Source organism: Nocardioides insulae DSM 17944 (genome assembly GCF_000422825.1).
Lineage (GTDB): Bacteria > Actinomycetota > Actinomycetes > Propionibacteriales > Nocardioidaceae > Nocardioides > Nocardioides insulae.
The window spans coordinates 1-57,671 of record NZ_KE383930.1; the positions used below are offsets into that span (position 1 = coordinate 1).

Sequence of the window (57,671 nt, forward strand, 5' to 3'; positions counted from 1 at the left end):
CGAAGATCGCTCCGCTCATCGATGAGCTGGGCCCCCGTTTCACCCGACTCAGCGACGAGATCTGGGCCCACCCCGAACTGCGGTGGGAAGAGCACGAGTCGATGAAGAAGCAGATCGAGGCCGCCGAGGAGTTCGGCGCCCGGATCACCACCTCGGTGGGAGGTGTGCCGACCGCCTTCTCCGCGGAGTGGGGCTCGGGCGCACCCGTGATCGGGTTCCTGGGTGAATACGACGCCCTGGCCTCGCTGAGCCAGGAGGCGAGCTCCACCGAGCGTGCCCCCGACCTCGAGAGCGACACCGAGGCCGGCCACGGCTGTCACCACAACCTGCTCGGATCCGGCTCACTGCTCGCCGCCGTCGCCCTGGCCCGGCACATGGAGAAGAACGATCTCCCCGGCACCGTGCGCTACTACGGCTGCCCCGCCGAGGAGGGCGCCGCCGGCAAGACCTTCATGGTCGCGGGCGGGGCCTTCGACGATGTCGACGCCGCGGTGACCAACCACCCGTACCCCGCTGCGTCCGCGGTGCAGTGGAGGACCCTGGCCTACACCCAGGCCTACTTCCGCTTCCGCGGGCTCCCGGCCCACGCCGGCGCGGACCCGCACCATGGACGCAGTGCCCTGGACGCGGCCGAGCTGATGAACGTCGGGGTGAACTTCCTGCGTGAGCACATGGAGGACACCGACCGCATCCACTACGCCTTCATCGACGCCGGCGGTCCCTCGGCCAACGTCGTCCAGCCCACCGCCGAGCTCTACTACATCGTCCGCTCCCCCACGGTCGCCAAGATGCGCGCCCTCTACGAGCGGGTCAAGAAGGTCGCCCGCGGCGCGGCCCTGATGACCGAGACCGAGGTGGAGATCGAGTTCGACGGCGCCTGCGCCGAGATGCTGCCCAACCGGGTGCTGGAAGAGGCCCTGTACGCGAGCGTCGTCGAGCTCGGCGGTGTGCCCTTCGACGAGGCGGATCAGGAGTACGGCCGGGTACTCAGCGCAGGTCTGCCCGCCGGCGCCGCCGAGGGCGCCCGGCAGATGCTGGGACTGCCTGACACTGCCGAGCCGTACTACACCGGCATCCTGCCGCTTCCCGACCCCGTCCACCGGACCCAGAACACCGGGTCGACCGACGTCGGCGACGTCAGCTGGGTCACCCCCACCGTGCAGATGGCAGCGGGGACCGCGATCCTGGGTACGCCGCACCATTCCTGGCAGATGGTCACCCAGGGCAAGTCCCCGGCCGCGCACAAGGGCATGATCCACGGCGCCAAGGCGATGGCCGCGGTGGCCCTCGACATGCTCACCGATCCCGACCTGCTGACGCGGGCCAAGGACGAGTTCCAGGGCGTCATCTCCAAGACGCCCTACGAGAACCCGATCCCCGAGGGCACCGTGCCGCCGCCGCTGCGCCCGACCTACCGGCCGGCGTGATCTGCCGGCTGCGCTGAGCTGCTCCCCAGCACTCGGGACCGAACAACTCGCCCCGGGAGCTGGGAGCAGGTCACGGGTCCGCGCAGTCGGAACCGAATCCGCTCGCCGAGCAATCCCCGCCCAACTGCCGCGCTCCCCACTCGCTCCGGCAGGCACGTCCGCCGCCGGAACAGGTCTTCCCGCCACCGCACCACCCATGAAGGAGTCTCATCCATGAGCAACCTCACCGACGTCGGCACGATCATCGACGTCCTCACCCCCGAGTTCACCGCGCTCAGCGACGCGATCTGGGACCACCCGCAACTTCGCTGGGCGGAGTACGACGCGGTCGATCGTCACATCGCCGTGGCCGAGGCACACGGTGCCACCATCACCCGCGAGATCGGCGGGATTCCCACCGCCTTCTCCGCCGAATGGGGCACCGACGGGCCGGTGATCGCCTTCCTCGGCGAGTACGACGCCCTGGCCGGACTGAGCCAGGCCTCCGGATCGACGGAGTGCGCGCCCGACCCCGACAACACCACCGGCTGCGGGCAGGGCTGCGGGCACCACCTCCTCGGGGCGGGCGCCCTGCTCGCCGCCGTCTCTGCCGCGAAGTTCCTCGCCGAGAAGAACCTGCCGGGCCGGGTCCGCTACTACGGCTGCCCGGCCGAGGAGGCGGCGGCCGGAAAGTCCTTCATGGTCAAGGCCGGCGCCTTCGCCGACGTCGACGCGACCGTGACCTGGCACCCGAATTCACGGACCTTCACCCGCCAGACCCGCACCGTCGCCTACGCCCAGATGTACTTCCACTACCGCGGCGTCGCCTCCCACGCCGGGGCCGCACCGCACCGCGGGCGCAGTGCGCTGGACGCCGCCGAACTGCTCAACATCGGCGTGAACTTCCTGCGCGAGCACATGCCCGACAGCGCCCGGATCCACTACGCCTTCACCGATGTCGGCGGCGAGTCGCCCAACGTGGTCCAGGAGAAGTCCTCGATCTACTACGTCGTGCGGGCCGAGACGGTCGCCGAGATGCGCGAACTCTACGAGCGGGTCTTCGACGTGGCCCGCGGCGCCGCTCAGATGACCGGCACGGAGTTGAGCATCGAGTTCGACGGCGCCTCGGCCGAGATCCTCCCGAACGATGTGTTGGAGGAGGTCCTGCACCGCAACGTCACCGAGCTCGGCCCGATCCCCTTCGACGCCGACGACGAGGCCAGGGCCAAGACCTTCGCCGACACCTACGAGGCCAAGGAGCTCGCCAGCGAGCGAGCGCTGATGGGGCTGCCGCGCGGCGACACCCGGGTGCTCGCGGACGTCGTACCGCCGATGGACATCACCCAGCCGCGCCAGCTCATCTCCGGGTCGACCGACGTCGGCGACGTCTCCTGGGTCACGCCGACGGTCCAGATTATGACCGCGTGCATGTCGATGGGTACCGCGCCGCACTCGTGGCAGTTCGTGGCCCAGGGCAAGCTCCCGGCCGCGCACAAGGGGATGGTCTACTCGGCCAAGGCGATCGCCGGCACCGCCCTGGACCTGTTCACCGACCCCAACCTCCTCGCCCAGGCGCGCAAGGAGTTCGAGGAGACCACCGCGATCACGCCCTACGACTGCCCGATCCCCGACGGCGTCATCGCCCCGCCGCTGCGGAACCGCGCCTGAGAAGGGAAGGTCACTCCATGCAGCAGACACACGAGCTGAGCGCCACCGAACTCACCGCCGCCTACCGCACCGGGGACCTGTCTCCCGTCGACGCCCTCAAGGCCGCGACCGCCCGGATCGAGGACAAGGACGCCCTCCACCGAGGGATGTACGTCGTCGACACCGACGGGGCCACCCGAGCCGCCCGGGCCAGCGAAGAGCGCTGGAGGCGCGGCCAGCAGCTCGGCCCCCTGGACGGCGTACCGGTCACGCTCAAGGAGAACACCCCGGTCATCGGATTCCACCAGTCCCTGGGGACCGCGGCCCGCCACCCGCGACCAGCGGAGGTCAACTCCCCCGTCACCGACCGCCTCCTGGAGGCCGGCGCGGTGATCGTCGGATCCACCACGATGCCCGACCTCAGCGGACTCGGTTCCGGCGTCTCCTCCCGTCACGGCACCGCCCGCAACCCGTGGAACCCCGCCTGGAACACCGGTGGGTCCTCCTCCGGCGCCGCGGTCGCCACCGCCTTCGGCTACGGCGCGATCAACATCGGCACCGACATCGGCGGCTCGATCCGACTGCCCGCCTCGTTCACCGGCGTCTTCGGGTTCAAGCCCTCCTACGGACGGGTGCCGATCCTGGACACCTACCTGGGCAGGGTCGCGGGCCCGATGACCAGGACCGTGGCCGACGCGGCTGCGGCGATGACCTACCTGTCCCGCCCGGACAGGCGGGACTGCGCCTCCCTGCCAGCACAGAACATCGACTGGACCGGCCTCGACCTCGAGGTCACCGGTCTGCGGATCGGACTCTGCTTCGACGTGGCCCCCGGTACCCGGGTCGATCCCGAGGTGGCGGCCGCGGTGTCCCGCGCCGCGGACCGGTTCGCCGAAGCCGGAGCGGAGATCATCCCGATCCCGGCCTACCTCTCCCGGGACTACCTCAGCGAGGCGCAACTGCCCTTCATGGCGGCCCACCAGTGGTCCCAGCTGAACGACCCGGCGCTGATCGATGACCTCTCCAAGGCCTACCAGCCGATGGTCGAGGGCGCCCGACGCGTGCAAGAGATGAGCCCGTTGGACGTGATCCGGGCCTACGACCTGATCGGGCCGATGGTCTCGGAAACAGTGCAGACGCTCGACGCCTACGATCTGGTGCTCTCACCGGTCTGCGGCTCGGTCACCGGGCCGGCCGAGAGCATGATGACCGAGGAACTGACCGGCGCGAACTTCACCTCGCCGCTCAACGTCGCCGGCACCCCGGCGGCCTCGATCAACTGTGGCTTCACCACCCAGGGAAAGCCGATCGGACTCCAGATCGCCGCCACCCGGTTCGAGGACCTCCGGGTGCTCCAGGCCTCCGCGTGGTACGAGGGCCACCGCGGCGAGGGCGCCACCCCCGACTGGAGCCGGCTGATCTGACCCGGCATCCGGCCCGTGGCCTACGGGGTGCCGGCTTCGGGACCGCTGGATCCGCCGCCACCAGCCGATCAGGATGAGTGGGGTCATCACCGCCACGAGCCCGTAGCCGAGCCAGGCGCCCCAGCGGAACGAGCGCTCATCACCGGCCAGTGACTCGCGTACCTCGTCGCTGTCGATGTGGACATCAGACCGGCGGGCCGGATCCCAGACGACGCCGACCTCGTCCCCGACGGACCAGCCCTCGCAGACCTCGTACTCGATGAAGTTGGTCCGGTATCGCCGGCCGTCGACGATGGGGCGGTAGGTGACGACGGGACAGTGCACGGTCGAGGTCGACGTACGTCCCCGGCGTCCGTAATGGGTGACCTCCCGTGCACGGATCTCGGTGACCCTGCCGACGCTGTGCTCGCCCTCGGCGCGCAACCGGTCGAAGTCGGCAGCGCTCTCGCTCGGCCCGCCCCACAGGTGGGTCGTGCACACCAGCAGGATCCCGATGACGAGCAACGTGTAGCGGGCCATGGCGGAATCTCACACCACCGACATCCGCAGCCGTGATCGGGGTCGGCGGGACTCCGCAGCGCCCGCCTCCTCGATCCACAGGGCGTAGTCCCTGGATCAGCCGTCAGGCCTGGCTGCGCAGGTATCGCCCGAAGTGGGGGACGGTGAAGGCGATCAGGCCGCGCTCGCCGGAGTAGATGAGGCCCTTCTTCAACAGGGCGTCCCGGGCCGGGGAGAGCGATTGCGGCTTCTTACCCAACAGGGCCGCCACATCCGCGGTCGCCACCGAGCCGATGTCGTCGATCCGGCCCTCCCCGCGGGTGGCCATCTCGACCGCGGCATCGGCCATCGCGCGCAGGTAGTCGCGTTCACCGGGGGTGGCGCGCTCGAAGCGGGAGCCGAAGAAGCCGACCGCGAGCTCACGGTCGGCCTCGGGGGCGGCCACCCCGACGTCCGCGGCCGTGATCGGCGTACGCGGGGCGAGATCCCACACCGCCTTGCCGTACGCCTGGATGAAGTAGGGGTAACCACCGGTGTGCTCGTACATCGCGGCCAGTGCGTCGCTCTCGAAGTCGGCCTCCTCCTCCGCCGCCGGCGCGGCCAGGGCACGATCGGCCGACTCGCGCGGGAGCCGGTCGATGCGCTGATAGGAGAAGAGCCGCTCGGAGTAGGACTTGGACGCGGAGAGTACGGCGGGCAGGTGCGGCAGGCCGGCGCCGACCACGATCAGAGGCAGGCCGGACTGGCTGATCTCGTGGCAGGCGGCGCACATCGCCGAGACGTCGTCGGGCCCGAGGTCCTGCATCTCGTCGATGAACACGCCGACCCCCTTGCCGACGTCCGCGGCGAGGCCGCCGACGTCGGTGAGGAGTTCGACCAGGTCGATCTCGATGTCGCCCGAGTCGGCCCTGCCGCGCACCGCCGGTGCGTCGATGCCGGGGCTCCACTGCTCCCGCAGCTTGGCGTTGGGCCCCGCCTCACGCTGCACGAAGGAGCGCAGGACGCCGAGCACGTGGTCGACGGCGTCGGCATCGGGGTGGCCGAGTTCGCGGATCGCCTGGTGCAGGGCACTGGCGAGGGGGCGGCGCAGCGACTGGTCCGGTCGGGCCTCGAACTTGCCGGTCCCCCACCCCTTCCGCACCGCCGCCGACCTCAGCGCGTTGAGCAGCACCGTCTTGCCCACCCCGCGCAGCCCGGTCAGCACGAGCGAACGCTCCGGCCTCCCCCGCGCCACCCGCTCCAGCACGACGTCGAAGGCGCGCAACTGGTCGTCACGACCGGCCAACTCGGGCGGGCGCTGGCCGGCGCCGGGTGCGTAGGGGTTACGGATGGGATCCACGATGCGACCGTATCGAGGGATCTAGGAAGAGTCCTAGATTTCGCTAGCGCGTCGCATCGACCTGAGGAGCAGTGGTTGCGGCGACCCGGGTCGGAGTAGCGTGCAGGCAGCGCAGTCACCTGCGCGGTCTGATGAGGGCTGAGCTGATGGATCCGGTCGAGGGCGCCGCCACCTTCCAGAGATCGGGCGCGGAGTACGACGCCTTCATGGGCCGCTACTCGCGGTCGCTGGCCACGTTGTTCGCCGACTGGGCCGGGGTGGTCGCCGGGCAGTCCGCACTCGACGTCGGCTGCGGCCCCGGTGCGTTGACCGGTGTGCTCGTACAGCGGCTCGGTCCCGGCGGGGTGCTTGCCTGCGACCCGTCGGAGCCGTTCGTGCAGGAGTGCCGCGCTCGACACCCGGGCGTCGACGTACGCCGGGGCCGTGCCGAGCAGCTGCCCTGTGAGGACTCCTCCCGGGATGTGGTGCTGGCGCAGCTGGTGCTGCACTTCGTCAGTGACCCCGAGACTGCCGCGGCCGAGATGCGACGGGTCCTGCGCCCCGGCGGCACCGTGGCCGCGTGCAGCTGGGACTTCGCCCAGGGCATGGCGATGCTGCGGCACTTCTGGGACGCCGCCACGAGCCTGGATCCCGCCGCCCCCGACGAGGCCGCGCTCCGCTTCGGCAAGGAGGGTGAGCTGGCCGAGCTGTTCGAGGGCGCGGGCTTCCAGCAGACCTCCGAGACGACCCTGGAGGTGACCTCGTCCTACGTGTCCTTCGACGACCTGTGGTCGGGCTTCCTGGCCGGGATCGGCCCCGCCGGGCAGTACGCCGTGACCCGCCCGAGGGATCAACAGGATGCCCTGCGCCGCGCCCTGTTCGAGCAACTCGGGTCTCCGGACGGGCCCTTCGAGCTCCGCGCGGTCGCCCGCGCCGCGCGCGGTTCGGCACCGCCGGCCTCCGCCGCGACGTCGCCGTAGCCGAGACCCGGCGAAGGTTCGGCGCCGGCCCGGCCGACCGACCGGGACGGCATCGCCGGGCCCTTCCTCTGTCGTGACGCTCCGTCCTCACCTCAGGTGTCGGGCGAAGAACCTGCTCGCGTCCTCTCCGGCCCACGCGGGCACGCCGGTGTGCCCGCCCATGTTGGCCTGAAGCGTCTTCTCCGCCGACCCGAAGGCGTCGAACAGGTCGAGCGCCAACTGCCGGTCGTTGCCCTCGTCGTCCCACTGCAGCAGAACGTGCAGTGGGATCGTGACCTGTCGCGCCTCGTCGAATATCGCCCGGGGCACGTAGCTCCCCGCGAACAGGCCGGCCGCCACGATCCGCGGCTCGACCAGCGCCAGCCGGACACCGACGGCGATCACCCCGCCCGAGAACCCGACCGGGCCGCCGATCTCGGGCAGTGCGAGGAGTGCGTTCAGGGTGGCCCGCCACTCCGGGACCGCCTGCTCGACGAGCGGGAGGATCAGTCGTTCGACGATCTCCTCGCCCACCGGCTCCCCCGCCGCCAGGGCGCGGCGAAGGCCGGCCCGGGCCTGATCGACTCCGTCCAGGCGGGGTCGATCGCCGCTGCCGGGCAACTCGATGGTGGCCGCGGCGTAGCCGTCCGCCAGACAGCGTCGGGCCCGCGCCGCCAGACGGGGGTACATCCGGCGCATTCCCCCGGGGTGGCCCAGCAGGATCACGGGCAACGGTGAATCGACGTGGTCGGGCGTCCACACCGTGCCGGGGATCTCGCCGAGGGTGAAGTCGCGTTCGAGGCACCCGCCGTCGAGACGTCGTTCGGAGATGACGTGCATGCGTGTGCCTTTCACTCGGAGGGTGCGCGGCGCGCGATCCAGGCGTCGACCTTCACCCACTGGTCGAAGAGCCATGCCTCGCGAGCCTCGTCCCCCGCGGGGAGGTCGGCGGCGTGGGTCAGCCAGCCGCCGAGCACGATGGTCTTGTCCATCGGGAGCTCGCGCCAGATGTCGCGGACGGTGACCAGCCGTTCCAGCCCGGTGTGGGCGACGACGAGGACGGCGGCGTCCGGGGCGGCCTGGACCGCGGTGAGGAACCCCCCTGTGTACGGCGGCATCACGTGCGGCATCGCCTCAGCCCGGCGGGCGAGTTCGAGGTGGCCGGTGGCCCGGAGGGTCTCGATCCGGCGCAGACGACGCCGCTCGGTGAGGTTGCCACCCTCGGGGAACATCACCAGGGCGTCCTCGCCGGTGAGCTCGCCGCCGATCCGCGCGATCGTCGAGCGGGTCGACGGCTGGCCCGGCCGGCGCCGCGAACCGGGTACGACGAAGGCAGAGGGCAGCCGGTTGAGCAGGACGTCGATCGCGGGGTCCCACTGCAGGGTGTCCTTGAGCACGATCGCCGGGGCCCGGCCGGCACGCAGCACCTGGTCGACCAGGATGAAGGAATCCCCCGGCCCCGCGTGCCGGCTGAGCACGACCACGGGCACCTCGGAGCTCGGGAGGTCCCCCTCGACCACGATCCGCAGCCGCAGGGTCAGATGCACCTGCCAGAAGAAGATCCACAGCATCCGGCGGGCCAGCGCCACGTGGGCGCGACGGCTCCAGGGCCGGTCCAGGAGGAGCCCGCAGCCGGTCGCCAGCCAGAGGGCGAAGAGCGCGATCAGCGCCGCGGCGTCCCACGCGATGTAGAACGCGCCCATCCACAGCACCCGCAGCACCCGCAGGTGGCCGGGCAGCGCCCAGGTCAGGGCGGCCCCGCCGACCAGGGCCAGCATCAGCGTGGTCGGGACCAGCAGCACGGCCAGCGCCACCACGACCGGAGCGATCAGCAGCCGTCGTACCCACCGCGGCGGGGGCGCGATCACGGGGCCTGCTCGAGGTACTCCAGGGCATGCGCGTAGGACTGTTCGATCCGCAGCCGGGTGGAGTCGAGATCCTTGAACGCCCCCAGTTTGGCGTCCCCCGGCAGGGACCCGCCGGTCGGCAGGACGTGCACGGTGACGCCGTCCGGCACCTCGGCGAGTTCGCGGAAGAAGCGGTGCCGGCGGGCGATCTCGAAACTCACCCGGGCGACGTCGGCGGGAGTTCGCGGTGCGGTGAGGGACTCCTCGATCCGGCCGACCTGGAGGACGTAGACGGTGGTGGCGCCGCGTCGTACGGCCTCACCGAGCGGGATCGAGTCGACCAGTCCGCCGTCCAGGAAGTGCTCGCCGTCGATCTCGGTGGGTGGCAGCGCGCCCGGCACCGAGGCCGAGGCGAGGACGGCGTCGACCAGTGGCCCGGAGTCGAACCACGTCTCCGCCGCCCGCTCGATGCAGGCGGCGGTGACCGCCAGCGGGATCTCCAGCTCCTCGAAGGTACGCCGGCCACCGAGGGTCTCCTCGACCAGTCGGCGCAGCGGCGCGGGGTCGTAGAGGTTGATCCTGGAGCGCGCGAATCGGCGCAGCTGGCGGTACCACGGATCGCCGTACACCTCCCGGGCCGTGGTGGAGGACCACATCTCCTCCATCCGGTCGATCACGTCGGGGGTGGGGTCGGCCGCCAACGCGGCACCGGTGATCGCACCGATCGAGGTGCCGACCACGAGGTCGGGACGCACCCCGCGCTCGAAGAGCGCCTTGAGCATGCCGACATGCACGGCGCCGCGGACGCCGCCCCCACCGAGTACGAACGCGACACTCACCTCGCGATGCTCTCACGCAGCGGACCCCGAGAGGCGGAATCCGCGTCTCGATGAAGGTGGATGTGGTCGTCTAGGACGGTTCCTAGATGTTCCGATACGCCGGCATCGACCCCCCTACTCGTCTCCGCGTTCGCCCTATGCTGACCCCATGCCCGAGCTGCCCGAGGTGCACGCACTGGCCCTGGACCTGCGGGGACGCCTTCGCGACCGCGCGATCACGCGGATCCACGTGCCCCAGTTCAGCGCCCTGAAGACGTTCGATCCACCGGTCCAGGCGCTCGAGGGCACCCTGGTCGACGACGTGTCCCGGCACGGCAAGTTCCTCGACATCGAGGCCTCCGGGCTGCACCTGATCGTGCACCTCGCCCGGGCCGGGTGGGTGCGGTGGCGCGAGCAGTTGCCGGCCACGCCCCCTCGACCGAGCACGAAGTCCACCGTCGCGGTTCGCGTGGAACTCGACGACGCCGACCCGGACGCCGGGCGGGGGTTCGACCTGACCGAGGCGGGCACCAAGAAGAGCCTGGCGGTCTACGTGGTGCGCCGCCCCGCCGACGTACCCGGCATCGCGTCGCTGGGACCGGACCCGCTGGCCGAGGAATTCACCCTCGACAGGTTCCGGCAGATCCTGGCCGCGGAGGGGCGCAAGCAGATCAAGGGCGTGCTGCGCCACCAGGGCACCATCGCCGGGATCGGCAACGCCTATTCCGACGAGATCCTGCACGCCGCGCGGATGTCGCCCTTCAAGCCGGCCGACCTCACCGAGGAGGAGTCGCAGGTCCTGTACGACGCCCTGCGGTCGACCCTCACCGACGCGGTGGCGCGCTCGGAGGGGATGGCGGCCAGCGAACTCAAGGGCGAGAAGAAGAGCCACCTCGCCGTGCACGGCCGCGCCGGCCAGGCCTGCCCGGTCTGCGGCGACACGGTGCGGGAGGTCAGTTTCGCCGACTCCAGTCTGCAGTACTGCCCCACCTGCCAGACCGGCGGCAAGCCGCTCGCCGACCGACGGATGTCCAAGCTGCTCAAGTGACTCGGCGGGAGGAACGCCAGGCGAGGCCCCGCGCCGCTGACTCACCCGCCCCGCCGTGCTGCTGGCGCGAGGCCACGGCCGCATCCACGTCCTCTCAGGCCAGCGCTGCGGGACGGCTCAGGCGTTGGTCACCTCGTCGCGCCGCCTTCCCACCGTCCGATCGGGGATGAGAAGGCTGCCCGCAACCAGGGCGATCACGGCGACCGGCAGCGAAATGATCACCGAGTTCACGCCGTATGGCTGCCCGAGCTGCTCCCAGACGATGGTGACGACGACTCCGAGGGTCATCGCGATCAGCGCACCCCACTTACTCGCCCGTGGCCACAGGAAGATGGCGAGCACAGGGGGCGCGATCGCCACGCCGTAGACCGTGTAGGAATACATCTGCAGTTCCAGGACCGTCGGGAAGTACCGGCCCAGCACATACGCGACCACTGCGATTCCCAGGATCGCGAACCGGTGCACCCGCAGCCGTCGGCGCTCGTCCATCTGCCACCCGAGGACCCGCTCCCCGACGTCATAGACGACATTGCCTGCGCCGGAGAGCAGGAACGAGGAGCCGGTGGTGATGATGAAGGCCAGTGCACCGGCGAGCAGCAACCCACCCAGCACCGGGGGAAGTGTCCCTTCGCCAGCGAGCGCCAGGACGGCCTGGTCCGGGACGATTTCGGGGTAGAGGATGACAGCCGCCGAGCCGAGCAGCGCCACGGGGATGGTCACGAAGAAGCTCGAGATGAAGAATCCCGCCGCCGAACTCTTCGCCTCGGCCTCACTACGCGCGGCCCCGAACCGCTGATACATGTTCTGGTCGGCGAGCACCAGCAAGAACAGAGGCAGGAAGTACCCCAGCAACTGAAGAGGGGTGAGACCCCCGGTGAAGGTGTGCGCGACATCCGGCAGCGCGTCCCAGTAGGCGGCCACGCCGCCGATGTCCCGACCGATCACCATCGGCAGGGCGACCAGCAGCACGAACACGATCAGGGTCGCCGACAGGAAGTCGGACCAGGCGACGGACTTGAGGCCCCCACCGAACGCCAGGAAGGTCACCAGGACGAACACGATGATGGCGCCAGCCCCGGGCTCGAGGTCGGTGACCACGCTGATGATCTGTCCACCACCGGTGAACTGATAGGCCGTGATCCCCGTGTAGGCCAGCACCGTGATGATCGCCGCTATGACCCGGACACTGATGCCGTACTTTTGCTCGAGCAGCTGGGGAACCGTGTACGTCGCGTTGCGGCGAATGCGCTTCGCCAGGAAATAGAGGACCACGATCCCCGCCGGGGTCCCGGCGAGGAAGAAGATCGACGCCAGAGGTCCGTAGGTGTAGGCGAAGCTTCCGCCACCGATGATGGTTCCGGACCCCACCCAGGTAGCCAACAGGGTCCCGATCATCACGGGGCGGGGCAGGTCGCGCCCCGCGAAGACGAAGTCCTCGCCTGTTGAGACCTCCTTGGCCCGGCTGAACCACAACCCAACGGCGACCATCAGCAGCAGGTACGCCACCAACACGACAACATGAACGGTTTGCACGAGTCCTCCACGGTTCGGTCGAGCCGGTCCGGCCCAGGCGGGTCAGACTGCCAAATTTCGGAGGAAATGCAACGGGTGTTGCAAAAATTTCAGCATCCGGATCACGACGACGAGAAGAGCCGATGCTCGTCCCACAGGCACTGCGCGCGATCGCTGGCCTCCGACGCCCGAGCCGGATCAACGCGAACGACGGCCCCGATGATCGCCTGCACGACCGTCACCGTCGGGACCAGCGACGGGAACATTCCAGACCCTTCGCTGGGCACCACGACCAACTCGGTGGCGAACTCCTCCGACGGCCCACCGAGCAGGTCGCTCACCACGACGACATGCACGCCCTGCGCGTGCGCGACCCGGATGGCGTGGTGGACCTCGCGGGGGGTCCGCCAGAGTTGGAAGCAAACCAGGCAGTCCCCTTCCCGCAGGAGCGAGACCGCGTTGAGCAGACTGGTCCCGCCGGTGAGCTGCAGCCGGACGTCGTACCCGATCGTCTGGGCCAGATGCGAGAGCTGCAGGCCCGGCGCGGCAAAGCTGCCCGAGCCCATCACCAGCGAGACCCGCGCGGAGGTGATCAGCCGCGCGACCCGGTCGACCTGGTCGTCGTCGAGGAGCTCAGCGAGATCCTGGAGGTTGGTCAGCTCGCGTCCCACGCTCGCCACGGCGGACCCGCCTTCGCCTCCGTCGTGCTCCCGGAGGAGCTGAGCCGCGGAGAGGCCGGCCAGGTACCGGGAGCGAACCTCGGCCCGCAGAGCCGGCCAGCCCGACAGTCCCAGGGCCTGAGCGGTTCGCACCACCGTCGCCACGTTGACGTCCGCCATTCGGGCGGCCTCCGCAGTGCTCGCATACGACATCTGGCGAGGGTGGACCCGCAGCGCCTGCAGGACCCGGCCCACCGCCCGGCTCGGATCGCGCCCGGCCAGTCGGTCCGAGATCCAACTGGGCATGACGTCCGGGTCCCCACTCATGCGGCTACTATGCAACGAACATTGCGACTTGCCTAGCCTGTCGGGCGGCCGGTCACCACCCGTCGATCCGGAAGGACTCCCATGAAGGACTCCGCCCCTGTCCCCGCCTACGCCGTCGTCCTGCGGGGCGGACTGGTCTGCGACGTGGTCGCAGAAGAGGCGCGACCCGGCGACGTCCTGATCGCTGACGGCCGGATCCAGGAGGTCGGCGAACGACTGGACGTGCCTCGGCACGCGACCGAGATCGACGCCAGCGGCCTTCACATCCTGCCGGGACTGATCGACTCCCACGTCCACGTCACCGCCGGCGACGCCGACCTCGGAGCGCTCGCCGAGGCCTCGCCCTACTACGTAGCCGCGCAGACCAGCGCCATCCTCGACGGCATGCTGCGGCGAGGGTTCACCACCGTGCGCGACTGCGGTGGCGCCGACTTCGGTCTCGCCGCTGCCGTCGAGCACGGCCTGTGGGCCGGGCCACGAGTGGTGTTCGGTGGGAAGGCACTGTCGCCGACCGGTGGTCACGCGGACCTTCGCGGTCCGGGTCGGACGGTGCTCGACGATCACACGTGCTGCCCGAGCATCGGCCGGGTCTGCGACGGCGTGGACGAGGTGCGTCGGGCCGCGCGCGATCAGCTGCGTACGGGAGCGCATCACATCAAGCTGATGCTCTCCGGCGGGGTCGCCTCTCCGACCGACCGGGTCGACTCTCTGCAATTCTCGGCCGACGAGATCCGAGCAGCCGTCGAGGAAGCCACCAACGCCAACCGCTACGTCACTGGTCACGCCTACACCGCTGCCGCCGTCAACCGCGGCCTCGAGCTAGGGGTGCGCTGCATCGAGCACGGCAACCTGATCGACGAGTCGAGCGTGGCCCTGCTCGTCGAGAAGGGTGCCTTCTTGGTGCCGACCCTGGTGACCTACCAGTACCTCAAGAGTGAGGGTGCGGCAGCCGGGCTGCCGCAGGCGAGTCAGGACAAGGTGGGCGTCGTCCTCGACGCGGGTCTGGAGGCACTCGAACTCGCCTGGAAGGGCGGGGTCAAGGTCGCTCTGGGCACGGACCTGCTGGGTTCGATGCAGCCGCATCAGAACGAGGAGTTCCGCATCCGGGCCCGGGTACAGCCGCTTGCCGAGGTGCTGCGCTCCGCGACCGTCGTCGGCGCCGAACTGTTGGGGAGGGAAGATCTGGGCGTCATCCGCCCCGGCGCGGTCGCCGACGCACTCCTCGTCGACGGTGACCCCTTCACGGACGTCGACGTCCTCGCCTCGCCGGACCGGCACCTGCGCACCGTGCTGCAGGGCGGCCGCGTGGTCGTGGCGGCGTAGCTGTCAGCCGGCGTCCGCCATACCACCGATGTAGCAGGCGTCGCTGGACGTCGTCCGGGGCCTCGGGTCAGGCCAGTTCGTGGCCTCCGCCAGCGACGGTTCAGGACGCCGCCGCGCTCGGCGGCCCGTCGGGAGTCACGTCAGCCTCGGGCAGGCTCCGGCGCTCGTCGATCACCCGTGCGGTGACGAAGGCGACCACCACGCCCAGCAGCACCAGCGGCGCCAGGGCGACGCCGTTCGGGCCGAGCAGCAGCACGGTGAGGACACCGGCCATCACCGGCATCGGCAGGATCGTGGCGGTGGCGGCGGCCATCCCGACCGCCATCGCTGGCCAGGTGCCGAAGCCGGGCAACGCCCCGACCAGCACCCCTGCGGTGGCGCCCAGCGCCACCGCCGGGAAGATCGGTCCACCGCGCAGGGCACCCATCGAGACGGCGTAGGCGAGCCCCTTGGCGACGAGCAGCACCACCAGGGCCCAGGCCGACCAGCTCTCCGGCGACGTGGCCAGGGGTTCCAACAGGGCCTGGCCGGAGAGGGCGACGTCCATCGGCGAGTGCCCGGTGATCAGGGCGTACGCCGCCCCGCAGGCCGCCACGACCAGGGCCGCTCCGAGTGCGCCGAGCATCGGCCGCTGGTGCGACCACCCCGAGGCTCGGCGGGCGATCCAGCGGATCCCCTGGGTCGCGAGGGCGACCGCGATCGCGAGGGGAACCGTCCAGAGCAGGTCGGGCAGGTCCGGTCGGTCCGGCCCGGCGAGGGCGGGCAGGGAGAGCGAGGCGATCTCGAGTCCGGTCCAGTTCCCCAGCCCGGTGAAGACCAGCGCCCCGATGCCCGAGGAGAGCAGGCACGGCAGGGTGAGACGTCGCAGCGCCGGTCCGGCCAGGCCGGCGGCCTCCAGCACGAAGACCGGGCCGAGCAGCGGGCTGCCGAAGATCGCCGAGATCGCCGCGGTCGCTCCGGCGACCGCCATCACCTGTCGCGCGGGGCTGTGCGGGTCGCTCACCCACGGGCGGGAGACCCACAGGGCCAGGGCGGAACCGATCGCGATCAGCGGGCCCTCCGGGCCCAGGACCACACCGAGGGAGAGGCCGGCCAGAGCGGCCAGCAGGACGCCGGGGATGTCGATCATCGGCACCGGTGTGATGGTCAGGCCGTCGATCGGGTTGTGTCCGCCGTGGCCGGGCAGGGAGCGGACCGCGAGCCCGACCAGCAGGCCGGCCACCAGCAGCAGCGGGAACGGCCACCACCACGGTGCCTCGTCGAAGCCGAGCTGGTCGGGCAGGCCCTCCCAGGCCAGATGCGTGATCTCGTGCAGCAACGCGAGGAAGGCGAAGGCGGCCAGCGAGACCGGGATGCCGACCGCCGCGGCCCCCACCAGCAGCCGGATCAGCGCGGATCGTTCCGACCCGGCCGGGGGCGCGGCCTGCTCAGCCACGCCGGCCGCCGTATGTTCTGGCGACCGGAGAAACGGCCGGTCTGGGGCACTCTCCCGAACTCATGGGACGACGTTATCGATCCTCGCGCCGTCCTCGCACCGGTCCCTCGCAGCCGCTGTCACCGTTCACAGCCGCAGCCACTCCAGCACCGCACGGACCCGGCGGTGGTCGTCGGTGTCGGTGGGCAGGTCGAGCTTGGTGAAGATGTTGTTGATGTGCTTGGCGACGGCCTTCTCGGTGATCACCAGTTCGGCCGAGATGGCGGCGTTGCCCCGACCCTGGGCCATCAGGGCGAGCACCTCCCGCTCACGCCCGGTGAGCCGGTCGACCGGAGAGGCGGGATGACGGGCCAGCACCGCCGCCACCACCTCCGGATCGAGCACGGTGCCGCCTGCGGCGACGCGGTGCAGCGCCTCGACGAACTCGGCCACGTCGGAGACGCGATCCTTGAGCAGGTAGCCGATCGCCCCCTCGCCGCTGGCGAGGAGCTCGCGGGCGTAGAGCCGCTCGACGTACTGGGAGAGCACGAGCACCGGGAACGCGGGCCGTTCCTGCCGGATCCCGATCGCCGCCCGGAGTCCCTCGTCGGTGCCGGTCGGTGGCAGCCGGATGTCGACCACGGCGGCCTCGGCGGCGGGATCCCGAAGGGCGCGCTCCAGGTCGGCAAGGTTGTCGACGGCGGCCTGCACGGTGAACCCCTTGGCCTCCAACAGCTGGATCAGACCGGCCCGGAGGAGGGCGTGATCCTCGGCGACGACAACACGCACGGGACCTCCAGGGTGACGATCGTGGGTCCGCCCGGCGGGCTGGACAGCCTGATCGTGCCATCGAAGACCGCCAACCGGTCCGCGACACCACGCAGGCCGGACCCACCACCCGGGTCGGCACCCCCGACACCGTCGTCGCCGACCACGACGGTCAGCCACCCGGCTGCGTACCGGATCCGTACCCACGCCTCGCCCGCCCGCGCGTGCTTCCCGATGTTGGCCAGACACTCGGCGACCGCGAAGTAGAGCGCGGACTCCACCGGCTCCGGTGCCCGGCCCGGGAGGTCCACGGACAGCTGCACCGGCAGCGCCATGTCGACCGCGAGGGCCTCCACCGCACCGACCAGCCCGCGGTCGGCCAGGACCGGCGGATGGATACCGCGGACGACGTCGCGCAACTCCCCCAGCGCCGAGGACGAACTGCTCCGGGCCTCGTTGACCAGGCGGCGAGCGGCCTCGGGATCGCTCTCGAACAGGTCCTCGGCCAGGCCGAGGTTGAGCGAGAGAGCGGCCAGCCTGGCCTGGGGCCCGTCGTGCAGGTCACGTTCGATCCGCCGCAACTCGGCGGCGGAGTGATCGACCGCCTCGGCCCGGGATTCGGCCAGCAGCCGCACCCGCCGCTCCAGTTGCTCGGCGCGTCCCGGACAGAGCATCAGCCGGTCCACCGAGGCGCGGATCCGCATCAGCGGTCCGGCGCCGTACCACCAGATCGGGATGGTGATCACCAGGAGGAGGAGCAGCAGCACCAACAGCGAGAGCGTGAACCCGAGGGTCATCGCCCACAGCATCCACAAGAAGTCACGCCAGATGGCCGGATCGACGGCCTGGGCCCGCAGCCGGTTGAGCGGACCACGCGGGAGCGGGAGGTACGGCGAGGGCAGCGCCTGACCCAGGATCCGGGCGGCCATCCTCCGGTGCCAGTCGGCCAACGCCCGCGAGACCGGCAGCAGCGCCAGCACCACGACCACGCCGATCCACACGACGATCAGGACCCCGCCGAGCCAGACGAGCAGGAAGACGAGCAGAAGCGGCACGAACAGCATCACGTGCAGCGCGGCGTACCCGGTCACCTCGAAGGGCCCGGCACGCTCGGTCGTCTGATGGGGCACGGGGACCATCCTGCCGCGCCGGCCCGGCCCGCGGCGGTGGTGCAGGCACCACTTCCATCTGGGGTGCACACGCCCCTGTGCGCTCGGGCGAGCCCGCCGAGGCTGGAGACATCCGATCATCTCTCCTCACCAGGAGTTCCCGATGTCCCAGCGTTCAGCTCTCGCCGCCCTGCCGACCAGGGCCGCCAGATGGAGTGCCACCCACCCGTGGAGCGCGATCGGGCTGTGGCTGGCCTTCGTGGTCGCCGCGGTCGCCCTGTCCGCGCTCATCCCGACCCAGCAACCCACCGACGCCGACTACCGGGTCGGTGAATCCGGCCGGGCCGAGGCGATGGTCGACGAGGCGAACCTCGACGGCCCGCCCGTCGAGAACGTGCTCATCACCGCCACCGACGGCGTCCTCGACCGCAACATGGCCGAGGACGCCGCCGCCGCGCTCACCACCCAGATGACCCCCGTCGCCGGAGTCACCGAGGTCGGCGCTCCGATGTGGAACGAGGACGACACCGCCGTCCTCGTGCCCGTCACCCTCGAGGAGTCCGAGGACCTGGACGTGGCGCCGATGCTCGCCGTCACCGACAATGTCCAGTCGACCTACCCGGATCTGGAGGTGAGCCAGACCGGCGGGGAGAGCATCGACGAGGCGATCAACGAGCGGGTCGCCGAGGACCTGCGGACCGCGGAACTGTTCAGTCTGCCGATCACCTTCGTGCTGATGCTGTTGGCCTTCGGCGCCCTCATCGCCGCCGGCATCCCGGTGCTGCTCGCCGCCACCAGCGTGGCGGCCACGATCGGGATCGCCGCGCCGATCTCGCTGCTGGTGCCCGCCGAACCCACCGTCATCAGCATGATCGTGCTGATCGGCATGGCCGTCGGGGTCGACTACTCGCTCTTCTACCTCAAACGGGAACGGGAGGAGCGCGCCGCCGGCCGCACCACCCTCGACTCCGTGGACCTCGCGGCGCAGACCTCCGGACACGCCATCGTGGTCTCCGGGCTCGCCGTGATCGCCGCCCTCGCCGGGCTGTTCGTACTCACCGACACCACCTTCAACTCGCTGGCGGTCGGCGCGATCACCGTGGTGGCCGTCGCCGTGCTCGGCTCGATCACCGTCCTGCCGGCCCTGCTGGCCAAACTCGGCCGCTGGGTGGACCGGCCGCGGGTCCCGCTGCTGTGGCGGCTCAACCGGCGGATCGGTCGGGGCGGTATCAGCGGCCGCGTCCTCGGCCCCGTCGTCCGGCACCCGCTGGTCGCCCTGCTGGTCGCCGTCGTACCGATCGTGCTGCTCACCGTGCCCGCGCTCGGCATGAAGACCCACGAGGCAGGGCTGAACACGCTGCCTCCCGACATCCCCGAGGTCGCCACGATGGCCGCGGTGACCGAGGAGTTCCCTCAGGAGGGCAGCACCGCCGATGTCGTCGTCCGGGCGCCGGCGTCCGACCGGTCCGAGGTGGCCGCGGCGCTCAGCGGGCTCGAGGACGACGCCGCCGCGACCGGTGAGTTCACCGACACCGACGCGGAGATCCAGGTCTCGGCCGACGGCACCACCTCACGGATCCAACTCGCCATGCCCTTCGACCCGGAGAGCGACCGCGCGGACGAGGCGATCAAGATCCTCCGCGAGGACCTCGCCCCCCAGGCCCTCGACGGGGTCACGGACGAGTGGGCGGTCGGTGGCGACACGGCCACCTCGGTCGACTTCACCGACAAGCTGCGCGAACGCCTGCCCTGGGTGATCGGCTTCGTCCTGCTGCTCACCCTGCTGATGATGGGCTTCGCCTTCCGGAGTATCCCGATCGCGCTGATCTCCGCGGCCCTCAACCTCGCCTCGGTCGCGGTCGTCTTCGGGGTGATGACGGTGGTCTTCCAGCACGGCGTCGGTGAGGAACTCCTCGACTTCACCTCGCCCGGCTACCTGATCTCGTGGGTGCCGATCTTCGTGATGGTCGTGCTCGTGGGGCTCTCGATGGACTACCACGTCTTCGTGCTCAGCCGGGTCAAGGAGTACGTCGACCAGGGGCTGCCCACCCGTGCCGCGGTCCGTCGCGGCATCGCCGACACCGCCGGCACCGTCACCAGCGCAGCCGCCGTGATGATCTCGGTCTTCGCGCTCTTCGCCACCCTGTCCATGATGGAGATGAAGATGATGGGGGTCGGGCTCTCCGCCGCGATCCTCATCGACGCCACCCTGATCCGTCTGGTCGCCCTGCCCGCACTGCTGGTGCTGCTCGGCGACCGGGTCTGGTGGCCCCGCCGCCCGGCCGATCTCCCGCCTGCCGCTGTTGTCGAGCCCGAGCACCTTGCTGGGGTGCGGTCGTGATCGGTGGTGCGGACGGTTCCCCGGTTCACCGGTGAAAGTGTCGCTACCCGGCCGAAAAATCGGCCAGGTAGCGACACTTCTCCCTGGGTGACGTGACGGGAGTGACGACAGTGACCGCGTCTCCAGCTCATCCGGCAGGAGCCACCCTGGCTCCGGTGGGTCTTCTAGGGTGAGGTCGTGTTCCTCGAGAACGTCGTCGGCGACGCCACGGACCCGCGCACGCTCGGCCGGTTCTGGGAGGCGGTGCTCGGCACGGAGACCCTGACCGATGAGCCGGCGGGCTACGAGACCCGACTGGAGGTGCCGGACGGACCGGTGTTGGACCTCTGCTTCCAGCGGGTGCCGACACCTCCCTCCGGTCCCCGGCGGCTCCGGTGGGGGCTCCGGGACGACGTCGGGCGTCACGACCGACTGCTCGAGCTCGGCGCCACCCGCGCCCGGGGCCAGGACGGGGTGTGGTTCGCGGACCCGGCCGGCAACCCCTTCTCCGTGGTGGCCGACCCGGCCTACGCCGACACCGGCCCGGTCGTCGTACTCTCGCTCGACGTCGCCGACCCCGACCGCGAACTCGTCTTCTGGGCCTGGCTGACCGGGTGGCGGCCGACCCCGGGCGCAGCCGCCCTCCGTCACCCCTCCCAGCGCGGCCCGGTGCTCGAACTGAGACTCGAGCCCGAGCCCAAGCGAACGGGCAAGAACCAGATGCACCTCGACATCCGGCTCGAGCCGGGCGACGACCACGACGCCCTCGCCCGCGAGATCGTCGATCGCGGCGGCGCACCCCTCCACACCGACTGGGGCGACCTCCCCTGGCGCTGTTACCTCGACCTATCCGGCAACGAGTTCTGTCTCCTCCCGTCCCGGTGACGGTGCGGTTCCCGGGTTGGAACGCCTCGCCATCCGTGAGCGTCGATGCCGGCACTCGCTCTGGTCAGCAGCGACCGGGCCGGTCAGGATGGCGGGATGGTGAGACCACGTCTGGCGGCGTCCGCCCAGGACTTCGCCGAGGCCGCCGCCCTCCAGGCCGACTTCAACCGGGAGTACGACTCCCCCACGCTCGAGCCGGACGACCTCGCCGCTCACCTGAGCAGATTGAGTGCCGGCGGCGACACCCGCGTCTGGCTGGTGGGTACGCCGGCGCTGGGCCACGGCCTGGTGCGGCTGCGCACCCAGACCACCGTCGACGAGCTCGAGGGCTACCTGGCCGAGTTCTACGTCGTCCCGGATCGCCGCGGCCAGGGTCTGGGATCGATCCTGCTGCAGGCGATCATCGACGACCTCCGTTCGCTGGGCGCGACGTACCTCGACCTCAACACCAGTGAGGACGACGACTCGGCGCGGGCGATCTATGAGAAGTTCGGGTTCGACTGCCATGAAGGGCGCGGTTCCGGGCCGCTGGCGATCTACTACGAACTGGATCTGTGAGGCCGTCTCCTACAGTTGCCCTGTGATTCCCACAGTTGCCATCGACGGGGTGCCCCACCCGCTGCCCCCGGGTCTGTCCGTGCTCGACGTCCGCGAGGATGCCGAGTGGATGGCGGGGCACATCGCCGACGCCGTTCACATCCCGCTGGCCGAACTGCCGGCCCGCACCTCCGAGGTGCCCGAAGGACAGGTGCTGGTGGTGTGCAAGGTGGGCGGTCGCTCCGCCCAGGCCACGATGTACCTCGGCCAGCAGGGGCATGACGTGGTCAACCTCGACGGCGGCATGCTCGACTGGGAGGCCGCCGGGCGGGAGATGGTCAGCGAGACCGGTGCCCCGCCGATGGTGGTCTGATCGGCGCCCGCCTCACAGGCAGTTGGTCTCCACGTAGCCGAAGTAGGAGGTCACCGCGTCGAGGTCCTCGGGGGCGACGATGGCGGTGGAGAGGCCGACCAGTTCACCGTCGTCCGGGGTGCTCGCGACATGGTCGGCGAAGACCTCGAACCCTTCCTGCTGGGCGGTCGTCATGTCCTCGGCCGGTCGCATCCCGGCCACGACGCCCTTCGCATCGAGGGTGGAGTCGGCCCCGGTGAAGCGGGTGTAGTCGGCGCAGAACTCCGCCCTGGTGGGCGCGGTCTCTGCCGGCGTGTCCGCAAGAGCTCCGGAGAACGCCACCACGCCGATCCCGAGGATCGCGAACAGCAGCGCGCCCAGGCAAGCCACCACCACCAGTCGGCGGTGCCTGCGCTGCGCCTCTTCGAAGGACGGCGAGAAACCCTGGGTGCCGGGGCCGAAACCCGGCAACACCACCGCCGTCTGCTCCGCCACCGACGGGCGCGCCGCGGCGGCCACGCGCGGGTGCGCGCTCGGGGGCTGGAACGGCGCGGACGGCGGTGCGGACCACGCCTGCGCCGGTCGGCCGGGCACCCGCGCCGGAGCGGACACCGGAACGGCAGGCGCGGGAGGGGCGGACGCGGGAGCCGGCGCGGCCGGTCGGGTCGCTGGTCGCGGAGGCCGCACCTCCCTGCGGCGTACCGGTCCGCCCGGTCGCACCGGGTAGCGGCGCCGATCCGACACCCTCGTGGTGCCGTCGTCCTCGACGCCGCCGTCCTCCGTCGGAATGGGCCCCTCCACCCCGGGGCGGGTGTGGTGGCTCCACCGCGCACCGTCCCACCAGCGGATCACGCCGCGCTGATCGGCGTACCAGCCCGGTGGGATCGGTCGGTCGGGGCTCTGGTTCACGTTGCTGTTTCCCTCGATGGCGATGACCGGGTCGAGGACCCGGGTCCCGGCGTTCAGTCGCAGGTGCTGTCGCTCCACTCGATGAAGGCGGTCGCCTTGGTGACCATCTCCTGGTCGAGGTCGGACGGGTCGACGTCAGAGAGCCCGGAGTCGAGGTCCTCACCGCTGGTGTCCTGGGGAAGGGTCTTGAACAGCTCGATCAGCGCGTCGAACCCCTCGGCCGCGTCGGCGGGGATCTCGTCGGACAGCTCGACGTCCTCCAGCCGGTCGACGGCATCGCCGATGGTGCCGTCGTCGTCGACGTCGTCCAGGGTGTCGCACAGTTGCTGCGCGCTGAGCGGCCCGTCGTCCTCGCCACCGCACGCGCTCGCGCCCAGGCCGACGACGAGGAGCAGAGCGGCGAGGCCGGAGGCTTGTGCCACTCCGGTACGGCGCGCGCGGACAGCAGTCGATCGCATGATGGTCTCCTCGACGTCAGCACGGATGCCGTTCACCCGCGACGGGTGCCACTCTGCCCCGTCAGTGCGCCCCGAAACCATCCCTGCGGGCGGCCTCGCCACGGGTGCCGCCGAAGACGCGCGGCAGGCTCAGGTCTCGGGCTATCGCGAGTCGTTGGAGGTACTCCTCGCGGGGCACCTCGACCACCCCGAGGGAGGCCAGGTGCGGGGTGGTCCACTGCACGTCGAGCAGGCGCGACCCGACCTCGTCGGCCGGCCCTTCCAGCAGCAGGTCGACCAGAGCGACCAGGGCGACCTTCGAGGCGTCCCGCGCATGGTGGAACATCGACTCCCCCGCGAACAGTCCCCCGATCGCGACGCCGTACAACCCGCCCACCAGTCGCCCCTGCTGCCAGGTCTCCACCGAGTGGGCCCAGCCGAGCCGGTGCAGCTCGGCGTACGCCGCACGGATCGGCTCGTCGATCCAACCCTGTGGTCGGGACGGGTCGGCGCAGCGCTCCACGACCGCCTCGAAGTCGGTGTCGATCCTGATCTCGAAGTCCCTCGTGGCCCGGCGCAGAGACCGGGAGACCCGCAGACCGTCCAGGGGGAGGATGCCCCGCTCCACGGGGGAGAACCACAGCAGTGGGTCGCGTCGGCGCGGACCGGGCATGGGGAACAGGCCGTGACGGTACGCCGCCAGCAGGGTGCCCGGTGCCAGGTCGGCGCCCATGCCGACCAGGTCGTCCAGCCCGTCCTCGTCAGGGACCGAGAAGCTCCACTGTGAGGGTGGCGGTTCGACGGGCATGGGGCCGAAGTTACCCGCCGCAGCCTACTCTGAGGGCATGAGTGGCAAGCACGGGGCGATGCGCACCCTCGCCGGCACCGCCGCCTCGGCGCTGGCGCCCCGGCTCGTCGGCATGGCACCCACCTTCACCACTGGGTTCCTGCACACCGCGCTCGAGCGGGCACTGACCGGAGTCGGTCCGCTGCCCCCGGCCGCGCAGGCGGCCGAGGCGCAGTTGGCCGAGCAGCACGGAGACCGGGACAAGGCCGTCCGCGAGGTGATCGAGAACCACGTCGCGTACGCCGCCGCGGGCGGCTTCGCCACCAACCTGGGTGGCCTGGTGACCGCTGCGGTCACCATCCCCGCGAACGTCACCGGCCTGGCGCTGATCCAGTGCCGGATGGTCGCAGGCATCGCACATCTGCGCGGCTACGACCTCGACGATCCCCGCGTCCGCAACGCGATCCTCGTGAGCCTGCTCGGCGAGGACAAGGTCGACTCCATGGTGAACAAGTTGCGCCTGCCCGCGCCGCCGATGGCGCTCGCCACCGCACCCGTCTTCGACGCCGGCACCGACCGCGCGGTCGCCAACGAGGTCGCCACCGAGATGATGGCCCGGGTCGCCGGCAAGCGGGTCGCCGTCGCGGCCAGCAAGCGGGTCCCGATCATCGGCGGCGTCGTCGGTGCCGGCGCGGACGGTTGGGGCACCTTCCAGTTGGGCCGCTACGCCGCCCGCGAGTTCCTCCCCCGCCCCGGCTTCTGACCCGCACCGGCGCGCAGGACGAGTCGGCCTCCGCGGATCAGTCTCGGCGGGGCCACCGCGCCGCCGACCCTGGAGGCCACGGCCTCATCGTCGGCCTCGGCCAGTCCTTGTCCGGATCGAAGCCGGTGGAAGACGATGAAGTCTCCGTTCGCATGCCGCCGGCGGCCGACCGCCGGTGCGGCAGGACGGGGGGAGAAGATGACGGGATCCGGGACGATGCGAGGGGTCATCCGCACCTACCTCTCCCGCGAACCAGGCGCCTCCTACGACTGGCGGCTCGGGCTCGCCGCTGCGATCGCCGTGGGCGTGCCCGCCTTCCTCGGCGTCGCCTTGCATCGGCTGGATGCGGGCGTCCTCACGGCGATGTCCGCCTGGCTGACCATGCGCTCCACCCCGGACGGCGACACCCGTGCCCGCGCGACCTCGCTCGTACGCCGATGCTGCCTGATGACAGCGAGCTTCGCTCTCGGCATCCTCACGGGCGGATGGGCCGCCCTACCGCTGGTGGCGCTGGCGGCTGTGGCCGCACCACTCCGGTGGATGGGCCCCCTCCCCGCCCTGTGCGTGGTGATCGGTGCCCAGTCGCCCGCTCAGAACGTCGGGCTCAGCACCGCTGGGTTCCTGGCCGGAGGTCTGTTCGCGACCGCCCTCCTCCTCACCCCGTACTTCGGCGGCCGGCATGATCCTCCCCGCCCCCGGGACACCTCCCACGGCCGCGGCGACCTGCTGGCGGGCACTCGCACGGTGCTCTCCGAGCTTCGCGGCGCAGCACGTCACGGTTCGCCCCGCTTCCGGTACGCCGTCCGCCTCGGGGTGTGCGTCACCGCCGCCTACGCCCTGATCGTCGCGACCGGGCTCCCCGGCGGCGAGCTGATCGTGATCGGCGTCATCACCACGCTCCAACCGAGTTGGGGCCAGACCACCACCCGCATCGTCAAGCGGGTCGTCGGAACGATCCTGGGCAGCGTCCTGGCGGTCTTCCTCCTGGTCCTCGCCAGCGGCCACTCCGCGTACGCCGTGGTGATCACCATTGCCATCCTCAGCAGCCTGGGCCAGCCGCTGCGCAAGATCAACTACGGATTCTGGCCCGTCTTCTCCGCGCCGGTCGCGCTCCTGTTGAGCGACACGAGCGGCACCGTCGGATGGCAGGAGGCGCTAGAGCGCAGCACCTACACCGCGGTCGGAGCCCTCATCGCCGCGGTGGCGACACTGGTGATCTGGCCTCCGCGAGAGGAGGAGCGCGTCCCCGATCACCTCTCCGCCGTCCTGGAGGCCCACGCCCGGATGCTGCGACGCACCGCTGCCGTCCTCGCCCAGCCCGGGCCGCCGACCGAACGATTGCACACCCGGGCCGCAGCGGAGTCCGCCAGCCGCGAGCTGCGGGAGGCGAGCAGGTTCCTTGCTCTGCGGCGGCAAACGCCGCAGGCCCTCGTGGATAGCCTGAACCAGGTCGGGCTCCACGCCCAGAGCCTCCGGGAAGCGGCACTCGCGGCCATCAACCGGCCCGCGGCCGCATCCCCGGACGCATTGGCCGAACTCGCGGTACAGCTGAGCAGCGCCGCCGAGCACCTCGAGGTCGGCCTCCCCGAGGACTTCGCAACCTCGGCCGCCCCGGACGCCCCGGACGCCGCCGAACAGGCCGCACGAGCCTGCGCCATGCTCATCGACGACACCGCCCACGCGGCTCGCCTCGCCCTGAGTCTGCCCGTGGACGGGTGAGCTTGGTCGCCGAAGAGACGTGCTTGAGCACCGGCGGTCAGCTCGCTGGTTTCTCACCCTGCGGGGCGGCGACGACGAGGATCTGGCCGATCCGGCTCTCCCGACCGCCACCAGTCCGGCGAGCTCGGCCCGGGGCCGATAGACGTGGAACCGGTCAGGGGAGGTGGGGCGGCTCGGGGCGGCCGCGGACCCGGCGGTAGGCCTTCATCGCCTGACGCCCGGTGGTCGAGGTCTCCAAGCGGCGGACGATCTTCTCGCGCAGCCGGTAGGTGGGGCGCAGGTAGGCGCGGTGCAGTGCGTCCTGGGTCTCGTGGAGCTGGCCGGTGAGGCGCTCCTGCTCCTCGATCAGGCGCGCGTTCTCCAACAGCAGGGCCCGGATGGACTCGACCGCGGCACCGGCGACCTGACGCTCGCGGGGGTGGTCGGGGTCGGCGTAGCTGACCGGCGCGGCGCCGATCAGGTCGTCGACGTCCCCGATGACGTCGTACCCGCGCACCTTTATCTCGTCGACCCAGCTGCGGGAGAGCTCCTGGACCCAGTCGTGCAGATCCGGCGGCAGCGCCAGCCGCGGCGAGCCGCTGCGCTGGGAGAGGGTCTGGTGGGCCAGCAGTTCACGCACCAGGGGGCGGTAGAACCGCGGCTCGACCTGCTTGTTGGCCGCCTTGTTGATCCGGCGTACGAGCGCGGTCTCGGGCACCCCCATGGAGGGGTTGGAGCGTTCGGCGCCGAGTTCGAGGTCGAGGTCGCGCAGACCGAAGGCTCGCTCGAAGCGGTGCCACAGCTCGTCCTTGGCGCTGCCGTGCGCCGGCACCGTGATCAGATGGATGTGCTCGGGAGGCAGGTCGGCACCCCACCGGTGCAAGATGTCGGGGATCTCCTGGACGCCCCAGAACCACGATCCGATCCGGCTGTCCCGCTCGGGGTCGCGGATCTGCCCGAGGAACCTGGCGTAGGAGAGCGTGCTGCGGTGCTTGACGTTCTCCTGCCATTCGGCGGGCACCTGACGCACCAGGTCCCGCACGGAGAGCATCAGATGGATCTCGACGTCGGGATCGCCCAGTCCGAGCGATTCGAGCGCCCGACCCGCCTGCGAGCGCGAGGCGGTGGCGAGGATCTCGTGGCTGATGATGACGGTGGGCTGCTCGTAGATCGCGAACAGATCCCGCACCTGTCCGGCCAGTCGGTCCCATTCGCCGATGGCCTGGGCCTCGAGACCACCCCAGGGCATCCGCATCAGGTCGAGCGCGGCGAGGAAGTGCCCGTCGAAGCGTTCGGTCGGATAGTGCACGCCCTGGTCGGCGAGGCGTTGGCGGTTCCGGAAGAGGACGTCCTGGAGGTAGGACGTGCCGGTCTTCGGGGTGCCCACGTGCAGCAGCACCCGCTTGGTCACGTCTGGCTCCCTTCCTGTGAGCTACGGCTGGAGCGACCGTCGAGCAGCACCCGCAGAGCCAGCTCGAAGACCGAGGTCGGAGTCGGGCCGGCACCCGTGGTGAGACCGGCGCGCTCATCGGTCGGAGGGACCAGAACGTCGGGATCGCCGTGCACAGCGTAACCAGCGACGAGCAGACCATCACGTTGACGCCGCGCCGCGGTCTCCAGCCAGGCCAACTGATCGGAGGAGAACCCCGGCCGCTGGCCGCCGTAGGTCGCCAGCCGCGGGGCGAGGCCGCGGCGGAGCAGGTCCTCCCGGTGCGCCGGCGGAGCCAGCAGGCCCAGGACCGGCACCAGCCGCCGGGCGAGGTCGGCGGCGTCCACGGACACCCGGGGAGCCAGCGGCAGCGGGCGGTGGAGTCCCAGCACGCCCGGCACGAGACCCCGGTCGAGTACGACGTGGACCCGATCGTGTCCGACGCGTTCGGCCCACCAGCGTGCCCGGGCCAGCAGGTTCGCCCGGGGCGGCAACGCTCGGCGCCGCATCACGCCGGACATCCACTCCCCCCACGGCGCGACGCCATCGTCGAAGCAGCGCGCGGTCCAGGCGTCGGCGAGCATCCCGGGCAGATCGCGACCCACGAGCACCGCGATCGGCCGTCGTCCGCCCTGCGGCCGGCCACGGACGAGCAGATGGTCGCGCATCGGCGCGATCAGCCAGGGGTCACCGCCCAGGTAGGACCGGCGGCGCCACGGCCGCAACAGGCCCTGCTCGAGCGGGGGTACGTCGGCATTCGCGACGTCCTCGGCGAGCAGGCTGGTCGCCACCCGCATCAGTTCCTGCACCGGGAGCTCCTCGGGGTCGACCGGTGGCAGGCCGAACCCGGTGGCCGGGGCCGCCCCCAGCAGTTCGCGATCGGGGCGGCCGCGCCCGGGGGCGCTGGCGGCCAGGACGCGGCCGGCCAGGTCCGGGCCGGGGCGGCCCACCTCGTTGAGCCGACGCAGCAGTTCCAACTGCTGGGCGCCCGGCAGGTAGCGGCCCCGGTCCGACCCGTCGCCGCCGGTCCCGAGCCAGGTCCGCCACGGCGTGGTGCCGCCCTCCCGAAGGTGGGCCACCCATCCCCAGGCGCGGGCACGGGCGGGGTCGCTCGGGGACCCGGTGGGCAGGTGCGGGGCACTCATCGGCTCAGCTCCTTGATCCGGTGCCTCAACTTGGCGGCGAAGTGTCGATCCGGGTCGGGGCGTCGTTCGGCCTCGCGGGTCATCGCGGCCAGCGCGTCCAGGGCGGCTCCGAGCTGGATCCGCGCACCGGGACGGTCCGGGTCGAGGACCCGCGCATCGACAGGCTGGGGTGCCGGCCGCAGTTCGGCGGGGTCGCCGTGCACCCGGGCGCCGCTGCTGGCGATCCACTCGATCCAGCGTTCGGACTCCTCCTCGGCCCAGCCGCGCAGTCGTTCGGGCAGGGTGACCGGGAGGGGTTGGCGGCCGACCAGCTCACGCTCGGCAACCAGCTCCCGGATCAGGAAGTCGTAGCTGCCGATCTGGCCGCGGCGGTCCAGCCGGGTGTTCAGCCGACGCAGCAGGGACGCCTCGGCCGCACCGAGGGACGGGTTGGAACGCTGGGTCTCACGCCGGGCCCAGCTCGGGTCGAGGGCCAACGCCGTACAGAAGCGTCGCCACAGCACGTCGCCCTGTCGTTCCTGCGGGACCGTGACGACGTGCACCTGCTCTGCCGGGAGGCCGTCACCCCAGGCGGTGAGCACGCTGGGCAGGTCGAAGGTGCGGGCGAACCACCCCTTCCTCCGGCGCATCCGCCGGCAGAACGCGCGGTAGGTCCACGTCTGCCCCTGCTTGACGCTCTCCTGCCAGGCGGCCGGCACCTGCCGGCCGAGGTCGCGCGCGCTGTAGACGATGTGCAGCTCGGTGCCTGCCCCGACACCCAGGTCGGTCTTGGCCTTCTCGATGACCTCCGCGGAGGCGCCGGCGAACAACTCGTGGCTGATCACCACGCTGCCCTGCCGGCGGCGTACCTGTGCGCTGAGTTGGGCCCACTTGCCCGACGACTTCTCCCCCGGCCCGCTCCAGTCCTTGCCGAGCAGGTCGACGGCGGCCCGGAACTGGAACAGCGACGGGTCTCCCAGCGGAGACCCGGCCGGGTAGCGCACCCCGTGGCGCGCCAGAGCGAGCGTGTTGCGCGCCAGCCGATCCTGCAGGTAGGTGGTGCCCGTCTTCGGCGCACCCACATGCAGATAGACCACCCGTTCCATGCGCCCGATTCTGCCTGCCGCTGCGTCACCGCCGCTCATCGACGCCCGCACAGGGAGACCGCCGAAACGATCCGCGCGGCCGTGCGAGGACCGGCGCTCCGGTTCGTCCGGCCTGTTCAACCGCCTGACCATCCGTGCCAAGGTGGGGTGGTGCCCTTGACGCCGGACCCGATGGCGTACGCCGAGGTGCGGCGCGCCTACGACACCGTCGCCGCCGACTACGCCGCCTATCTGCCCGACACACGGGCCGAGGCGAGGCTTGACCTTGCGATGGTCGACGCCTTCGCAGACGCGGTGAGCACGGGCGAGGACCCCATCGTGCTCGACGCGGGGTGCGGGGCCGGCCGGCTGAGCAGGTACGTCGCCGACCGCGGCTGTCGGACGCAGGGGGTGGACCTCTCGCCGGGGATGATCGCGATGGCCCGACGCGACCATCCCGACCTCGGGTTCGCGGTGGGGTCGCTCACCGCCCTCCCGTTCGCACGTGACCGGTTCGCCGGCGTCCTGCTGTGGTATTCGATCATCCACACCCCGCCGTCCGGGCTGGCGCAGGTCTGTCGCGAGGCAGCCCGGGTGCTGCGACGGGGCGGTCACCTGCTGGTGGGGTTCCAGGCGGGCGTGGGGATCAGGGACGTGTCAGCGGCGTACCGCGGTTTCGGGCACGAGGTCCGCCTGGAGCGCTACTGCTACTCACCCGACACGGTGGCGGACCACCTCGAGGCCACCGGCCTGCGCGAGGTCTCCCGGCTGGTGCGACGCTCGCTGACCGCCCACGAGCGCGACGACCAGGCGATGCTGCTGGCCCGCCTCGGGTGAGCGACGGGGCACCGCTCACTCCCACTCGCGCAGCAGCCGGTGGGCGCGCAGCGCCGCCTCCAGGGCGACATCGAGGTCGTCCAGCTCGGTAGCGTCGTCGGCGTCGGGGCCGTCCGCTGCCGTCGCGGTCAGGCTGAGGGTGTGCAGGCGGCCCAGCAGGTCGTCGCGGGGCAGACCGCGCAGGGCGAAGAGCACCAGCGGATCCGTGTCGAGCAGCCACCCCACCTGGGTGCACACCGCCAGCGCGTGGGGGCAGGGGTCGGCCCAGTGGTCACAGGTGCAGACCGATCCGAGTTCGCCGCCGTAGGGGAGCAGCTCGGCCCCGAGCTCCTCGGCATGTTCGACCAGGTCGTGCGGCAGGTCGCCGGCCAACAGGGCGGCGATCCGACCGGGGGTCGCGGCCACCGCCTCGACCAGGGCGTCCAGGGAACGGTCGTCGAGCACCGGCACGGTGCCCGCGACGCTGAACAGTCCACCCGGATCCTCGACCGCGGCGACATAGCTCCCGGCGTCGAGGATGATGCCGCCCACCCTGCCGGCGCGGGCCAGGCGACGACCGGCGATCAGGTCACCCTGGTCGTAGGCGGCCTCCTCGACCGCGCGCTGCCAGGCCTTGGCCCACCACGTGGCCGGCTTGACGCTGCGGCGCGCGGACTGACGGGGGTGCGTGGTGGCCGGCACGTCAGTCGACCTCGAGGGTGACCAGGTCGCGCAGCTCGGCGTTGCTCAGCTCGGTGAGGGCCCCCTCGCCCGCGCCGAGGACGGCGTCGGCCAGGGCACGTTTGCGGGTCAGCAACTCTGCGATCCGGGTCTCGACCGTGCCCCGCGTGATCAGCCGGTGCACCTGGACCGGCCGGGTCTGCCCGATCCGGTAGGCCCGGTCGGTGGCCTGATCCTCCACCGCGGGGTTCCACCACCGGTCGACGTGGATCACGTGGTCGGCGCGGGTGAGGTTGAGCCCGGTGCCGCCCGCCTTGAGGGAGAGCAGGAAGACCGGCACCTCGCCCGCCTGGAACCGGGTCACCATCGCCTCCCGCTCCCGGACCGGGGTGCCGCCGTGCAGGAACTGGTGGGGCAGCCCGGCCGCGTGCCAGTGCCGCTCCAGCAGGCGGGCCATCGCGACGTACTGGGTGAAGACGAGTACGCCGCCGTCCTCGGCGAGGACGGTGGCGAGGAGTTCGTCGAGGAGGTCGAGCTTCTGCGACCGGCCGCCGATGCGACCGCCCGCCTGCTTGAGGAACTGGGCCGGGTGGTTGCAGATCTGCTTCAACCCGGTGAGCAGCATCAGCACCAGGCCGCGCCGAGTGGCCTCGTCGGCGCGCTCGATCCGCTCCATCGTGTCCCGCACGAACGCCTCGTAGAGCACGGTCTGCTCGCGGGTCAGCCGGAGCAGGTGGTCGGTCTCGGTCTTGCGCGGGAGCTCCGGGGCGATGCCGGGGTCGGACTTGCGCCGCCGCAGGAGGAAGGGCCGGATCAGTTCGGCGAACTGCCTGGCCACCGTGTCGATCCCCGCCTCCACCGGCGCCGCCCAGACCCGCCGGAACGCATTGCGGCTGCCCAGCAGCCCCGGCACGGTCCAGTCCAGGATCGACCACAGCTCGGTCAGGTCGTTCTCGACCGGCGTGCCGGTCAGCGCCACCCGCGCGCGGCTGGGGATGGTGCGCAGCATCCGTGCCGTCGCGGAGCGGGAGTTCTTGATGTGCTGCGCCTCGTCGGCGACCACCAACCCCCACGGCACCGCCGCCAGTCGGACGGCATCGCTGCGCATGGTGCCGTACGTCGTCAGCACGAAGCCGGCGTCGTACGGCGCTGGGGCCTCGGCCGGCCCGCTCGTTGCCGGGTCGTGCCCGGCTCCCACGGGCGGGGCGAGCCCGGTGAGATCCCGGACGGAGCCGTGGAACCGGCGGACGGGCACGCCGGGCGCGAACCGCTGGATCTCGGCCTCCCAGTTGCCCAGCAGGCTGGCCGGGCACACGACCAGGGTGGGGCCGCCGAGGCCGGTGTCGCGGCGGTGCAGGTGGAGTGCGATCAGGGTGATGGTCTTGCCGAGGCCCATGTCGTCGGCCAGGCACCCGCCGAGTCCCATCGCGGTGAGGTCGGCGAGCCAGCTGACTCCGTGCCGTTGGTAGTCCCGCAGGGTGGCGGCGAGCCCCGCCGGCTCGGGCAGCGGGTCGCCCGCGCCCGCGCCGAGCACCTGCTCGCGGAGCCTGCCGACCGAGGCACCGACGATGACCTCCTCGCGTTCCTCGCCGACCTGCACGACGCCGCTCAGCGCCGCGCCGAGCGCCTCGGCAGGCTTGACCGTGCGGAGCAGTCGCTTGCGGGCCTTGCGGGCGACGTCGGGGTGGACGACGGTCCAGGTGCCGCGCAGCTTGAGCAGCGGGGACGCGGCGGCGGCGAGCTGGTCCATCTCCTCCTCGGTGAGCGGCTCACCGTGCAGCGCGGCCTGCCAGCGGAAGGCGAACACCGCCTCAGGACCCAACAGACCGGTGTTGAGCGGTTCGACGTCCGCCCACGCGTCCGTGTCGCGACGCGGGGCCCGGTCGAGCACCGCCGAGGTGGTGAGGTCGCGCCCCAACGACCTGGGCCACATCACGTCGACGCCGCGCTCCTGCAGGGCGGCGACGCCGTCCTCGAGCAGCGAGGCGATCTCGTCGGACTCCAGCGTGATCTCGTCGGGGACCCGGAGATCCAGCAACCGGTCGAGCACCGGCCAGGCGTCGGCGGCCCCGCGAAGCAGCACCGCCACGTGCGTGCGCGCCCGCTCCCCGAAGCCGTGCTCCCGCGGATCGCCGGTCCACAGCAGGGCCGCGTCGGCGAGCCGCAGCGGATCGGTCTCGTCGTGCACCTGCAGGACCAGTCGCACCGACCCGCCGCGCAACTCCTCCTCGTCGGCCTCGACCCGGAGCGAGATCCGCACCAGCTGGGCGAGCTCGTCCCGCTCGATCCGGCTCCCGGACAGATGGCTCTCCACCCGCGCCTGGAGCCGGCCCACGAAGTCGTCGGTGCGGGTGTCCGCCGGCCGCGTCGACCCGGGGTGGGTACCGGGACGGCTCGCACGCGCCGATCCGCCCGCGCGGCGCGTCCCCCCCGACCTCGGCGGCACGTGTGGCATCGCGTCGACGACGGCGTCCAGCACGCCTCGCACCACTCCCTCGGCCGCCTCCGGCCCGAGCGCGTCGTACGCCCGTGCCTCGGCGAGCAGGCGCACCCGCTCGGCGTCCTCGCCCACGATCACCGGACGCCAGCCCTCGCCCTCGGGCCGGAACTTGCCCGCCGCCACCAACTGCAGGGCGAGCAGCACCGAGCCCGCCAGCAACCCGACCGAGGCGTGCGCATCAGCCCGATCGCGGGCCTTGGTCAGCACCGGGATCGCCGCCCGCATCGGCAGCGCGACACTGCGCCGGGCGTCGGTGAAGGTGATCGTGCCCTCCCGCGCCGACTCCGCCGGGGCGAGGCTGGCGGGGCCGGTGAGGGGCACGAAACTCATGCCGCGAAACTACCCGGGCCCACCGACCGTCCCGGCCCGGTGGGTGACTCGTCGCCCCGCCCCCGCTCGGCGGCTCGCTAGGCTCGCGGCATGAGCATCCTCGACACCCCCGTCGCCCGACTCGACGGCACCCCCGCCACGCTGGGCGAGATCACCGAAGGCAAGCCCGCCCTGCTCGTCAACGTCGCCAGCAAGTGCGGCCTCACCCCGCAGTACACCGGCCTCGAACAACTCCAGGAGACCTACGCCGAGCGCGGCTTCACCGTCGTCGGGCTCCCCTGCAACCAGTTCATGGGCCAGGAGCCGGGCAGCGCCGAGGAGATCCAGGAGTTCTGCTCCGCGACGTACGGCGTCACCTTCCCGCTCACCGAGAAGATCGACGTCAACGGCGAGGACCGCCACCCGATCTACCAGAGCCTGGTGCAGACCCCCGTCGACGGCGGCGACGCCGGCGACATCGCCTGGAACTTCGAGAAGTTCCTGATCCACGCCGACGGCAGCGTCGCGCACCGCTTCGGCCCGCGCACCGAGCCGCAGGACCCCGCCGTCGTCGGGGCCATCGAGAAGCTCCTGAACTGAGGCCGGCGCGGGTGTACTTTTCCCCGGTTAACCGGCGAAAAGTGCGCCCGCAGCCGCCACCTTCAACCGGGCCCCATGCGCGGTCAGGGTCGTCGTCCGGCCCGCCCGCACGCCGGCCGATCCTGGGGTGCCGTACGGCCGCGGATCACCGTCCTCCCCCCACCGAGTAATAGACATCACGGCCTCGACGGGCCCTGCTCGCCTGGTGTTAGACCAAAGTCGGCTGATTGGTCTTCTCGGCTGCCGTAACCTTGTGCGGTGCCAAAAGACATGACCCAGGAGCCACCCACCACCGGCTCTGACCGCCTCGACAAACGCGTCTTCCTCATCGCCGGAGTGGTGGTGCTGGGGTCGATCATGTCGATCCTCGACATCACCGTCGTCTCGGTCGCCCAGCAGAGCTTCCAGCAGGAGTTCGACGCCTCGGCCGCTGAAACCGCCTGGACGATGACCGGCTACACCCTCGCCCTGGCCGCGGTGATCCCGCTGACCGGGTGGGCGGCCGACCGGTTCGGGACCAAGCGCCTCTACCTGATCGCGATCGTGCTCTTCGCGCTCGGCTCCGCGCTGTGCGCCCTCGCCCAGGACCTCCCCCAGCTGGTCGCCTTCCGAGTGCTGCAGGGCCTCGGCGGCGGCATGCTGATGCCGCTGGGCATGACGATCCTTACCCGTGCCGCCGGCCCCGACCGGGTCGGCCGGGTGATGGCCGTGCTCGGCATCCCGATGCTGCTCGGCCCGATCTTCGGCCCGATCCTCGGCGGCTGGCTGATCGACATCGCCTCCTGGCACTGGATCTTCCTGATCAACCTGCCGATCGGCGTCGTCGCCCTCATCTACGCCTGGCTCGCGCTGCCCAAGGACGAGGTACATCCCTCGGAGAGCTTCGACTTCGTCGGCATGATCCTGCTCTCCCCGGGCCTGGCCCTGCTGCTCTACGGCATCTCGATGATCCCCGAGAACGGCACCTTCTTCACCCCGGAGAGCTGGGTTCCCTCGCTGATCGGTGCCGTCTTGGTGTTGGCCTTCGTCCCCTGGGCGCTGAGCAGCAAGAACGATCACCCGCTGATCGAGCTGCGCCTGTTCGAGAACAAGGAACTGACCGTCGCGGTCCTCACCATGGGCCTGTTCGCGATGGCCTTCTTCGGCGCCAGCCTGCTCTTCCCGCAGTACTTCCAGTTGGTCCGCGGCGAGGACGCACTGCACGCCGGCCTGCTGTTGGCCCCCCAGGGCCTCGGCGCGATGCTGACCATGCCGATCGGCGGCATGCTCGCCGACAAGATCGGCCCCGGCAAGGTGGTGCTCCCGGGCATCACCACGATCGTCATCGGCATGGGCATGTTCGCCACCCTGGACGACACCACGCCGTACTGGTTCCTGATGCTCTCCCTGTTCGTCATGGGTATGGGCATGGGCTGCACGATGATGCCGACCTTCTCGGCGGCCCTGTCCACCCTGCGCGATCACACCATCGCCCGCGGCTCCACCCTGATGAACATCATCCAGCAGGTCGCCGCCTCGGTCGGTACGGCGATCTTCACGGTGCTGCTGACCAACGGGTTCAAGGACTCCCCCAGCATCGGCACCGTGCAGGGCATCACCGAGGCGCTCGGCAACCCCGACGACGTCCAGGCCTATGCCCAGCAGAACCCGGAGCAGTTCGCCCAGGTGCTGCAGCAGTTCGGCGTCTCGCCGGACGAGTTCATGCAGCTCGCCGGTTCGGTGCTCCCGGACATGGCCGATGTCTTCGCCTCCACCTTCGTGGTGGCGGCCGCGATGGTGGCCTGCTGCCTGATCCCGGCGTTCTTCCTGCCCCGTAGCAAGAAGGAGCACGGCGCCGCCGCTCCCACCGTGCTGCACTGATCACCACCCGGGGGTCGAGTTCGCCCCCGGACCGTGCAGGCCGAGTTGGGCCTCGCGGACCGTCGAGTTGGGCCCCGTGGACGATCCACGGGGCCCAACTCGACCTCAGGGACCAACTCGACCTCGACTCGCTTCACCCGCGGAAGGACTCCACCCGATGAACCACCCCGAGCCCTGGACCGACCTGATCGCCCGCTGGGACGCCCAGCAGGGCGTCTACATCCCCCAGCGAGACGCGATGTACGAGGCGATGTTCGAGGCGCTGGCCCACCTCCGTCCGGCCGAGGAACTGGTGGTCCTCGACCTCGCCTGCGGCCCCGGAGCCATCAGCCGGCGCCTGCTCGACCGCTTCCCGGCGGCGCGTGCGGTGGCCGTCGACGTCGACCCCGTACTCCTCCGGCTGGGCCGCGGCGCGTACGGCGATGCGGACGGCCGGCTCCGCTGGGCCGGCGTCGACCTGCGCGATCCCGACTGGCCCCAGCGGCTCGGTCCCGACGGCGCGGCCGGGACCTTCGACGCCGTCCTCTCCAGCACCGCGCTGCACTGGCTCGACCCGGCCACCCTCGCGGCGACGTACCGGCGCTGCCACGAACTGCTCCGCCCCGACGGCGTCCTGCTCAACGCCGACTACCTGCCGCACCCGGCGGCCGGCCGACTGCGCGACCTCAGCGCAGCGATGGCCGATGAGCGTCAGGATCGGGCGGTCGCGACCGGCGCCGAGTCCTGGGATGCCTGGTGGGAAGCGGTCGCGGCCGAACCCGCGCTGGCCGAGGCACTCGACGAACGGTCCGCGCTGTGGCCGGAGGGCTCCCGGGACTGGACCGGTCCGACCCTCGCCTTCCACGAGACCGCCCTGCTGGAGGCCGGGTTCGCGGAGGCGGGCACCCTCTGGCAGGACCTCAACGAGCGGATCCTGGTCGCCCTGAAGTAGCCGCTCCGGCCCCTCCCCTGCGATCGTCCGGGAGGCCCAGGTCGACTGCCTGGAACGACCCACTCAATCGTCCACGAGGCCCAACTCAACGATCTACAAGGCCCAACTCGACTGCCCGGAACGACCCACTCAACCGTCCACGAGGCGCAACTCGACCCGGGGCCCGGTCGGTGCCGGGGTGAGGAGGGCGGGGCGTGGGTCAGCTCTCGGTGGCGAGGGCGAGTGGGTACGCCGCAGCAGCGCCCGCCTCGCGCAACGCACGGGCGGCGAGGGTCATCGTCCAGCCGGTGCTGACCAGGTCGTCGACGAGCAGGACCCGTCGACCGGTGAGTTCCTCGAGCCGCAGGTCGGTGCGCAGGGCGAACCGCCGGGTGATCGCGGCGACCCGGTGCGGCGAGTTGGTGGCGCCCTTGCCGGGCGGGATCGAGGGGTCGAGGATCGCCCAGCGGCCGAGGATCGGGACCTGGAGGTAGCGGGCGAGACCGGCGGCCAGATCGGTGGCGAGTGCCGGTCGGGTGGCGGACTCGACCAGCACGATCCCCTCCACCGGCGGCCGCCAGTCGCCGAGCACCTCGATGACCGCCCGCACCAGCGGCACCGGGACACCGTCATCGGGCCGGCCCTCGCGCAAGAGCTCGCGCAGGGCCTGACCGTGGCCGAGGTCGGAGAGCCGGGCCACCGCCCTCCCCTCCTCCGCTCCGTCCTTGATCCGCCCCTTGAGGTCGAGCCCGAGCTGGGCGAGCCCGGTGGGCCACATCTTCTTCGGCTCCAGCACCACGCCGGGCCGGTTGATCCGGGCACCGGCCTCCTCGACCGCCGCCGCCGAGACCTCGGTGCCCAGCGCGAGGCCACCGCAGTTGTCGCAGCGGCCGCAGTCGGTCGCCTCGGGGTCGTCGAGTTGATCGCGCAGGTAGCGCATCCGGCACTCGCCGGAGTCGAGGTAGGCGAGCATGGCGTCCTGCTCCCGACGACGGGCCTCGGCCACCCGGGCATAGCGCTCCTCGTCGTAGGACCAGGGCTCGCCGGTGACCTCCCAGCCGCCCTTGACCCGGCGGACCGCGCCGTCGACGTCGAGCACCTTGAGCATCATGTCGAGGCGGCTGCGGCTGAGGTCGACGTAGGTCTCCAACGCCTGGGTGGACAGCGGTCGACCCTCCTCGGCGAGCACCGACAGGGTCTGCCGGACCAGCGCCTCCCGCGGGAACGCGAGGGAGGCGAAGTAGGCCCAGATCTCGCGGTCCTCGATGCCCGGGAGAAGCACCACCGATGCGTCGCGGCCGGTGCCGCGGCCGGCCCGGCCGATCTGCTGGTAGTAGGCGACCGGTGAGCTGGGTGCGCCCAGGTTGACGACGAAGCCGAGCGGCGCGTCGAAGCCCATCCCGAGGGCACTGGTCGCCACCAGCGCCTTGACCCGCCCGTCGGCGAGCTGCTGCTCGAGGGCGTGCCGCTCGGTCGGCTCGGTGCGCCCGGAGTACGCCGCCACGTCGTGCCCGCGCGAGCGCAGGTAGTCGGCGACCTCCTGGGTGGCTGCGACGGTGAGGCAGTAGACGATGCCCGACCCGGGCTGCTCGGCGAGATGATCGGCGAGCCAGGCCAACCGCTGCTCGGGGGTGCGGAGACGGACCACGCCCAACCGCAGCGTCTCCCGGTCGAGGGAACCGCGCAGGACCAGCACCTCCCCCGCCACCGCATCCGTGCTGCCCAACTGCTCGGCCACGTCGGCGGTGACCCGGGCGTTGGCGGTCGCGGTGGTCGCGAGCACCGGGATGCCGTCGGGCAGGTCGCCGAGCAGGGTGCGGATCCGGCGGTAGTCGGGTCGGAAGTCGTGCCCCCAGTCGGAGATGCAGTGCGCCTCGTCGACCACCAGCAGCCCGCAGGTCGCGGCCAGTCGTGGCAGCACGGCGTCTCGGAAGCCGGGGTTGTTGAGCCGCTCCGGACTCACCAGCAGGACGTCGATCTCGCCGGCGTGGATGGACTCCTCGACCTGGCTCCACTCCTCGATGTTGGTGGAATTGATCGTGGCGGCGCGGATGCCGGCGCGCTCGGCCGCGGCGATCTGGTTGCGCATCAGGGCCAGCAGCGGGGAGACGATCACCGTCGGGCCGGCGCCCGCCCCACGCAGCAGCAGGGTGGCCACGAAGTAGACCGCCGACTTGCCCCAACCGGTGCGCTGCACGACGAGCGCCCGGCGCCGGTCCACCGCCAACGCCTCGATGGCTGCCCATTGGTCCTCCCGCAGGACGGCGTCCTCGCGCCCCACCAGCGCCCGAAGGTGGCGCTCGGCGTGCTCGCGTGCGGTGGCGGTGTCGGTGAGCGGTGACGCGGTCATGGGCTCTGTCTACCAGCGGCCCCCGACGGTTCCGATTCGTCCTCCGGCAGGGACCTCACACCCCGGGCGACCTCGTCGGGTGCGCACGCGCGGCGGGACCCACATCGACCGGCCCGATGCATCGTGCTGCCCGTGGACCGAAGCACCAGACGTTCCTCGGCCAGGGCGACCGGGTTTCGACGGTCCGGGCGAGTGTCGCCAGCGCCCCTCACCCCAGGATGCGGTCGAGATGGGGGTTGCGGAAGAGGCGCTCCGGGTCGAGCAGGTCACGCACCGCCCGGAAGTCGTCGAAGCGCGGGTAGAGCGGTGCGAGGTCGTCGGCGGTGAGGGTGTGCAGCTTGCCCCAATGCGGACGGCCGGCGTGATCGCGGGCGATCCGTTCGAAGGCGTCGAAGTACGCCGGCTGCACGCGTCGGTGGTACTGGTGCACCGCGACGTAGGCCGTGTCGCGTTGGTACGCCGTGGACAGCCACACGTCGTCCCCGGCCAGCACGCGCACCTCGACCGGGAAGGGCACCGCCACGTCGTGGTCCTCCACCCAGTCACGCAGCGCCCCGACCACGTCGGCGAGGGCGGCGCGCGGGACGGCGTACTCACACTCCACGAACCGCACCCGGCGAGGGGTGCAGAAGACCCGCCAGGAGCGGTCGACGTACTCCCGGTCGGAGAGTGCCCGCGAGCTCACCCGGGCGAGGCTGGGGATGGTGCGGGGGGCGCGCGCGCCGACCCGGTTGAGGAGCTCGAAGGCACCGTTGGCGAGCAGTTCGTCGTCCAGCCAGCCCCGCCAGCGCGGCAGCGGCGACACGGGCAGATCGGTCCGGTCGTTGCGCTTGGTCTGCACCCGAGAGGTGTGCGGGAACCAGTAGAACTCGAAGTGGTCGTGGGCCGCGGCCGCGCGGTGCGCCTCCCCCTCGAGCAGGTCCTCGAGCCGGCCCGAGCCCTCACGGGCATGGAGCAGGAACGCCGGTACGCACTGGAGTTCCACCTCGGTCACTACGCCGAGCGCCCCGAGCCCGACCTGCGCCGCCCAGAAGAAGTCGGCCTCCTCCTCCGCCGAACACCACAGCAGCGACCCGTCCGCGGTGGCCAGCCGCACCCCCGTCACCGCGGCGGCGACGCCGTGCCGCCGGGCGCCGGTGCCGTGAGTGCCGGTCGCCACCGCGCCGGCGATGGTCTGCCGGTCGATGTCGCCGAGGTTGGGCAGGGCCAGCCCGAGGTCCTCCAGGGCGGGGTTGAGCTCGTACAGCGGCGTACCGGCCAGCACCCGCACCCGCCTGGCGGGCAGGTCGACAGCGGTGATCCCGCGCATCCGGTCGAGGTCGAGGAGGACGCCGCTGGTCGCGGCGATCGCGGTGAAGGAATGGCCCGACCCCACCGCCTTCACGGTCCGCCCGTCCCGGCGGGCCCGGGCCAGCACCGCCAGCACCTCGGCGGCAGAGCTGGGCTCGGCCACCGCGCGAGGCAGACCCTGCTGGTTGCCGGCCCAGTTCTCCCACACCAGTCGGCTCACCCGAAGCACTGCCCCTCACCGCGGTAGGTCGGCACCGAGGCCGTCACCCTGCCCCCGGAGACCAGTTGGAACGTCGTGAACCGCTCGGCCAGCTCACCAGCCTTGGCGTGCCGGAACCAGACCCGGTCACCGAGCCGCAGTCCATCGGCGGGCCTCCCACGCAACGGCGTCTGCACCTCCCCGGTGCCCTCGGTGCGGATCAGCTTCAGGCCGGAGACCACGGTCGAGGGCACCCGGGACCAGCCGGGCGGGCCGGAGGCGACATAGCCGCCTGCGAAGGCGGTGACCAGCCCCGGCCCCGGACGTCGCACCACCGGCAGCGCGTACGCCGCGGCCGGCCGCGGCCGGAAGGCGCGGTAGCCGTCGAACAGGGTCGGCCCGTAGAGCCCCGACCCGGCGGCCAGTTCGGTGAGGGTGAGGTCCTCGTGGGTGACGTGCAGGCTGCCGGTGCCGCCGCCGTTGACGAACTCGAGGTCGGCCACCTCCCGCACCGCCGCGGTCACCTCGCTACGCCGCCGCATCAGGCTGGCGTGCGAGCGCGCCTTGACCAGCCGCACCGCCGGCGAGGAGTCGGGCAGCCCGGCGATCTGGGCGTCGTAGAACATCAGCCCGACCACGGCGAGTCCGGCCTTCCGGGCCGCCCGGGCGAGCGCGACGGCCTGCTCCGGTGTGCGCAGTGGCGAGCGGCGTACGCCGAGATGCAGCGGGCCGATCCGCAGCGAGGCGTCCACGTCGAGTGCCACCCGAAGCCCGGTGTACCCGGCGACGTTGCGCCGCAGGTGGTCCAGGTGCTCGGTGCTGTCGATGGCCAGGGTGATCTGGTCGGCGTACCGGCGATCCCCGGCAATGGTGGTCAGGGCGTCACGGTCGACGCTGGGGTAGGCGACGAAGACGTCGGTGAAGCCGTGGTCCACCAGCCACACGGCCTCCGCTGCGGCGTACGCCATCACCCCGGCGAAGCCGTCGCGGGCGAGCACGCGTTCGAGCAGAGATCGGCAGCGCACCGACTTCGAGGCCACTCGGATCGGCAGCCCGCCGGCCCGCGCGACCAGGTCGTCGGCGTTGGCGTCGAAGGCATCGAGGTCGACGGCGGCCAGCGGCGCGGTGAGTCCCGCCGTGGCTCGCTCCCAGGGCTGCGTCACCCAGCCGACTGTAACCAAGGCACCGCCTGTGCCGGGGAGTGAACCGTCCGGGATCACCCGGGACGGGCGCGAGCGTCGGTGGGTGCACGCGACCCCGGCGGCGAAACTTCGGGCCGGTGCTGCGCCGGTGCTGGGCCGGTGCTGGGCCGGTGAAGGGCCGGTGCTGGTCCGAGCAGGTGACCCCGTCGCGAGGACGGCGCCCGCAGCCGCAGAGGTCAGCAGCCCGACGTCAGCGGCACGGCCGCCAGCCGGTCGGGCGCCGGCGATCCCTCACCAGATCCGGACGCGGTCGGCGGGGTCGAGCCAGAGACCGTCACCGGGCCGGGTGCCGAAGACCTCGTGGAACTCGTCGAGGTTGCGCACGATGTTGGCGCGGAACTCCGAGGGACTGTGCGGGTCGATGGTGAGGAACTGCTGCTCCTGCTCGAGGCGCCGCTTGGTGCGCCAGCAGTAGGCCCAGTTCATGAACAGCCGGCGACGGTCCTCCGCGCTCGCCTCGCCGCCGCAGGCGATCACGTAGGCGGTGTGGCCGATGGTGAGGCCGCCGAGGTCCCCGATGTTCTCCCCCACGGTGAGCGCGCCGTTGACCCGCTCGCCGGGCAGGTTGCGCGGCTCGAACCCGTCGTACTGCTCGATCAGCGCCTTGGACTTGAGCTCGAAGGCGGCCTTGTCGTCGGGGGTCCACCAGTCGTTGAGATTGCCGGCCCCGTCGAACTGGGCACCCTGGTCATCGAAGCCGTGCCCGATCTCGTGGCCGATCACGGCGCCGATGCCGCCGTAGTTCTCCGCCGCGTCGGCGTCGGGGCTGAAGAAGGGGCGCTGCAGGATGCCGGCCGGGAAGCAGATCTCGTTGGTGCCGGGGTTGTAGTAGGCGTTGACCGTCTGCGGCAGCATGAACCACTCGTCGCGGTCGACCGGCGACCCGATCTTGTCGAGCTGCCGGTCGGTCTCGAAGGCGCTCGCCGCGAGGATGTTGCCCACCAGGTCGTCGGCGGAGAAGGAGAGAGCGGAGTAGTCGCGGAACTTCTCCGGGTAGCCGATCTTGGGGCGGAAGGTGGCCAGCTTGTCGTAGGCGCGCTGCTTGGTCTCCTCGGTCATCCAGTCGAGCTTCTCGATGGAGACGCGGTAGGCGGCCAGGAGGTTGGCGACCAACTCGTCCATCATCGCCTTCGAGCTCGGCGGGAAGTGGCGGGCGACGTATTCCCTACCGACGGCCTCGCCGATGGAACCCTCGACGAGGGAGACCCCGCGCTTCCACCTGGCGCGCAGCTCCGGGGTGCCGTTCAGGGTGCGGCCGTAGAAGTCGAAGTTGGTCTCGACCAGGTCGTCGGTGAGGTAGGCGGCCGTGGCGCGCAGCACGTGGCTGCTCAGCCAGGCCCGCCACTGCTCGACCGGTGTCTCGGCGAGCACCGTCTCCAGGTGTGCGAAGAACGACGGCTGCCGCACGCACACCTCGGACATCAGCTCCTCGGCCGTGTGCCGGGCGCCCGACAGGTTGGTCGCATAGGCGGACCAGTCGAAGGAGGGGCACAGCTCGACCAGCTCGGCCAGGGTGGTGAGGTTGTAGGTCTTCTGCACGTCGCGGGTCTCCGCCCGCTCCCAGTGGCCGGCCGCGATCTTCGTGTCGAGGGCCAGGACGGTGGCCGCCTCGGCGGCGGGGTCGGCGATCCCGCCCAACTCGAGCAGCCGGGTCAGGTACGCGACGTACTTGTCCCGGACCTCCGCGAACTTCTCCTCGCGGTAGTAGGACTCGTCGGGCAGGCCGAGCCCGCCCTGGACGAGGTTGAACAGGTAGCGGTCGGAGTCGCGGTCGTCGTTGTCGACGTAGGAGCCGAACAGGCCGTGCCCCCCGGTCCGCTCGAACTCCCCCAGGAACGCCGCCAGGTCCCGCACGTCGCGCAGCCCCGCGACCGCGTCCAGCAGCGGCCGCACCGGCTCCAGGCCGCGCGCGGCGATCGCCTCTGTGTCCATGAAGGAGGCGAACAGGTCGCCGATCTTCTGCGCCTCCGTGCCCGGCTCGGCGCCGGTGGCGGCCAACTCCTCGATGATCTCCCGGACCTGCTCCTCCGCCCGATCCGCAAGGACCACGAACGGGCCCCAACTGGACCGGTCGGACGGGATCTCGGTCTCACGCAGCCAGGTGCCGTTGAGATGGCCGAACAGGTCGTCCTGCGGCCGGATGCTGTCGTCCATGCCGGGACGGGCGTCATCGAGGATCGTCACGGGCCCGAGCGTACTTGCCACCCCTGACATCGTCAGGAGATCCACTCGGCCAACGCGCTCAGGTCGGGATCGTCCTCGTTGTTGTCCACCACGATCCGCTCCGCCCCGGTCCAGGCACACGTGGGCGCTCCGGCGCCCCGCCAGAACTCCTCCCAGTGCGCCAACTTCCAGGTGTCGCGGCCGTACCCGCGCTCGGCCACCCGTCGTCGGACGGTCTCGCCGTCAGTGGCGACCTGCACCACGACCCGCCTGGCCGGCGGCCAAGCCCACCGCTGCGCCGCCTCGCGGAGGTACTCCGGGTCGTCCAGGAAGCGTCCGAACGGGGCGTCGACGACCACGGACGTCCCGACCCGCAGGTTGTCACCCACGGCGCGCAACAGCGCGGCGTACTCCAGCGGAAGGACCTGGTCGCGGTAGTAGGCGTTGTTGTCCCGATCATGCGGATCGTGGCCGGCCGCGGCCAGCAGCCGCTCGGTGAACTCGCCCGCGATCGTGTCCTTGTCCAGGTACGCCGCCCGGGAGCGGCGGGCCAGCTCTCTGCTCACCCGGCTCTTACCCGACCCGGCCGGACCGATGACCAGGTGAACGGTGGGGCGGGTCTGCTCACTCATCCGGCGCACTCGTGGGCATCCGGACGAAGGCGCCGTAGGAGATCGCGCCCACCACGAGCAGGGCGCCACCGATCAGGAAGACCATCGTGTAGCTGCCGCCGGTGGCGTCGAGCAGGGCACCGGTGACCACGGGTGCGCAGGCGGCGCCGAGGAATCCACCGAAGTTCTGGATGGCCCCCAGCGAGGCGACCTGGTTGGGCGGAGCCACGTCGGAGGCCAGCGTCCAGATCACGCCGATCGGGACCTGCGAGAAGAAGTAGCCCAGGCAGAGCAGGACGATGTTCAGCACGGTGTTGTCGATGTAGGCGACCGGCAGCACCGAGAGGGCGGCCAGCAGGGCACCGCCGACGATCGGGATCTTCCGGGCCGACAGCACCGGGAGGCCACGCAGCACCAGCGATCGGGAGACCGAACCGCCCACCAGGACACCCAGGATGCCGCACAGGTAGGGCAGGGCAGCGACCCAGCCGGCCTCGGTCAGGGAGAACCCCCGGTCGTCCTCGAGGTAGCTCGGGAGCCAGGTGAGGTAGACCCACACGGTGTAGAAGATGCCGAAGGCGCCCACCACCATGAACCAGGTGTTCGGCACCCGCAACAGACTCAGCCAGACGCGGCCCGAGGACCCCTCGCTCGCGGCCTCACCCTCACGCTCCAGGGCGAGCTCGTCGGCGCCCTTGATCGCCATTTCCTCGTCCCGGGTGGGGTCGCGGTAACTCGCCAGCCACAGTGCCACGATGACCAGTCCGAGCACGCCGACGGTGATGAACATGCCGCGCCAGCCGAAGGCCACGATCAGGAAGGTCAGCAGCGGGGGCGCGATGGCGTTGGCGATCTGCGAGCCGGTGTTGATCAGGGAGATCGGGATCGATCGCTCGTCCTTGGCGAACCAGCGCTGCGAGACCTTCAGCCCGGAGGTGAAGAACGGCGACTCCGCGACGCCGAGCGCAACGCGGGCGGCGTACATGGGGCCGAAACTGCGGGTGAGCGCAGTGAGCACGGTGACGACCGACCAGGCACCTGCCGCCCATGCGTACATCCGCTTCGGACCGAAGCGGTCCACCAGATAGCCGGCGGGGAGGTTCGCGATCGCATAGGGCCACGAGAACGCCGACAGCAGCAGGCCCATCTGGGTGTTGGAGAGCCCGAGGTCCTCGGAGATGGTGGTGTTGCCCACGCTCAGGGTGCTGCGGTCCAGGTAGTTCACGATGCCGCCGAGGACGAGCAGCGCGACGAAGAGCCAGCGGGTGCGGCGCAGCGCGGAGGTGAGTCCGGTGCCGGTGGTGCGCGGCGGGTCCTGCACCGGGGTGACGGGGTTGCTCATGGTTCTCCAGAATTCGGCACGCCGACGGTGAGGCCGGCGCGATGGACGAATGGTCTCTCAGACCGCCCGGGCCTCGTCCAATCGAGCGAGGAACCGGGCCGCGGCCAGGGTGATGGGGGCGGGCTCGTAGTCGGGTCCACCGGCCTTGGTGATGGCACTGGCCATGCCGACCGCCGAGGCCCCGGCGGCCACCCACTGGCCGACGTTGTCGGGCGAGACACCGCCGGTGGGGCAGACGGGGATGTGGGCGAGCGGCGCCAGGATGGAGGAGAGGTACGCCGGACCGTGCACCTCGGCCGGGAAGAGCTTGACCAGATCCGCGCCGCTGCGCGCGCTGGCGAGCACCTCGCTGGGCGTGAAGGCGCCACCGAGGGCCGCGACGTCGGCCTCCCGGGCCGCCGCCATCACGTCGGGCGCGACGTGCGGGGTGACCAGGAGTCCGGCCCCGGAGTCGACCGAGCGCCGCGCGGCCTCCTCGTCGAGCACCGTTCCGGCCCCGACGAGCACGTCGTCCCCGAACTCCTTGCTCAGCCTGCTGATCGCGCCGAGGGCGTCCGGCACGGTCAGCGGGATCTCCAGGACCCGGATGCCGCCCTCCACCGCCGCGCGCGCGACGGTCTCGGCCGCGCCGGCCGACTCCATCCGGAGGATCAGCACGGCTCCCGCGTCGTGGATCAGGTCAACAGCGGCCTTCTTCGTGTGCACGCGGGGAAGATACACGATCGTTTCACACATATGAACATTCGGTGTTCATATGTGTGATCCCGAGCGGCGGGCGAGGTATCCTCCGTGCGCCGAGAGGAGCACCGTGTCCCCCCAGATCCCCGCCCAGCGCCGAGAGCGCCTGCTCAGTCTGCTCCGGCGCGACGGGGCGGCCTCCACCCGCGCATTGCAGGAGGCGCTCGGCGTCTCCCATATGACGGTGCGGCGCGACATCGCCCACCTCCAGGAAGAGGGCCTGGTCGAACCTGTGCCGGGCGGGGTTCGCCCGACCAGCGGCGCCGGACAGCAGCCGCCGTCCGCGCGGCGGCAGCGGGCCGGCCTGGAGGTCGCGCGCAAGGAGGCCATCGCCGCCCGAGCCGCGGCGCTGGTCCAGGACGGGATGGCCCTCTATCTCGACGCGGGCACCACCTGCGAGGCCCTCGTGCCCCACCTGGCCCGGCACCGGCGACTGACCGTGGTCACCAACGACTTCTGGTCCGCCATCGCGCTGCTCGAGCACCCCCATCTGGAGACGATCCACGTCGGGGGCCGGGTCGACACCGACAGCGCATCCTCCTGCGGCGCCCTCTCGATGAGCATCGCGCGCGCGATGCGCCTGGACCTGTTCTTCCTCAGCACCGGCGCCTGGAGCGTGGAGGGTGGCATCACCGCCCCGAGCGCGGACCGCCGTGCGCTCAAACAGCAGGTGCACGACTCGAGCACGGTCACGGCGCTCGTCGCCGACAGCACCAAGTACGGCGCACACGCGCCGTACCACGTCTTCGACCTGGACGAGATCGACGCGGTCATCACCGACGAGGACCTCGGTCCGGAGGCCAGGGCCCAACTCGCGGCGCGCGACCTGGCCCTGCACATCGCGGAGACCTGACCGGCAGATCCCCCGGCCGCACGATCAGCCGGGCTCGACGATGCGGGCCATCTCGAAGTGCATGGGGTCGGTGTACTGCCAGTCGCCACCCCAGGCGAAGCCCCACTTCTTGAACGTCGAGACGACCTGCGGGTGCATGTCCCCGGGGATGCCCCGGCCGTTGGTGCTGACGTTGATGTCCAGGGCCGTGCCGAAGGCGTGGTTGGACAGGGTGGTGGTGCCGGCGATGAAGCGCGGGTAGTAGCAGCCGGCGTAGTCGTCGGGCCGGATCTCGGAGGCCAACCCCAGGTCGACGATCTCCTGCAGGGCGGCACGCAACTGCGGCATCAGCGCCTTGTTGCAGGTGACCGATCCGAGGATCGGCACCTGCTCGGTGCTGATGTGGCTCGACACCCAGGCGGGATCGGGCGTGACGGCGCCACCGGAGACGGTGTAGGTGTAGTGCCCGACGGCGTCGGCCACCGAACCGACCACCACGGCGGTCTGGACGGCGTCGACGTCGAGCCCCTCGCGGGCGACCACGTCGAGCCGCTGGACCGAGACGCCGTCCCCCACCAGATCGGTGATCGGGGGAACCACCCGGTCGGGCGCCGTACGCATGGTGGAGATGAGCAGGGCGTTGCCCTCGGGCATGCCCATCTCCTCGCCCCAACGCGGGTTGACCGCGGCGTCCACGGCGCCCTCGATCTGGGGAGCGAAGGCGCCGACATGGAGCGACTCGGCGTCGTCGCCCGTACCCAACTGGACGAACCCTTCCCCGTCCACGGGCAGTGTCTTGCGGAGTTGGTCGCTCACCGCGACCTCGCCCCCCGCGACCCGGGTCCAGATCTCCTGGACGTCGGCGGAGGCCAGCGGGGTGAAGTTGCGGTACGTCGACGGCTCGGCCGCCACCACGGTGAGCATCTGCTCCTCCACCGCGAGCTGGGCGAGCGAGATCTGCTCGACCTGACTGACCCCCTTGGTGCGGGTGATCTGCTCGACCAGATCGTCCTCGATGGTGTCGGGTGAGGTGACCAGGATGTCGGCCGCGACCAGCCGGCCCGAGCGTGGTCCGGGCGGGTCGACCGCGTGGTCGGGGTCGGCCACGGTCGACGTGCTCGCGCCGGACGGGTCCGCAGCACCCGATGCACTGGTGGACGCGGAGGGCGACGTGGAGCCCGTCTGGGAGGTCGGGTCGGACGGTGAGGTGGAGGGTGTCGCCGAGGTCGTCGAAGGCGAGGTCGCCGGCGTCGAGGCGCCGTCCGCGGAGTCGCTGCCCGAGGAGGAACCGGCGCCTCCGCACCCGGCCATGGCCGCGACCACCGCCGTCATCGCCACGGCCGGCAGCCACCGCCGTGTGATCCGACTCGTCCTCGACAACGACATCGACCTCCCCCGGCGCACAGCGTAGACAGAGAGGTGATGAACCTGCGGATCCGCCCGCTCCACACACCGAATCCGGGGCATCGGGTCTCGGCTCGGTCTCAGGCGCTGAGCCGGGCGGCCCGGTACTGCTGCGGACTGACGCCGTGGACGCGCTTGAACGCGGCGCTCAACGAGAACGGCGTCGCGTAGCCCACCCGGTGGGCGATCGAGGCGACGGTGGCGTCCGAAGCACACAGCAGGTCGGCCGCCAGCGCCAACCGCCAGCCGGCGAGATAGGTCATCGGCGGCTCGCCCAGCAGTGCCGTGAACCGTCGGCCGAGTGCCGCCCGTGACACTCCCGCCTCAGCGGCTAGCTGGTCGACGGTCCACGCCCGTGCGACGTCCTTGTGCAGGAGGGACAGGGCCGCGCCAACGGCGGGGTCCTGATGCGCGCGGTACCAACCCGGCGCACGCTCCTCGCGTCCGGCGAACCAGGTACGCAGCGTCGAGATCAGGAGCACGTCGAGCAACCGGTCGAGCAGAGCCCTCTGGCCCGGCGCCTCGACGGGCAGCTGAGCGGCGATGACCTCGAGCAGCGAGGTCTCCGCCTCGTCGTTCCCGAGCAGCACGAGGTGCGGGAGTGCCGAGAGCAGTGGCCTGCTCGCCTCGCCCTCGCCCTCGTAGGTTCCGATCAGCAGCTCACACTCGCCGTCCGAGTGCCCCCAGGTTCGGATGCCCAGGGACCATTCGTCCCACAGTGCGCGACCGTCCTCCGCACTGGTGCAGCGTCCGCCGGGGAGAACCAACACGTCCGGCGGGAGGCCGGGCCGGTCCGCGACGGTGTAGTGGTCGGGGCCGCGGACCACCGCGACACTCCCCCGGCCCAGCCGCCGGGGCGTCGCGTCCTGCCCGGTCAACCACGCCTCGCCTCGAAGGACGGCGAGCACCGACAGCGGGGCTTCGTCCTCGACCCGGACGGACCACGGCGGGTCCAACAGGGCGCGCAGCATGAACGCCCCGCGGGCCCGAGGGCCGTCGAGCAGGGCGTCCAGCATGTCCACCTGATTCAGGGTAGTCGCGAGCATCGCCCACGGTCCCTACCGAGAGCGAGCCGCCCCGGCGGCGGAGAGGTGGCCCCGGACCACTCCGTCGCCGATGCTCGGTCGGGGATCAGGAGGCTGAGCCGGCCTGGAACAGTGCCCAGCACAGGGCGGCGAGCGAGCCGACCGAGGTCACCGTGCGGACGACGTTCCACGGCATCCACCGGTCCTCGAAGCGGGCACGGAGACCCGCGGCGTCCAGCATCGCGGGGGCGGACTCCTGGACCGCCCGGTTGAGCGGCAGGTGGATCACGACGGTGAGGCCGACGGTGAGGGCGATCAGCAACAGCGCGAGCGCCAGCCACGGCAGGGTTTCGCCGCCGTCGGGGAGGTGGAGCAGCAGTGCGGCCAGGGTCAAGACCGGACTCCCCAGGAACGTGACCCCCATCCAAGGGTTCGCTATCGCCAGGTCGATGCGCTGGAAGGCGGTCAGGAAGCCGCGATCATCGAGCGTCCTGAGCCCGGGCATCACCGAGTGGGCGAAGGAGAACACCAGACCCGCGACCATCCCGGTCGCTAGGACAGCGCCCAGGAGCGTCGCAGTGGCAAGAATCGTGGTCGCGCTCATTGTCACGATGCTCTCACTGCGAGCGAGCGTACGGCCATGGCACGCACGCTCGCCGACATACGCAGGGCGCTCACTCGTGGCGGTGATCCGCACTTCTACGTCAACGCACCACTCCGTCCCGCCGGCTCGACATCGGACCGGATCGACATCGGACCGGATCGACCCGGCACCGAGGTGAGGTCCGGTGCCGAGGCCGCAGGCGGGTGCCCGAGGAGGTCAGTCGCCGCCGCGGGGTGCAGGGACGGCGGTGATCGCGTCGACCGCGTCATCGGCCCGACGACCGCGCTCGGCCACCAGCACGCTCTCCACGATCCAGGCGAGATCGTCGGCGGTGGCCCTGGGGGACCCACTGGGTTGCATCACCTGGCTCAGCACGGTCCGCACCACCATGTCGATCAGAGCCTCGACCTGACGCTGGGTCAGCAACTCCTCATAGGAGACCACTCGCGCGCGGATCACCGCACGGCAGGCCTCGAGCAGCGGCTGCGCATGGGTGGTGAGGAACGGGAGCAGATCGGTGTCGGCACCGTGCGTGGCCGAGACGACGGCATGCAGCACCTGGTTGTCCTGGGCCCGCTCGAGCACTGCCCGGCAGGACTTGCGGACCGCCTTGGTGAGGTCGGTGGGGGAGGCATCGAAGGCTGCGGACACCACCGCCAAGAAGCGCTCCAACTCCACCGCGATCACCGTCTCGGCGAGCTGCGGCTTGGCTCCGATCTCGTTGTAGACCGTCTGCCGGCTCACGCCGACCCGCTCGGCGAGCCGCCCCATGGTCACCCGCGACCAGCCGACCTCCGCGATCAGTTCGCTGGTCGCGTCGACGAGTCGCTCCCTGAGCGCCTGGTGGTGCTCGACCTGGCTGAGGGTGGCCATGGACGCAGCCTAGGGCGTTTTCCGCAGCGACGGGGCCAGACCCGGCACGACCACGTCGAGCCCCGCTACCGTGCTTGGTGTGAGCGTCACTCTCCCCTTCGGCATCGACTTCGGCGGCACCGGCATCAAGGGGGCGCCGGTCGATCTCGACGCGGGTGGCTTCGCCGCCGAGCGGGTCCGCATCACCACGCCGCGTCCCTCGACGCCGGCGCGGATCGCCGAGGTGTTCGTCGAGCTGCTGAGTCACTTCCCCGACTCCACCGGGCCCGTCGGCGTGACCGTGCCCGGCGTGGTCCGCCACGGCGTGGTCCACTCCGCCGCCAACATCGACGACTCCTGGATCGGCACGGACGCCGATGCCGTCTTCACCGAGGCGACCGGCCGGGACGTCCACGTCGTCAACGACGCCGACGCCGCCGGCCTCGCCGAGGTGAGGTACGGCGCCGCCCGCGGACGTCGCGGGCTGGTCATCGTGACGACCCTCGGCACCGGCATCGGCTCCGCCCTCGTGTACGACGGCACCCTGGTGCCCAACTCCGAGCTCGGCCATCTCGAACTGCACGGGCAGGACGCCGAGCACCGCGCCGCCAACAGCGCCCGCCAGCGGGAGGACCTGTCCTGGGAGAAGTGGGCGCACCGGCTCACGAAGTACTACCGCCATCTCGAAACCCTGTTCTCCCCCGACCTGTTCGTGGTCGGTGGCGGGGTGAGCAAGGACGCCGCGGAGTTCCTCCCGCTGCTCGAGATCGACACCGAGATCGTTCCCGCCGTGCTGCGCAACAAGGCCGGCGTCGTCGGCGCCGCCCTCAATGCCGCCGAGGCCGCCGAAGCCGCCCGGGCCGCCGGGCACTGAGACCTCGCCCGAGGCGATTGGTACCTCGGCAGGCTCGGCCGGATGTCGACGCAGACCAGACGGGACAGCGTCACAGAAGGTACCGCTCGGACCCGGGGAGAGCGTGGATCCCGCCACACCGGGCGGCTGGTCGTGGGCTGAGCCAAGCCCAAGATTCTGCACTTTTGGAGGCGGAGTGCAGACTTGCACTTCGTGAGCGAAAGTGCAACGACGACCAGTCGACGGGAGCGCACGTCCCGGACGATCTCCGAGTGCGCCCAGCGGCTGGCCGACCTGCACGGGCTGGACGGATTCACCATGGAGCAGTTGGCCGCGGCGGCGGGCGTGTCCCGGCGTACCGTCTTCAACTACTTCGACGGCAAGCTCGAGGCCGTGGTCGGCGAGGACCTCGGCGACAGGGGACGGCACGAGCGGCTCTTCGAGATCTTCGGCCGCGGCGGACCCAACGGCGAGCTGATCGCCGACCTCCGAGCCGCGGCGGTCGCCGTGGTGGCCTCGGACGACGAGGACCTCGACCCGCAGGCGATCGCCAGGTCCCTTCGGCTGCTGCGCCGCGAGCCCCGCGTCCTCCATGTCATTCACCTGAGGCTGGAGGAGGCCTGCACCCAGCTGGCCGAGCTGATCGAGACCCGGGAGGGCCCGGCGTTCGGGGCCGAGCGGGCGCGGGTCCTCGCCAAGATCCTGATCAGCATCTTCGACCTCGCCCTGGACGCGTTCGTCGAGGACCCGTCCGTCACCCTGGCCGACCACGTCGGCCGCACCTTCGACACCGTGCACGACCTGCTCGGCAGAACCTCCTGATCCACTCTCCCAAGGAGCCGAAACACCCATGGCAAAACTCCTCTACCGACTCGGAAAGGCCGGCTACCGCCGCTGGCCCTTCTTCCTGGTCGGCTGGCTGGTCGTCCTCGTCGGCGTGGGCGCCTTCGCAACGACGCAGTCCAAGCCGATGTCCGACAGCTTCACCATCCCCGGCCTCGAGTCGGTCGAGGCCGCCGAAGAGCTGCCCGAGCTGATCGGCGGTGAGTCCTCGCCGCTGGAGGAGGCCACCATCGAGGTGGTCGTCGGCGCCCCCGAGGGCGAGAGCCTCACAGACCCGGAGAACACCGCCGCGGTCCAGCAGCTCGTCCAGGACCTCACCGCGCTTGATGAGGTGCCCGATCAGATCCCCGTGATCTGGACCCCCGAGCAGGCCAAGGCCGCCGCCCAGGCGACCGCGCAGGCCCTCTCCCAGCAGCAGGGTCAGGAGATCACCACCCAGCAGGCCGAGGAGATGCTCCTGGCCCAGCTGAAGTCGCAGCCGCCGCTCTCCGAGGATGGCGGGATCGGCATCATCTCCACCAAGTTCGACGTGGACGAGATCACGGACGTCACCCCGGCGATGCAGCAGGACGTCATCGACGTCGCCGAGGACAACGCCGACGCCTCCGGCCTCACCATCGAGGTCCGCGGTCAGGGCATGCAGACCATGGAGATCGGTGGCGCCTCGGCCGAGCTGATCGGTATCGCCCTCGCGCTGCTCATCCTGGCCCTCACCTTCGGTGCCTTCGTGGCCGCCGGCCTTCCGATCATCACCGCGGCCATCGGCGTGGGCCTCGGCTCACTCGGCATCACCGCCATGACGGCGTTCGTCGACGTCTCCTCCACCACTCCGATGCTGGCCACCATGATCGGCCTCGCGGTCGGCATCGACTACGCGTTGTTCATCCTGCACCGCTATCGCGGCGAACTCGACCACACCGACGACCGTGAGGAAGCCATCGGCGTCGCGGTCGGTACGGCGGGCTCGGCGGTCGTCTTCGCCGGCCTCACCGTGGTCATCGCCCTGGCCGCGCTCAGCGTGGTGGGCATCCCGTTCCTCACCTACATGGGTCTCGGCGCCGCGGCCACGGTGGTCATCGCCGTCTTCGTCGCGCTCACCCTGCTGCCGGCCGTGCTCGGCCTGCTGAAGTCGAAGGCCTTCGGTCTCACCTTCCGCAAGTACGTGCCGAAGCGGGACAAGTCCGGCCGCGTCCTCAACAACGGTGTCCGCTGGGCCCGATTCGTCGGCAAGGCCCCGCTGCTGTGGGTGCTGATCGTGATCATCGGCCTGGGCTCGATCGCCATCCCGTTCAAGGACCTCCGCCTGGGCATGCCCAGCGATGCCACCGCGCCGGAGGACAGCTCGCGCTACCAGGCCGTCCAGCTGATCGAGGACGGTTTCGGCCCCGGTCGTCTCGACCCGCTGATGCTGGTCGTCGACACCCGCGGCATCGACGACCCGGCACAGACGCAGGCGGCGTACCAGCAGATCACCGAATGGGTCGGCAGCCAGGACGGCGTCGCCCGCGTGGTGCCGCCGACCCCCGGCGAGAACGGCGGGATCGTGCTGATCGAGCCCGAGTCCGGGCCGGACGACGAGGCCACCGAGAGCCTCCTGGACTCCCTGCGCGAGGGCGAACCCGGCATGGAGGAACAGACCGGCGCCGACCTGGCCGTGACCGGCACGACCGCGATCATGGCGGACATCTCGCAGAAGCTGAACGACGCGCTGATCCCCTACCTCGCGATCGTGATCGGGCTGGCGTTCATCCTGCTGATGCTGGTGTTCCGCTCGATCCTGGTGCCGCTGACCGCCACCCTGGGCTTCCTGCTCTCGGTGCTGGCCACGCTCGGCGCGACCGTCGAGCTGTTCCAGAAGGGCACCTTCGGGATCTTCGAGGGCGGTCCGATCATCAGCTTCATGCCGATCTTCCTGGTCGGCGTGGTCTTCGGGCTGGCGATGGACTACCAGGTCTTCCTGGTCACCCGGATCCGGGAGGCGCACGTCCACGGGGCGTCGTACCGCGAGGCGGTCGTCGACGGCTTCCGCAACAGCGCCCGCGTGGTCACCGCGGCCGCCCTGATCATGACCTCGGTCTTCGCCGGCTTCATCGCGATGGACGACGTCATCATCAAGTCGATGGGCTTCGCCCTGGCCGTGGCCGTCATCTTCGACGCGTTCGTGGTGCGGATGCTGCTCATCCCGGCGCTGATGTACCTGATGAAGGAGAAGGCCTGGTGGCTCCCGCGCTGGCTGGACAAGATCCTGCCCAACGTGGACGTCGAGGGCGAGAGCCTCGAGCGGCACTACCTCGCCGACCACTACAAGGAGCACCCGGAGGACCTGCCCGAGGGCGTCAAGGCCTGACCGGCTGACTCACCAGATGGCACGAAGGGGCGGAACCCGGCACGGGTTCCGCCCCTCTCGTGTCCTCGACGAAGGATCAGAGCACGATCACGTCGAGTTGCTCGGGGGCGATCAGGGTGCCGGCGTACCCGAGCTCCCCGGCCGCCGCCTCGGCCTTGGCCAGGTAGACGCTCCCCGGCTGCGGGAACGGCGTGTAGTGGCTCATCACGATCCGCCCGGCCCCGGAGAGCCGCCCGACCTTGGGCAGGTCGCGGACATCGGAGTGGGTGGCGAGCAGGTGGGTGCGCAGCTCGGCCCCCTGCTGGGCGGGCATCTGCGCGACGACCTTCTCCACATTGTCGTTGTCCTGGGCCTCGTGCACGATCACATCGACGTCCTGGCTCAGGGCCACCAGGTTGGCGTCGGGCGCGGCCGTGTCCCCGGAGAAGACCACCTGCTTGCCGGTGGACTTGACGGTGAACCGATAGGCGTAGGCATCCTCCAACTCCTCGCCGTGGAAGACCCGGGTGGCGTCGACGACGACCAGATCGTCCTCCATGACCCGCGTGACCGGCGCTCGCCGGCCGCCGCGGTGCACCCGGACATCGTGCGCGCGCACGGCCGGGAAGGTCCCGAACCCGCCACCGCTCTCGAAGTTCTCGATCTCCAGGCCGTAGCCCATCCGCAGGCCCAGGGCCACCCGCTGCATGTGGGGAGGACCCCACAGGTCCAGCGCCGGCCGGCTCGGCGTCCCGGTCCAGCCGTGCATCGCCAACCCCATCAGCCCCGAGGTGTGGTCGAGGTGGTGGTGGGTGATGAAGACGTGCCGCAGCGAGGCGAAGCCGAGCCCGGAGGCGGCCAACTGGTCCGCGGTGTTGTTGCCCGCATCGACCAGGTAGGTCTGGCCCTCGACGACGAGGGCGACCGCCGGCTTGGCGCGGCCCGGGTTGATCTTCGG

At 71.2% G+C, this 57,671-nt stretch carries 50 protein-coding genes and 1 pseudogene (1 of these 51 running past the window's edge); 21 read left to right on the forward strand and 30 right to left on the reverse strand.

Translation table 11 applies throughout. The annotated features are described in order from the left end of the window. The 3 genes from G515_RS0118335 to G515_RS0118345 all read left to right on the forward strand — a co-directional run. Positions 1–1,427 (forward strand): amidohydrolase (locus tag G515_RS0118335; protein WP_211221090.1); only part of this gene is annotated, 1,427 nt, incomplete at its 5' end. A gap of 213 nt (positions 1,428–1,640) precedes the next feature. Further along, entirely contained in the window at positions 1,641–3,074 is a 1,434-nt protein-coding gene (locus G515_RS0118340) for an amidohydrolase (protein WP_028661324.1), read from the forward strand. A 17-nt stretch (positions 3,075–3,091) separates the two neighbouring features. Beyond that, complete coding sequence (locus G515_RS0118345) at positions 3,092–4,477, forward strand: amidase (RefSeq protein WP_028661325.1); 1,386 nt, start codon at positions 3,092–3,094, stop codon at positions 4,475–4,477. A 177-nt stretch (positions 4,478–4,654) separates the two neighbouring features. On the opposite strand, the pseudogene G515_RS24035 reads toward G515_RS0118345, so the two are convergent. After that, positions 4,655–4,996: pseudogene (locus tag G515_RS24035) on the reverse strand (DUF3592 domain-containing protein); the annotation flags it as partial. 103 nt (positions 4,997–5,099) lie between these two features. Further along, positions 5,100–6,314, reverse strand: a complete 1,215-nt coding sequence (locus tag G515_RS0118350; RefSeq protein ID WP_028661326.1) for an ATP-binding protein — start codon at positions 6,312–6,314, stop codon at positions 5,100–5,102. Between the two features lie 146 nt (positions 6,315–6,460). On the opposite strand from G515_RS0118350, the gene G515_RS0118355 reads away from it, so the two are divergent. Further along, positions 6,461–7,273 carry a class I SAM-dependent methyltransferase gene (locus G515_RS0118355; protein WP_028661327.1) on the forward strand — a complete coding sequence of 271 codons (813 nt, stop codon included), beginning with the start codon at positions 6,461–6,463 and terminating at the stop codon, positions 7,271–7,273. A gap of 87 nt (positions 7,274–7,360) precedes the next feature. On the opposite strand, the gene G515_RS0118360 is transcribed toward G515_RS0118355, so the two are convergent. Genes G515_RS0118360 through G515_RS0118370 form a run of 3 tightly spaced genes read right to left on the reverse strand, consistent with a single transcriptional unit; the run spans position 7,361 to position 9,938 of the window. Then, positions 7,361–8,092 (reverse strand): dienelactone hydrolase family protein, encoded by a 732-nt coding sequence (locus tag G515_RS0118360; RefSeq protein WP_028661328.1) that lies wholly within the window; start codon positions 8,090–8,092, stop codon positions 7,361–7,363. An 11-nt stretch (positions 8,093–8,103) separates the two neighbouring features. Beyond that, positions 8,104–9,120, reverse strand: coding sequence for a 1-acyl-sn-glycerol-3-phosphate acyltransferase (locus tag G515_RS0118365; RefSeq protein WP_211221091.1), 1,017 nt, complete (start codon positions 9,118–9,120; stop codon positions 8,104–8,106). Beyond that, positions 9,117–9,938: a patatin-like phospholipase family protein gene (locus tag G515_RS0118370; RefSeq protein WP_028661330.1), complete on the reverse strand. Its 822-nt coding sequence runs from the start codon at positions 9,936–9,938 to the stop codon at positions 9,117–9,119. The genes G515_RS0118365 and G515_RS0118370 overlap by 4 nt, the downstream gene beginning before the upstream one ends. Positions 9,939–10,086: 148 nt before the next feature. Here G515_RS0118370 and G515_RS0118375 point away from each other — a divergent pair, with 148 nt between their 5' ends. Next, entirely contained in the window at positions 10,087–10,965 is an 879-nt protein-coding gene (locus tag G515_RS0118375; protein WP_028661331.1) for an Fpg/Nei family DNA glycosylase, read from the forward strand. Between the two features lie 117 nt (positions 10,966–11,082). On the opposite strand, the gene G515_RS0118380 is transcribed toward G515_RS0118375, so the two are convergent. Both G515_RS0118380 and G515_RS0118385 read right to left on the reverse strand, forming a co-directional pair. After that, positions 11,083–12,498, reverse strand: a complete 1,416-nt coding sequence (locus G515_RS0118380; protein ID WP_028661332.1) for a sodium:solute symporter family protein — start codon at positions 12,496–12,498, stop codon at positions 11,083–11,085. A 101-nt stretch (positions 12,499–12,599) separates the two neighbouring features. Further along, positions 12,600–13,463 (reverse strand): MurR/RpiR family transcriptional regulator, encoded by an 864-nt coding sequence (locus G515_RS0118385; protein ID WP_051218589.1) that lies wholly within the window; start codon positions 13,461–13,463, stop codon positions 12,600–12,602. A gap of 81 nt (positions 13,464–13,544) precedes the next feature. Here G515_RS0118385 and G515_RS0118390 point away from each other — a divergent pair, with 81 nt between their 5' ends. Continuing rightward, the gene (locus tag G515_RS0118390; protein ID WP_028661334.1) at positions 13,545–14,786 is read left to right on the forward strand and encodes a metal-dependent hydrolase family protein; all 1,242 of its coding nucleotides are present in this window, start codon (positions 13,545–13,547) and stop codon (positions 14,784–14,786) included. 100 nt (positions 14,787–14,886) lie between these two features. On the opposite strand, the gene G515_RS22310 is transcribed toward G515_RS0118390, so the two are convergent. The 3 genes from G515_RS22310 to G515_RS22315 all read right to left on the reverse strand — a co-directional run bounded on the left by G515_RS22310 (position 14,887) and on the right by G515_RS22315 (position 18,098). Then, positions 14,887–16,221, reverse strand: a complete 1,335-nt coding sequence (locus G515_RS22310; RefSeq protein WP_051218590.1) for a chloride channel protein — start codon at positions 16,219–16,221, stop codon at positions 14,887–14,889. A gap of 126 nt (positions 16,222–16,347) precedes the next feature. Then, positions 16,348–16,989: a LuxR C-terminal-related transcriptional regulator gene (locus tag G515_RS0118400; protein WP_028661335.1), complete on the reverse strand. Its 642-nt coding sequence runs from the start codon at positions 16,987–16,989 to the stop codon at positions 16,348–16,350. Next, on the reverse strand, positions 16,941–18,098 hold the full coding sequence (locus G515_RS22315; RefSeq protein ID WP_051218591.1) for a sensor histidine kinase: 1,158 nt from the start codon (positions 18,096–18,098) through the stop codon (positions 16,941–16,943). Before G515_RS22315 ends, G515_RS0118400 begins: the two co-directional genes overlap by 49 nt. Positions 18,099–18,240: 142 nt before the next feature. Here G515_RS22315 and G515_RS22320 point away from each other — a divergent pair, with 142 nt between their 5' ends. From G515_RS22320 to G515_RS0118425, 4 genes are all read left to right on the forward strand, one after another. Beyond that, the gene (locus G515_RS22320; protein ID WP_051218592.1) at positions 18,241–20,418 is read left to right on the forward strand and encodes an MMPL family transporter; all 2,178 of its coding nucleotides are present in this window, start codon (positions 18,241–18,243) and stop codon (positions 20,416–20,418) included. A gap of 177 nt (positions 20,419–20,595) precedes the next feature. After that, positions 20,596–21,282 (forward strand): VOC family protein, encoded by a 687-nt coding sequence (locus G515_RS0118415; protein WP_028661336.1) that lies wholly within the window; start codon positions 20,596–20,598, stop codon positions 21,280–21,282. 96 nt (positions 21,283–21,378) lie between these two features. Beyond that, on the forward strand, positions 21,379–21,840 hold the full coding sequence (locus G515_RS0118420) for a GNAT family N-acetyltransferase (protein ID WP_028661337.1): 462 nt from the start codon (positions 21,379–21,381) through the stop codon (positions 21,838–21,840). Positions 21,841–21,862: 22 nt separating this feature from the next. Next, entirely contained in the window at positions 21,863–22,192 is a 330-nt protein-coding gene (locus G515_RS0118425; protein ID WP_028661338.1) for a rhodanese-like domain-containing protein, read from the forward strand. 12 nt (positions 22,193–22,204) lie between these two features. Here the strand turns inward: G515_RS0118425 and G515_RS23410 are convergent, their stop codons facing one another. The 3 genes from G515_RS23410 to aat form a co-directional block, all read right to left on the reverse strand. Continuing rightward, positions 22,205–23,158, reverse strand: coding sequence for a DUF2510 domain-containing protein (locus G515_RS23410; protein WP_028661339.1), 954 nt, complete (start codon positions 23,156–23,158; stop codon positions 22,205–22,207). Next, a complete protein-coding gene (locus G515_RS0118435; protein ID WP_157571195.1) occupies positions 23,134–23,538 on the reverse strand; it encodes a hypothetical protein in 405 nt (134 codons plus the stop codon). Before G515_RS0118435 ends, G515_RS23410 begins: the two co-directional genes overlap by 25 nt. A 61-nt stretch (positions 23,539–23,599) precedes the next feature. Next, positions 23,600–24,325, reverse strand: coding sequence for a leucyl/phenylalanyl-tRNA--protein transferase (aat, locus tag G515_RS22325; protein ID WP_051218593.1), 726 nt, complete (start codon positions 24,323–24,325; stop codon positions 23,600–23,602). Positions 24,326–24,362: 37 nt separating this feature from the next. Here aat and G515_RS0118445 point away from each other — a divergent pair, with 37 nt between their 5' ends. Further along, positions 24,363–25,067 carry an EcsC family protein gene (locus G515_RS0118445; RefSeq protein ID WP_028661341.1) on the forward strand — a complete coding sequence of 235 codons (705 nt, stop codon included), beginning with the start codon at positions 24,363–24,365 and terminating at the stop codon, positions 25,065–25,067. 216 nt (positions 25,068–25,283) lie between these two features. After that, on the forward strand, positions 25,284–26,786 hold the full coding sequence (locus tag G515_RS0118450; protein WP_028661342.1) for an FUSC family protein: 1,503 nt from the start codon (positions 25,284–25,286) through the stop codon (positions 26,784–26,786). 154 nt (positions 26,787–26,940) lie between these two features. Here G515_RS0118450 and G515_RS0118455 read toward each other — a convergent pair whose 3' ends face one another. Genes G515_RS0118455 through G515_RS0118465 form a run of 3 tightly spaced genes read right to left on the reverse strand, consistent with a single transcriptional unit; the run spans position 26,941 to position 30,424 of the window. After that, positions 26,941–28,176: a hypothetical protein gene (locus G515_RS0118455; RefSeq protein ID WP_028661343.1), complete on the reverse strand. Its 1,236-nt coding sequence runs from the start codon at positions 28,174–28,176 to the stop codon at positions 26,941–26,943. Then, a complete protein-coding gene (locus G515_RS0118460) occupies positions 28,173–29,339 on the reverse strand; it encodes a hypothetical protein (RefSeq protein WP_028661344.1) in 1,167 nt (388 codons plus the stop codon). Before G515_RS0118460 ends, G515_RS0118455 begins: the two co-directional genes overlap by 4 nt. Further along, positions 29,336–30,424 (reverse strand): hypothetical protein, encoded by a 1,089-nt coding sequence (locus G515_RS0118465; RefSeq protein WP_028661345.1) that lies wholly within the window; start codon positions 30,422–30,424, stop codon positions 29,336–29,338. The genes G515_RS0118460 and G515_RS0118465 overlap by 4 nt, the downstream gene beginning before the upstream one ends. 150 nt (positions 30,425–30,574) lie before the next feature. On the opposite strand from G515_RS0118465, the gene G515_RS0118470 reads away from it, so the two are divergent. After that, the gene (locus tag G515_RS0118470; RefSeq protein WP_211221092.1) at positions 30,575–31,240 is read left to right on the forward strand and encodes a class I SAM-dependent methyltransferase; all 666 of its coding nucleotides are present in this window, start codon (positions 30,575–30,577) and stop codon (positions 31,238–31,240) included. A 15-nt stretch (positions 31,241–31,255) separates the two neighbouring features. Here G515_RS0118470 and G515_RS0118475 read toward each other — a convergent pair whose 3' ends face one another. Both G515_RS0118475 and G515_RS0118480 read right to left on the reverse strand, forming a co-directional pair. Then, on the reverse strand, positions 31,256–31,921 hold the full coding sequence (locus G515_RS0118475) for an SWIM zinc finger family protein (protein WP_028661347.1): 666 nt from the start codon (positions 31,919–31,921) through the stop codon (positions 31,256–31,258). A 1-nt stretch (position 31,922) separates the two neighbouring features. Then, entirely contained in the window at positions 31,923–34,730 is a 2,808-nt protein-coding gene (locus G515_RS0118480; protein ID WP_028661348.1) for a DEAD/DEAH box helicase, read from the reverse strand. Between the two features lie 90 nt (positions 34,731–34,820). On the opposite strand from G515_RS0118480, the gene G515_RS0118485 reads away from it, so the two are divergent. The 3 genes from G515_RS0118485 (at position 34,821) to G515_RS0118495 (ending at position 38,100) form a co-directional block, all read left to right on the forward strand. Further along, the gene (locus G515_RS0118485; RefSeq protein WP_028661349.1) at positions 34,821–35,309 is read left to right on the forward strand and encodes a glutathione peroxidase; all 489 of its coding nucleotides are present in this window, start codon (positions 34,821–34,823) and stop codon (positions 35,307–35,309) included. A 258-nt stretch (positions 35,310–35,567) separates the two neighbouring features. Then, entirely contained in the window at positions 35,568–37,169 is a 1,602-nt protein-coding gene (locus G515_RS0118490; protein WP_245565475.1) for a DHA2 family efflux MFS transporter permease subunit, read from the forward strand. A 157-nt stretch (positions 37,170–37,326) separates the two neighbouring features. Further along, positions 37,327–38,100, forward strand: a complete 774-nt coding sequence (locus G515_RS0118495) for a class I SAM-dependent methyltransferase (protein ID WP_028661351.1) — start codon at positions 37,327–37,329, stop codon at positions 38,098–38,100. 199 nt (positions 38,101–38,299) lie between these two features. Here G515_RS0118495 and G515_RS0118500 read toward each other — a convergent pair whose 3' ends face one another. The 7 genes from G515_RS0118500 to G515_RS0118530 form a co-directional block, all read right to left on the reverse strand. Beyond that, positions 38,300–40,429 (reverse strand): RecQ family ATP-dependent DNA helicase, encoded by a 2,130-nt coding sequence (locus G515_RS0118500; protein ID WP_028661352.1) that lies wholly within the window; start codon positions 40,427–40,429, stop codon positions 38,300–38,302. Between the two features lie 208 nt (positions 40,430–40,637). Next, positions 40,638–41,939, reverse strand: coding sequence for a D-arabinono-1,4-lactone oxidase (locus G515_RS0118505; RefSeq protein WP_028661353.1), 1,302 nt, complete (start codon positions 41,937–41,939; stop codon positions 40,638–40,640). After that, positions 41,936–43,081: an amino acid deaminase/aldolase gene (locus G515_RS0118510; protein ID WP_028661354.1), complete on the reverse strand. Its 1,146-nt coding sequence runs from the start codon at positions 43,079–43,081 to the stop codon at positions 41,936–41,938. The genes G515_RS0118505 and G515_RS0118510 overlap by 4 nt, the downstream gene beginning before the upstream one ends. Before the next feature lie 270 nt (positions 43,082–43,351). Then, the gene (locus G515_RS0118515; protein ID WP_028661355.1) at positions 43,352–45,304 is read right to left on the reverse strand and encodes a M13 family metallopeptidase; all 1,953 of its coding nucleotides are present in this window, start codon (positions 45,302–45,304) and stop codon (positions 43,352–43,354) included. Between the two features lie 32 nt (positions 45,305–45,336). Further along, a complete protein-coding gene (locus tag G515_RS0118520; protein WP_028661356.1) occupies positions 45,337–45,915 on the reverse strand; it encodes a P-loop nucleotide/nucleoside kinase family protein in 579 nt (192 codons plus the stop codon). Beyond that, complete coding sequence (locus G515_RS0118525) at positions 45,908–47,236, reverse strand: MFS transporter (protein WP_028661357.1); 1,329 nt, start codon at positions 47,234–47,236, stop codon at positions 45,908–45,910. The genes G515_RS0118520 and G515_RS0118525 overlap by 8 nt, the downstream gene beginning before the upstream one ends. A gap of 57 nt (positions 47,237–47,293) precedes the next feature. Then, on the reverse strand, positions 47,294–47,941 hold the full coding sequence (locus tag G515_RS0118530) for a bifunctional 4-hydroxy-2-oxoglutarate aldolase/2-dehydro-3-deoxy-phosphogluconate aldolase (RefSeq protein ID WP_028661358.1): 648 nt from the start codon (positions 47,939–47,941) through the stop codon (positions 47,294–47,296). 103 nt (positions 47,942–48,044) lie between these two features. On the opposite strand from G515_RS0118530, the gene G515_RS0118535 reads away from it, so the two are divergent. Next, positions 48,045–48,827, forward strand: coding sequence for a DeoR/GlpR family DNA-binding transcription regulator (locus G515_RS0118535; RefSeq protein WP_028661359.1), 783 nt, complete (start codon positions 48,045–48,047; stop codon positions 48,825–48,827). A 24-nt stretch (positions 48,828–48,851) separates the two neighbouring features. On the opposite strand, the gene G515_RS22870 is transcribed toward G515_RS0118535, so the two are convergent. Then, a complete protein-coding gene (locus G515_RS22870) occupies positions 48,852–49,913 on the reverse strand; it encodes a M15 family metallopeptidase (RefSeq protein WP_245565476.1) in 1,062 nt (353 codons plus the stop codon). A gap of 7 nt (positions 49,914–49,920) precedes the next feature. Between G515_RS22870 and G515_RS23865 the strand changes: the two genes are divergently transcribed. Further along, entirely contained in the window at positions 49,921–50,217 is a 297-nt protein-coding gene (locus G515_RS23865; RefSeq protein ID WP_245565477.1) for a hypothetical protein, read from the forward strand. Positions 50,218–50,290: 73 nt separating this feature from the next. Here the strand turns inward: G515_RS23865 and G515_RS0118550 are convergent, their stop codons facing one another. The 3 genes from G515_RS0118550 to G515_RS22340 form a co-directional block, all read right to left on the reverse strand. Further along, complete coding sequence (locus G515_RS0118550) at positions 50,291–51,226, reverse strand: AraC family transcriptional regulator (RefSeq protein ID WP_245565479.1); 936 nt, start codon at positions 51,224–51,226, stop codon at positions 50,291–50,293. Between the two features lie 115 nt (positions 51,227–51,341). Beyond that, complete coding sequence (locus G515_RS0118555) at positions 51,342–51,839, reverse strand: anthrone oxygenase family protein (RefSeq protein ID WP_028661361.1); 498 nt, start codon at positions 51,837–51,839, stop codon at positions 51,342–51,344. Positions 51,840–52,055: 216 nt separating this feature from the next. Further along, positions 52,056–52,712: a TetR/AcrR family transcriptional regulator gene (locus G515_RS22340; RefSeq protein WP_084653740.1), complete on the reverse strand. Its 657-nt coding sequence runs from the start codon at positions 52,710–52,712 to the stop codon at positions 52,056–52,058. A 79-nt stretch (positions 52,713–52,791) separates the two neighbouring features. Here G515_RS22340 and ppgK point away from each other — a divergent pair, with 79 nt between their 5' ends. From ppgK to G515_RS0118575, 3 genes are all read left to right on the forward strand, one after another. Continuing rightward, positions 52,792–53,565: a polyphosphate--glucose phosphotransferase gene (gene ppgK / locus G515_RS22345; protein ID WP_036556357.1), complete on the forward strand. Its 774-nt coding sequence runs from the start codon at positions 52,792–52,794 to the stop codon at positions 53,563–53,565. A 192-nt stretch (positions 53,566–53,757) separates the two neighbouring features. Beyond that, positions 53,758–54,366 carry a TetR/AcrR family transcriptional regulator gene (locus G515_RS0118570; protein ID WP_157571196.1) on the forward strand — a complete coding sequence of 203 codons (609 nt, stop codon included), beginning with the start codon at positions 53,758–53,760 and terminating at the stop codon, positions 54,364–54,366. Between the two features lie 28 nt (positions 54,367–54,394). Then, positions 54,395–56,734 (forward strand): MMPL family transporter, encoded by a 2,340-nt coding sequence (locus tag G515_RS0118575; protein ID WP_028661363.1) that lies wholly within the window; start codon positions 54,395–54,397, stop codon positions 56,732–56,734. A gap of 76 nt (positions 56,735–56,810) precedes the next feature. Here G515_RS0118575 and G515_RS22350 read toward each other — a convergent pair whose 3' ends face one another. Continuing rightward, positions 56,811–57,671, reverse strand: the 3' portion of a protein-coding gene (locus tag G515_RS22350) for an MBL fold metallo-hydrolase (RefSeq protein ID WP_036556359.1). Its footprint extends 213 nt past the window's final position; only the last 861 of its 1,074 coding nucleotides appear in the window; its start codon lies beyond the right edge, outside the window; it ends in the stop codon at positions 56,811–56,813.

Coding starts and splice junctions, on each gene's coding strand:
- G515_RS0118340 (WP_028661324.1), top strand. CDS start 1,641: ATGAGCAACCTCACCGACGTCGGCACGATCATCGACGTCCTCACCCCC.
- G515_RS0118345 (WP_028661325.1), top strand. CDS start 3,092: ATGCAGCAGACACACGAGCTGAGCGCCACCGAACTCACCGCCGCCTAC.
- G515_RS0118355 (WP_028661327.1), top strand. CDS start 6,461: ATGGATCCGGTCGAGGGCGCCGCCACCTTCCAGAGATCGGGCGCGGAG.
- G515_RS0118360 (WP_028661328.1), bottom strand. CDS start 8,092: ATGCACGTCATCTCCGAACGACGTCTCGACGGCGGGTGCCTCGAACGC.
- G515_RS0118375 (WP_028661331.1), top strand. CDS start 10,087: ATGCCCGAGCTGCCCGAGGTGCACGCACTGGCCCTGGACCTGCGGGGA.
- G515_RS0118385 (WP_051218589.1), bottom strand. CDS start 13,463: ATGAGTGGGGACCCGGACGTCATGCCCAGTTGGATCTCGGACCGACTG.
- G515_RS0118390 (WP_028661334.1), top strand. CDS start 13,545: ATGAAGGACTCCGCCCCTGTCCCCGCCTACGCCGTCGTCCTGCGGGGC.
- G515_RS22320 (WP_051218592.1), top strand. CDS start 18,241: ATGTCCCAGCGTTCAGCTCTCGCCGCCCTGCCGACCAGGGCCGCCAGA.
- G515_RS0118420 (WP_028661337.1), top strand. CDS start 21,379: ATGGTGAGACCACGTCTGGCGGCGTCCGCCCAGGACTTCGCCGAGGCC.
- G515_RS0118435 (WP_157571195.1), bottom strand. CDS start 23,538: ATGCGATCGACTGCTGTCCGCGCGCGCCGTACCGGAGTGGCACAAGCC.
- aat (WP_051218593.1), bottom strand. CDS start 24,325: ATGCCCGTCGAACCGCCACCCTCACAGTGGAGCTTCTCGGTCCCTGAC.
- G515_RS0118445 (WP_028661341.1), top strand. CDS start 24,363: ATGAGTGGCAAGCACGGGGCGATGCGCACCCTCGCCGGCACCGCCGCC.
- G515_RS0118450 (WP_028661342.1), top strand. CDS start 25,284: ATGCGAGGGGTCATCCGCACCTACCTCTCCCGCGAACCAGGCGCCTCC.
- G515_RS0118460 (WP_028661344.1), bottom strand. CDS start 29,339: ATGAGTGCCCCGCACCTGCCCACCGGGTCCCCGAGCGACCCCGCCCGT.
- G515_RS0118465 (WP_028661345.1), bottom strand. CDS start 30,424: ATGGAACGGGTGGTCTATCTGCATGTGGGTGCGCCGAAGACGGGCACC.
- G515_RS0118480 (WP_028661348.1), bottom strand. CDS start 34,730: ATGAGTTTCGTGCCCCTCACCGGCCCCGCCAGCCTCGCCCCGGCGGAG.
- G515_RS0118485 (WP_028661349.1), top strand. CDS start 34,821: ATGAGCATCCTCGACACCCCCGTCGCCCGACTCGACGGCACCCCCGCC.
- G515_RS0118495 (WP_028661351.1), top strand. CDS start 37,327: ATGAACCACCCCGAGCCCTGGACCGACCTGATCGCCCGCTGGGACGCC.
- G515_RS0118500 (WP_028661352.1), bottom strand. CDS start 40,429: ATGACCGCGTCACCGCTCACCGACACCGCCACCGCACGCGAGCACGCC.
- G515_RS0118520 (WP_028661356.1), bottom strand. CDS start 45,915: ATGAGTGAGCAGACCCGCCCCACCGTTCACCTGGTCATCGGTCCGGCC.
- G515_RS0118525 (WP_028661357.1), bottom strand. CDS start 47,236: ATGAGCAACCCCGTCACCCCGGTGCAGGACCCGCCGCGCACCACCGGC.
- G515_RS0118550 (WP_245565479.1), bottom strand. CDS start 51,226: ATGCTGGACGCCCTGCTCGACGGCCCTCGGGCCCGCGGGGCGTTCATG.
- G515_RS0118555 (WP_028661361.1), bottom strand. CDS start 51,839: ATGAGCGCGACCACGATTCTTGCCACTGCGACGCTCCTGGGCGCTGTC.
- G515_RS22340 (WP_084653740.1), bottom strand. CDS start 52,712: ATGGCCACCCTCAGCCAGGTCGAGCACCACCAGGCGCTCAGGGAGCGA.
- G515_RS0118575 (WP_028661363.1), top strand. CDS start 54,395: ATGGCAAAACTCCTCTACCGACTCGGAAAGGCCGGCTACCGCCGCTGG.